At 69.5% G+C, this 41,414-nt stretch carries 37 protein-coding genes and 3 tRNA genes; 22 read left to right on the top strand and 18 right to left on the bottom strand.

Features of this window, described 5'->3' with window-relative positions; genetic code table 11:
• Positions 1-145: 145 nt before the first annotated feature.
• The 8 genes from ACOJUJ_RS27085 to ACOJUJ_RS27050 form a co-directional block, all read right to left on the bottom strand.
• The gene (locus ACOJUJ_RS27085; RefSeq protein ID WP_420130056.1) at positions 146-1,444 is read right to left on the bottom strand and encodes an RtcB family protein; all 1,299 of its coding nucleotides are present in this window, start codon (positions 1,442-1,444) and stop codon (positions 146-148) included.
• A complete protein-coding gene (locus ACOJUJ_RS27080) occupies positions 1,425-1,967 on the bottom strand; it encodes a hypothetical protein (protein WP_420130055.1) in 543 nt (180 codons plus the stop codon). The genes ACOJUJ_RS27085 and ACOJUJ_RS27080 overlap by 20 nt, the downstream gene beginning before the upstream one ends.
• A 444-nt stretch (positions 1,968-2,411) precedes the next feature.
• Positions 2,412-2,732, bottom strand: a complete 321-nt coding sequence (locus ACOJUJ_RS27075; RefSeq protein WP_420130054.1) for a hypothetical protein — start codon at positions 2,730-2,732, stop codon at positions 2,412-2,414.
• A gap of 134 nt (positions 2,733-2,866) precedes the next feature.
• On the bottom strand, positions 2,867-4,510 hold the full coding sequence (locus ACOJUJ_RS27070; RefSeq protein ID WP_420130053.1) for a TROVE domain-containing protein: 1,644 nt from the start codon (positions 4,508-4,510) through the stop codon (positions 2,867-2,869).
• An 847-nt stretch (positions 4,511-5,357) separates the two neighbouring features.
• Positions 5,358-5,487: transfer RNA gene (locus ACOJUJ_RS27065), tRNA-OTHER, on the bottom strand.
• 60 nt (positions 5,488-5,547) lie between these two features.
• Positions 5,548-5,674 (bottom strand) — tRNA-OTHER (locus ACOJUJ_RS27060).
• 22 nt (positions 5,675-5,696) lie between these two features.
• Positions 5,697-5,772, bottom strand: a tRNA-His gene (locus ACOJUJ_RS27055).
• A gap of 721 nt (positions 5,773-6,493) precedes the next feature.
• Positions 6,494-7,618, bottom strand: coding sequence for a hypothetical protein (locus ACOJUJ_RS27050; protein ID WP_420130052.1), 1,125 nt, complete (start codon positions 7,616-7,618; stop codon positions 6,494-6,496).
• A 523-nt stretch (positions 7,619-8,141) separates the two neighbouring features.
• Here ACOJUJ_RS27050 and ACOJUJ_RS27045 point away from each other — a divergent pair.
• The 3 genes from ACOJUJ_RS27045 to ACOJUJ_RS27035 are packed head-to-tail and all read left to right on the top strand — an operon-like array spanning position 8,142 to position 11,635.
• Complete coding sequence (locus ACOJUJ_RS27045; RefSeq protein WP_420130051.1) at positions 8,142-9,875, top strand: monovalent cation:proton antiporter-2 (CPA2) family protein; 1,734 nt, start codon at positions 8,142-8,144, stop codon at positions 9,873-9,875.
• The gene (locus ACOJUJ_RS27040; protein ID WP_420130050.1) at positions 9,872-10,369 is read left to right on the top strand and encodes a cation:proton antiporter regulatory subunit; all 498 of its coding nucleotides are present in this window, start codon (positions 9,872-9,874) and stop codon (positions 10,367-10,369) included. The genes ACOJUJ_RS27045 and ACOJUJ_RS27040 overlap by 4 nt, the downstream gene beginning before the upstream one ends.
• Before the next feature lie 3 nt (positions 10,370-10,372).
• Positions 10,373-11,635, top strand: coding sequence for a cation:proton antiporter (locus tag ACOJUJ_RS27035; RefSeq protein ID WP_420130049.1), 1,263 nt, complete (start codon positions 10,373-10,375; stop codon positions 11,633-11,635).
• Positions 11,636-12,013: 378 nt separating this feature from the next.
• Here ACOJUJ_RS27035 and ACOJUJ_RS27030 read toward each other — a convergent pair whose 3' ends face one another.
• Both ACOJUJ_RS27030 and ACOJUJ_RS27025 read right to left on the bottom strand, forming a co-directional pair.
• Entirely contained in the window at positions 12,014-12,472 is a 459-nt protein-coding gene (locus ACOJUJ_RS27030) for an arginine repressor (protein WP_420130048.1), read from the bottom strand.
• 78 nt (positions 12,473-12,550) lie between these two features.
• The gene (locus ACOJUJ_RS27025; protein ID WP_420130047.1) at positions 12,551-12,940 is read right to left on the bottom strand and encodes a hypothetical protein; all 390 of its coding nucleotides are present in this window, start codon (positions 12,938-12,940) and stop codon (positions 12,551-12,553) included.
• A 61-nt stretch (positions 12,941-13,001) separates the two neighbouring features.
• Between ACOJUJ_RS27025 and ACOJUJ_RS27020 the strand changes: the two genes are divergently transcribed.
• The 3 genes from ACOJUJ_RS27020 to ACOJUJ_RS27010 all read left to right on the top strand — a co-directional run bounded on the left by ACOJUJ_RS27020 (position 13,002) and on the right by ACOJUJ_RS27010 (position 15,830).
• Positions 13,002-13,274: a hypothetical protein gene (locus tag ACOJUJ_RS27020; protein ID WP_420130046.1), complete on the top strand. Its 273-nt coding sequence runs from the start codon at positions 13,002-13,004 to the stop codon at positions 13,272-13,274.
• Between the two features lie 33 nt (positions 13,275-13,307).
• Positions 13,308-13,934, top strand: coding sequence for a class I SAM-dependent methyltransferase (locus ACOJUJ_RS27015; protein WP_420130045.1), 627 nt, complete (start codon positions 13,308-13,310; stop codon positions 13,932-13,934).
• A 150-nt stretch (positions 13,935-14,084) separates the two neighbouring features.
• Entirely contained in the window at positions 14,085-15,830 is a 1,746-nt protein-coding gene (locus ACOJUJ_RS27010) for a lamin tail domain-containing protein (protein ID WP_420130044.1), read from the top strand.
• A 477-nt stretch (positions 15,831-16,307) separates the two neighbouring features.
• On the opposite strand, the gene ACOJUJ_RS27005 is transcribed toward ACOJUJ_RS27010, so the two are convergent.
• The gene (locus tag ACOJUJ_RS27005; protein WP_420130043.1) at positions 16,308-16,883 is read right to left on the bottom strand and encodes a hypothetical protein; all 576 of its coding nucleotides are present in this window, start codon (positions 16,881-16,883) and stop codon (positions 16,308-16,310) included.
• Between the two features lie 166 nt (positions 16,884-17,049).
• Here ACOJUJ_RS27005 and ACOJUJ_RS27000 point away from each other — a divergent pair, with 166 nt between their 5' ends.
• The 4 genes from ACOJUJ_RS27000 to uraD are packed head-to-tail and all read left to right on the top strand — an operon-like array spanning position 17,050 to position 20,238.
• Positions 17,050-17,310, top strand: coding sequence for a hypothetical protein (locus tag ACOJUJ_RS27000; protein WP_420130042.1), 261 nt, complete (start codon positions 17,050-17,052; stop codon positions 17,308-17,310).
• A gap of 8 nt (positions 17,311-17,318) precedes the next feature.
• Positions 17,319-18,719, top strand: a complete 1,401-nt coding sequence (allB, locus tag ACOJUJ_RS26995) for an allantoinase AllB (protein WP_420130041.1) — start codon at positions 17,319-17,321, stop codon at positions 18,717-18,719.
• A complete protein-coding gene (alc, locus tag ACOJUJ_RS26990; protein WP_420130040.1) occupies positions 18,716-19,726 on the top strand; it encodes an allantoicase in 1,011 nt (336 codons plus the stop codon). Before allB ends, alc begins: the two co-directional genes overlap by 4 nt.
• Positions 19,723-20,238, top strand: coding sequence for a 2-oxo-4-hydroxy-4-carboxy-5-ureidoimidazoline decarboxylase (uraD, locus tag ACOJUJ_RS26985; protein WP_420130039.1), 516 nt, complete (start codon positions 19,723-19,725; stop codon positions 20,236-20,238). The genes alc and uraD overlap by 4 nt, the downstream gene beginning before the upstream one ends.
• Before the next feature lie 413 nt (positions 20,239-20,651).
• On the opposite strand, the gene ACOJUJ_RS26980 is transcribed toward uraD, so the two are convergent.
• A complete protein-coding gene (locus tag ACOJUJ_RS26980) occupies positions 20,652-21,254 on the bottom strand; it encodes a hypothetical protein (RefSeq protein WP_420130038.1) in 603 nt (200 codons plus the stop codon).
• A gap of 733 nt (positions 21,255-21,987) precedes the next feature.
• Here ACOJUJ_RS26980 and uraH point away from each other — a divergent pair.
• The 6 genes from uraH (at position 21,988) to ACOJUJ_RS26950 (ending at position 25,295) form a co-directional block, all read left to right on the top strand.
• A complete protein-coding gene (gene uraH, locus ACOJUJ_RS26975) occupies positions 21,988-22,317 on the top strand; it encodes a hydroxyisourate hydrolase (protein ID WP_420130037.1) in 330 nt (109 codons plus the stop codon).
• Positions 22,318-22,333: 16 nt separating this feature from the next.
• On the top strand, positions 22,334-23,530 hold the full coding sequence (locus ACOJUJ_RS26970; protein ID WP_420130036.1) for a urate hydroxylase PuuD: 1,197 nt from the start codon (positions 22,334-22,336) through the stop codon (positions 23,528-23,530).
• A gap of 76 nt (positions 23,531-23,606) precedes the next feature.
• On the top strand, positions 23,607-23,768 hold the full coding sequence (locus ACOJUJ_RS26965; protein WP_420130035.1) for a hypothetical protein: 162 nt from the start codon (positions 23,607-23,609) through the stop codon (positions 23,766-23,768).
• 102 nt (positions 23,769-23,870) lie between these two features.
• A complete protein-coding gene (locus ACOJUJ_RS26960; RefSeq protein ID WP_420130034.1) occupies positions 23,871-24,104 on the top strand; it encodes a helix-turn-helix domain-containing protein in 234 nt (77 codons plus the stop codon).
• A gap of 59 nt (positions 24,105-24,163) precedes the next feature.
• Positions 24,164-24,907 carry a hypothetical protein gene (locus tag ACOJUJ_RS26955; RefSeq protein ID WP_420130033.1) on the top strand — a complete coding sequence of 248 codons (744 nt, stop codon included), beginning with the start codon at positions 24,164-24,166 and terminating at the stop codon, positions 24,905-24,907.
• Positions 24,908-24,980: 73 nt separating this feature from the next.
• The gene (locus ACOJUJ_RS26950) at positions 24,981-25,295 is read left to right on the top strand and encodes a DUF2007 domain-containing protein (RefSeq protein WP_420130032.1); all 315 of its coding nucleotides are present in this window, start codon (positions 24,981-24,983) and stop codon (positions 25,293-25,295) included.
• A gap of 122 nt (positions 25,296-25,417) precedes the next feature.
• On the opposite strand, the gene ACOJUJ_RS26945 is transcribed toward ACOJUJ_RS26950, so the two are convergent.
• The 3 genes from ACOJUJ_RS26945 to ACOJUJ_RS26935 all read right to left on the bottom strand — a co-directional run bounded on the left by ACOJUJ_RS26945 (position 25,418) and on the right by ACOJUJ_RS26935 (position 29,229).
• Positions 25,418-26,770, bottom strand: a complete 1,353-nt coding sequence (locus tag ACOJUJ_RS26945) for a DUF6986 family protein (protein ID WP_420130031.1) — start codon at positions 26,768-26,770, stop codon at positions 25,418-25,420.
• Between the two features lie 557 nt (positions 26,771-27,327).
• Positions 27,328-28,563, bottom strand: a complete 1,236-nt coding sequence (locus ACOJUJ_RS26940; protein ID WP_420130030.1) for a hypothetical protein — start codon at positions 28,561-28,563, stop codon at positions 27,328-27,330.
• Between the two features lie 81 nt (positions 28,564-28,644).
• Entirely contained in the window at positions 28,645-29,229 is a 585-nt protein-coding gene (locus ACOJUJ_RS26935) for a nucleoside deaminase (protein ID WP_420130029.1), read from the bottom strand.
• A gap of 168 nt (positions 29,230-29,397) precedes the next feature.
• On the opposite strand from ACOJUJ_RS26935, the gene ACOJUJ_RS26930 reads away from it, so the two are divergent.
• The 4 genes from ACOJUJ_RS26930 (at position 29,398) to ACOJUJ_RS26915 (ending at position 33,596) form a co-directional block, all read left to right on the top strand.
• Positions 29,398-31,518 (top strand): xanthine dehydrogenase family protein molybdopterin-binding subunit, encoded by a 2,121-nt coding sequence (locus ACOJUJ_RS26930; protein WP_420130028.1) that lies wholly within the window; start codon positions 29,398-29,400, stop codon positions 31,516-31,518.
• Positions 31,503-31,946, top strand: a complete 444-nt coding sequence (locus ACOJUJ_RS26925; RefSeq protein ID WP_420130027.1) for a (2Fe-2S)-binding protein — start codon at positions 31,503-31,505, stop codon at positions 31,944-31,946. Before ACOJUJ_RS26930 ends, ACOJUJ_RS26925 begins: the two co-directional genes overlap by 16 nt.
• Positions 31,943-32,764, top strand: a complete 822-nt coding sequence (locus tag ACOJUJ_RS26920; RefSeq protein ID WP_420130026.1) for an FAD binding domain-containing protein — start codon at positions 31,943-31,945, stop codon at positions 32,762-32,764. Before ACOJUJ_RS26925 ends, ACOJUJ_RS26920 begins: the two co-directional genes overlap by 4 nt.
• A gap of 154 nt (positions 32,765-32,918) precedes the next feature.
• A complete protein-coding gene (locus ACOJUJ_RS26915; RefSeq protein WP_420130025.1) occupies positions 32,919-33,596 on the top strand; it encodes a DUF2461 domain-containing protein in 678 nt (225 codons plus the stop codon).
• Between the two features lie 66 nt (positions 33,597-33,662).
• Here the strand turns inward: ACOJUJ_RS26915 and ACOJUJ_RS26910 are convergent, their stop codons facing one another.
• Both ACOJUJ_RS26910 and ACOJUJ_RS26905 read right to left on the bottom strand, forming a co-directional pair.
• Complete coding sequence (locus ACOJUJ_RS26910; RefSeq protein ID WP_420130024.1) at positions 33,663-35,261, bottom strand: Fic family protein; 1,599 nt, start codon at positions 35,259-35,261, stop codon at positions 33,663-33,665.
• 239 nt (positions 35,262-35,500) lie between these two features.
• Positions 35,501-35,890, bottom strand: a complete 390-nt coding sequence (locus tag ACOJUJ_RS26905) for a hypothetical protein (RefSeq protein ID WP_420130023.1) — start codon at positions 35,888-35,890, stop codon at positions 35,501-35,503.
• Positions 35,891-36,061: 171 nt separating this feature from the next.
• Here ACOJUJ_RS26905 and ACOJUJ_RS26900 point away from each other — a divergent pair, with 171 nt between their 5' ends.
• Entirely contained in the window at positions 36,062-37,360 is a 1,299-nt protein-coding gene (locus tag ACOJUJ_RS26900; RefSeq protein ID WP_420130022.1) for a serpin family protein, read from the top strand.
• 305 nt (positions 37,361-37,665) lie between these two features.
• Positions 37,666-39,420 (top strand): M20/M25/M40 family metallo-hydrolase, encoded by a 1,755-nt coding sequence (locus ACOJUJ_RS26895; RefSeq protein WP_420130021.1) that lies wholly within the window; start codon positions 37,666-37,668, stop codon positions 39,418-39,420.
• A gap of 94 nt (positions 39,421-39,514) precedes the next feature.
• Here the strand turns inward: ACOJUJ_RS26895 and ACOJUJ_RS26890 are convergent, their stop codons facing one another.
• Entirely contained in the window at positions 39,515-41,269 is a 1,755-nt protein-coding gene (locus ACOJUJ_RS26890) for an AfsR/SARP family transcriptional regulator (protein WP_420130020.1), read from the bottom strand.
• Between the last annotated feature and the right edge of the window lie 145 nt (positions 41,270-41,414).

Below are 41,414 nucleotides of genomic sequence, written 5' to 3'. Positions count from 1 at the left end.
CCGGCCGCGCCGCCGCGGTCCGGGTCGGGCGGGGGCTAATGGGACTCCGCCCCCCCCCGCCCGCCACCCCCGCCCCCCCCAGTGGGCCCGGGCGGGCGGGGATGACCCGGTCACCCCCGCACGGACGCACTCCCGAACTTTCCCGTCAGTCCTTGTACGGGTCGATCTCTCCCGCGCCCGCCATCACCACGATCAGCGGCTGCAGCGTGTGCTCGACGTTGATCGTGGGTCCCTGCGCGTCCAGCACCTTGGTGAGGCGCCGGTAGGCCTGCGGCGCCTCGTCCAGGCCGCCGCCGCGCAGGATCACGCCCTTTTTGCCCAGCCACTCGCCCACCATCTCGCGGTTGATGCGGCCGGGTGTGATGATGCGCCCCGTCTTGCGGTGCACCTTGCCCGCCGCGGCCGTGCGGCTCATCACGCGGCCCGCGCCGTGGACGGTGGAGAACAGGGCCTCGCGCTGCAGCGCCGCCGTTTCCTCGTCCGCCGCGGTCGCGCCCTGGACGATCACCGCGTCGTCGCCCATGGACCCGCCGATGAAGCCCTTCTGCCCCGGGAACGCCGGCGTGGCGCCCTTGCGCACCACCACGTACTCGTGCTCCTCGCCGGTGGAAAACGCGTGCGTCTCCTTCCAGGCAAAGTTGTGGTGGTTGTGCACCAGCTCCAGCTCGGTGCCGCCCAGCAGCGAGACCACCTTGCGCGCCACCCACTCGCGCCCGGCGTACGCGTACTGACCCGCCAGCTCCATCAGCTGCCAGTAGTCGTGCCCCAGCGGCTGCGCCAGATCCAGCAGCACCTCCTTTTCCGGCGCGCGGCGGCCCCAGTCCAACCCCTGCCCCAGCGCAAGGAAGTCGCTGGCGATGGTGTGCCCCAGCCCGCGGCTGCCAAAGTGCACGCCCACCCACACGGCGCCGTTCTCGTCGGCGAACACGTCCACGTAGTGGTTGCCGCTCCCCACCGTGCCCAGCTGGCGGCGCGCCTTGTCCTGCAGCGTGTCGCGGTAGCCGCCCGTGTTGGGGATGGCGTACCAGGCGTGGTCCAGGAACAGCGGGTGGTCCACCGGCGCGTCGTCCGCGTTGTTCTTGCGCCCGATCCCGAACGAGATGGTGGACTGGATCTCGTCCGCCAGCTGGTTGGCCTTACGGTCGCTGGCGATGCGGTGCGGGTTGCGCCGGATCTCGTCCAGCGCGAGCCCGCGCGTGATGTCGGCCACCGTCAGGTCGGTACGGATCGCCGCGTTTCCACAGGCGATGTCGAAGCCTACCGCGACGACAGACACCTGGTTGTCGTACGCCGCCACACCGCCGATGGGCATCGTGAAACCGACGTGCCCATCCGCGAGCAGCGCCGCACGCTCCGCCTTGCGCGAGACGTTGACGATCTGGTCGATCGCCGTCCCCTCGTGCTGGCCGAACATGACCGTCTTGTCATTCAGTCGCTGAAACATCGTCTTGGTCTCCCATCCCCAGTAACGTCCGGATCGCCTGCTCCACCTCGGGTGGTGCGTCGCGGATCTGCGTTTCCCAGAATGCAGCAAATCGATAGCCCTGCTGCTCAAGCCAGGCTCGTCGGTCTGCGTCTCGCGCCCACTTCTGCCCCGCCGTCAGGTGCAGCGATCCGTTGTATCGCTCGGCCGGCCACGGCGCGGGATTGCAGTGCCAGAAGTCGCCATAGCACTCGATGATCGTCGAGCCGATCATGAAGTCGACGTTGTAGCGGCCGATCTGCACGTTCTGCCGGAAGTCGACCGCCATTCGGTCCAGCATCGCGGCGACCAGCGACTCGATCCGCGTTTTCTGGTTCTTCTTGTTGTGTCGCTGCCCCGCGGCGATGAACGCCTCCAGGTGCCGCGCCTTTTCCTCGGGCGAGCGCCGCGCCCACTCCTCGCTGCGGCGGCGGCTCAGCAAAGCGGGATCCGCGTGCCCACCGCGATAGGTGGATGAATCACGCAGAGCCGCCGCTTCCTTCATCCGCGCACGCGTCTCCGCATCGTGCCGCTTCCCGAAAAACGGGTTCGCCTCACCCGAGCGCTCGCGGCACTGTACGCACCGATCCCCGCGCGACTTTCGGAACAGCACCTTTCCACACCCTGTGCATCTTCGGCCCGATCGCCCCATCCATCGCGGGTTCTGCTCCATCGGCCGGCTGATGGAGCTCCGTACGTCCGGGTCCATCAGATCGGCGTGCGGATGCCGGGCCCGGTACTCGCCCGGGCTCAACTCGCAGCACGCTCGCAGATGCGGGTAATTGATGCTCCGTACCTGCCTGCCACACTCCAGACAGAACATAGGCTGTCAACCCGATCTCTTGTTGCCTTCCCCCAGGCGGACTTCGTGCCCTTCCAGCCGCGCCTGCGACCGCCGGACGCCGGGCCGGCCCACTCGCGTGAACCGGTCCACCCGTCCTCATCCATCTCAGTACTCGTCGGCATCCCAGCGGCGGTCGGTGCGCTCTTCCTTGTGGCGCAGGTACTGAAAGTCGCGATCCCTCGTCCGCTGCAGCTCGGTGCTCTCGGCGATGGACTCAATGCGGTCGCTGCGCACCCAGGCGCGGCTGCCGTTCAGGTCCACGAACTTGAGCCAGTCCGGCCGCTTGCGCTTTTCCAGCGCACGCCCGATGCGGGCCGCCGTCTCCGGCGACACGTACCAGGTACCGTAGCGGGCGTTGACCTCGTAGTAGTCTCCCGGCCCGGGCCGCTGGTCCGGCGTCTCGGCCTTCTTCTTCAGGTCCTTCATCAGGGTTCCGTCGTTCCGTTCGGTAGATCAGGGGAACCGCGGCGCCCGGCCGCGGCCCCGAAAAGGGTTCACGATTTCCAGGACGGGTCCGGCCCCCACGGAGGGGCACGGACCGGCGTTCCGGTCCGTGCCCTCTACCGCGCGAAGTCGGCGATCAGCTGCGGCGCGGCGGCGTCGAAGCCCACCACGTCCAGCATCCCGGCGTCCTGTGGGTCCGCGATGCTGAACCCGTTGGACGCCATCGCCACGACCACCAGCTTGGCGGCGATCCCCATCCGCTCCCGGTACCGTCGCAGCGCCTGCGACGGGTGAATGCTCCCCGCCCAGGTCTCGTTGTCCGTGTAGACCACGAACACGTCCACCGGCCACCGGTTCTTCTCGGCCTCCAGCATGGGCAGCGCGCAGTCCGTCCCGCCGAACGGGATGTTGCTGATGGACCGCACCACGTCGTCTAGCCGCTGGCGGGGGCTGATGGACAGCCCCGTCAGCCCGGTGCTGAGCCCCGCGTGCATGGACGGGTGGCTCCCCGCCGTAAACGCGGTGAAGAAGTGGTCCGGCTCGGTGGCCGCCGTCACCAGCGCCATCGCCGCCGAGGCCTCGCGGCAGCTCAGGTGGTCCATCCCCAGCACCCGCGCGGCCATGGAGCCGGACACGTCCAGCGCCAGCATCAGCCGCCGGTTGGCCGGCCGCACCGCGCCAAAGGCCAGGTAGAACGCCGCATCCAGCGCGTCCACCACCCTGGCCACCGGCGTCCACGTGCCGGTTCCGCGCACGCCGCGCCCGGAGGCGTAGGTGCGCAGCGCGCCAAGCACCTGCACCGGGTGCACGCGCGCCTTGCGCAGCGCGTCCGCATCCGCGATGCGCTTGGCGATCTGCCGCGACGCGCTGCTCCCCGGCGCCACCAGCCCCACGCGGGTCATGGTGGCCAGGTTGCGGATGAGGGCGGTGAGCGGCATCTCCTCCAGCAGCGCCTCCCAGACCACGGGGTGCGCCAGCAGCGGAGTGGGCACCATCTCGCGCGTAAGCCGGTTGTCGCGGATGATGTTGGCCGCCTGCCGCGGATTCATCTCCACGTCCGCGTGCAGCCGGTCGGCCGCCCGCACCAGCGCCAGCGCGGCGCCCTCGCCCTCCACCGGCGCGCGGGTCTGCGACGCCGCCCGGGCGAACAGCGCCCGCTGCTCGGCCGTCGCCGGCCGGGGGTGCGCCAGCCGCAGCGCGTCGCGGTGGCTCCACCCGTCGCGCGACGGGTACTTCAACAGCTGGTACGCCAGGTCGCGCGGGGCCTTCCGCAAGTACCAGCCGGCCACGGCGCGCCGCACGCCGCGCCCCCAGCCGCGGAAGCCGCGCACGAACTGCAGCCAGTGGAACAGGTGCGTTCCGGTCCGCGCCACCCGCGGCAGCACGGCCAGCGCCGCGGCGCGCGTGGGCTCGTCGCCCAGGCCAGCCGCCATGGCCAGCACGAACAGCGCGGGGTCGTTCCTGGGCGCGCGTCCGCTCTCGCTCATCTCGACGACGCGGGCGACCACGCGGGGGCCGTCCTCCGCCAGACAGTCGGCCACGGCGTGCGCGTTCTGCAGGGTGAGCTTGCGCTCGCCCACGTAGTACGTGCCGCCCTCGCTGCCAAGGACAAGAAACCGGTCCAGCCGGTCCCACTGGTTGATGGCCCAGGCGTACCCGCCCGCCGAGTTGGGCACCTGCCCGGAACCCGGGACGGGCTCCGACTGCGGCGTGAGCATCGCCCGGACGCGGGTCGCAAAGTGCCTGGTGAAATCCAGCATGTTCTTCTCGCCCTCCTTTCCGGGCTGAGAGTGGATGATGTGCCGCGGCGGCGGATGATCCTGCCTCGCGCGGGGTTTACCACGGACGCTTTTCACACGTCACGAGGTCCGATAACCCGAACGATTCGACCCGCCGCCGCGGCGGGGTTTTCCGGCCTTCCGGATAAGGTGCTCCGTCCGGTGTTTCTCCGAGAACTGCATGGATCGGAGTCGGTTGACAGTCGATAACCGGACGAGTTCGACCCGGAGGGCCGGACCTGCGTGAAGCGCGCGCCGGTGCGGGGCTCGAACCCGCGGTGACCAGGTAACCCTCCACCTTCGGCCCGCGCGCGGCGGGCAAGGTACGGAGAGGGATTCACGCCGGTCGCGGCTCCCGTGCTTGGGACTGCCTGATGAATGGACTGCCATGAAAGCGGGCACGGGCGGATAAGGATTCAGCTCGGCTCCCGGTTCGCTTGTTCCGGGATCGGTTTGGAGCGATAACCGAGACTGTGCGACCCACCCGTGCTCCCACATCGAACTGCGCCCGCCGGTGCCCCTCCCCGCTCGTTCCTCGCGGAGAGGGGAGCATTCGATCGCGCTTCGACCAACCCTGGCCGATGCGAATCGAATCGCGCCTGTTACCGCACTGCAGTGGACCTGGCGGGATTCGAACCCGCGACCCCAGGATCGAGTTAAAGTCGATAACCCTCGGCCACCGGCCCGCGGGTGTGATCCCGCGGACAAAATCCGGCGAGGCGGCGCTCTGCCAGGCTGAGCTACAGGCCCAATGCTTTCCTGCTTCTACGCGTCATGTATCCTGCCCGCAATTCCCTATTCCCTATTCCCTATTCCCTCGATCCGTGACGGCGCCCGGCGGGACTCGAACCCGCGACCTCCAAGGTTAGCCGTTAAGCCTCACGCGTCGGCCCGCGTTTGGGCGGGCAAGGAGGTGGCGAGGCGCTCCTGGCGCTCTATCCGGCTGAGCTACAGGCAACCATCCCGAATCATCCATCCAATCCACCCGCCGATCCCGGCGGATGCCCCGCAAAATCCGGAATGCCCGGCGGGATTCGAACCCGCGTCCTCCGAGTCCCGTTAAGCGTCCACCTGCGGCCCGCGCGTGGCGGACAAGGTGCGGCGGAAGCGTTTGCTCGGTGCTCCACCAGGCTGAGCTACGGGCATTCCAATTGTTCGTGCGGCACGCTGGGGTGGCCGGGGGGAATCGAACCCACCGCCTCCGGAGTCACAGGCCGGCGCTCTGGCCGTTGAGCTACGGCCACCATCATCCAGCGTTTGCATCGGTTGGCCGGCGGGAACGCTTCGCCCCTGCGCAGGGGGTCGCGTTTGTCCACCCACGTCGGAGCTTGGCGCCCCGCCGGCCCTGCACTACCGCAATCTGCCTCCGCGAATCATCCCATCCACCTCCCGCGTGTCCCGGAAATGAAGCTCACGTGTGTCGGAAAACGAAAATCGCCCCGCCTGCGTCGGTGCGCGGGCGGGGCGAATGGTGCGTCGCTCCCTGTGGCTCGTGGAATCACGCCCCTCTAAGGGCGCGCCACGGTCCTCCCGCGCTGTCTGTACCGCCGGTCCTGCCCGATCGAACGACTCCAATGCCCCGCGATTCTGGCCGTACCGAGCCCGATTTTCGCCGATGCGGCGGCCGTGCCGGCACCCGCCGGCGTAATGCCGCCGCCGAGCGTTCCAGGCTCCACCGCGCACGACGGCCCCATGCCGGAACGGGCCATGGCGGCCTCCGGGCGGGCGTGTCGGGCTTCGTGGAAGGAGCGCTGCATCGTGGTTCGGTTCGCCGTTCGGTCGTGTGCGTCAGAGGGCGGGGACGATCCCCGCCGCATCAAAAACAAAAAAGCCGCGTCCTGATGCCGCCGGGCCACGGTGGTTCCGTGGTCCGGGGCCGGTCCTGTGGACCGGTGAACATCAGGGACGCGACTCCCAGGGCGGGGAGTGTAATCGACTCCCCGCAGGTTTGTCAAGGGCTGGTTTTCAGCCCACCGCGGCGGCGCTCTCGTCCCGCTGCGCGGCCGGTGAACCCGATTCATCGGCCGAAACGGACGCATCCGGCTGTGGCACAACGTCTTCCGGGGCGCTCACCAGCACCATCGCCTGCACCTTCTCCACCTCTGGCGGCGCGGCGGCCGCGGGCGGCGTGTTTCGGGCCGTGGGGGCGTCGCTTCCGGAGGGGACCAGGCCGGCCACCACGTCGCGCAGCTGCGCCGTCGCTTCTTCCGCCGAGGCGCCGGCGGCCAGGCGCTGCTGGATCTGCACCAGCTGCCCGGCCACCGCCATGCGCCCCTGCGTGCTTTCCTCGGCCGCGCGGGTGACGGCGAACTTTTCCGCGGCCAGAACCTGCTCGCGCGTGCCGCCGCTGAAGATGGACTCCAGCGCCTCGACCATGCGGGTAAGGATGCGGTACACGGCGGACGCCGAAAAGCCGCCCAGCAGCGCGATGGTGGGCGGGCCCAGCGCCTCGGCACCGGTGTCGGCGGTCGTGTCGAGGGGCACCAGTGCCACCAGGATAAAGCCGGCCACCACGCCCAGGAAGAACTTTACCCAGTACGAGGCCGCCTCGTCCGGGTCGTACGTGCGGCTCACGATCTGGTCGTTCAGCTGGAACAGCATGGCGAACGACGCGCCGATCCCCGCCGCCGAAAGCCAGAAGATGCGCTCCAGGATGATGCGCAGGATCAGGTACGGGTGCTGGTTGCCGAACAGGGTGATGTCGGGGTGCGCCTCGACCAGCTGCAGCACGCTGAGCAGGATGAACGTCACCACGCATGCGCCGGCCACCTTGACCAGGTCGCGCACCTGCTTTACCGGGCCCAGCGAGCTCCACCGGCTGGTCTGCGCCACGTCGTAGTCCAGCAGGTGCAGCGTGCCGGGCTTGGCGGGCGCCACCAGCCGCGAAAGGCGCTCGTGGGTGCTGGCCAGCGTCACCATGTCCACGGGCTGTCCGCGTTCCAGCGCCGACTCAAACTGGTCGGCGGCCTGCACCACGGACGCGGGAACGCGCGTGCCGTTGGTGATCAGGTGGCGCACCATGGCGCACGATTCGCGCACCAGCTGTTCCTTTAGGGATGGCACCGGGGGCGCCGCTGACGTCTTGGGCATGGACCTGCCGGGGAGGGAGGATGGCGGACAGCGGGAGGGGAATCCCTTCATTCTAATCGGGTTGCGCCATCTGGTAAACACCAGTGGCACAAACTGTGTGGATCTGCGGCTTCTCGATCTCGGGCGTGCTTCGGCGAGGCCGGCGCAGGCCCCTTCCCCCGAAACTGCCGTGGGAGGTTGGGCGTGAGGCCGAGATCAGCGGCGGTTCGGCGGGGTGGTGAGCCGCCCCTCCCAGCCCTCACCCCACAGCCGCGTGGCGAAGGGAGAACGGCAGATGATGCTGGTCGTGGCGGGATCGAAATTCTCCCCCCCTCTCCCGCGCAGTTGTGGGATAGGGGCCGGGGTGATGGATCCGCGCAACGCGACGCCGTAGAACCGTCCTCACACGCATCCTTCCGAAACACCCTCGAACCGCGCCCGCGGCGGCCGAACGCGGAGCCACCGCGTTGTGCGAAGCCTGTACGACGCCTTATGCTAGTCCGCAGGCATCCGCTCCTCCCAGCAAGGAACCACACGCGCCACCATGGAAGAGGCGCACCTGCTCAGGCCCGTCCTCGTCATCCTCATCGCGGCGATCGCGGTGGTGTCGCTGTTCCGGCGGGTAAAGGTGAGCCCCGTGGTGGGCTACCTGTTCGCCGGCGTGCTGATCGGGCCGCACGGGCTGGGGCTGGTGACGGACGTGGAGGCGGTGGAGGCGCTGGCGGAGTTCGGCGTCGTGTTTCTCCTTTTCGCCATCGGGCTGGAGCTTTCCATCGGCCGGCTGCTGGCCATGCGCCGGCACGTGTTCGGGATGGGGACGCTGCAGGTGGCGCTGTCCGCGGTCCTCATCACCGCCCTGGCGCGGCTGGCGGGGCTCACCACGGCGGAAGCGCTGGTGCTGGGCGGGGCGATGGCGCTCTCGTCCACCGCGGTGGTGATGCGCACGCTGCAGGAGGACGGCGCCGTGCACGGCCGCGCCGGGCGGATGGCGCTGGCCGTCCTGCTTCTGCAGGACCTCGCCGTCGTCCCGCTGCTGACGGTGATCCCGCTGCTGGGCGCCCAGGGCGGATCTCTGCTGCGCGAGCTGGGGATCGCCACGCTCAAGGCGGCGGCGGCGCTGGGGATCATCATGGCGGCGGGGCGCCTTTTGCTGCGCCCCGTGCTGCGCGGGGTAGCGGCGGCGCGCACGCCGGAGCTGTTCACCGGCATCACCCTCTTTTTGGTGCTGGGGGTGAGCTGGGCCACGGCGCTGGCGGGGCTGTCGATGGCGCTGGGCGCGTTCCTGGCCGGACTGCTGATCTCTGAGACGGAATACCGCCACCAGGTGGAGGCCGACATCGCCCCCTTTCGCGGGCTGCTGCTGGCGCTGTTCTTCATGGCGATCGGGATGGGGATCGACGTCGGCGTGCTGGCCGGCAGCTGGCACGTGGTGGGCGCCGGTGTGCTGGCCGTGCTCGCGGCCAAGGCGATCGTGGTCGCGGGACTGGCGCGGGCGTTCGGGCAGCCGTGGGGGACGGCGGTGTTCCTGGGATTCGCCCTGTCGCAGGCGGGCGAGTTCGGCTTTGTCCTCGTCACCCTGGCCACGACGGCAAAGGCGCTGTCCGCGGAGACGGGCGAGCTGGCGATGCTGGTGATCGCCGTTTCCATCGCCGTGACGCCGCTGCTGATGCGCGCGGGGCACGCTGCGGCGCGGCGCGTGCACCGAACGGCGGACGCGGACGCCGAGCTTGCCGGCGACGCCCGCGACCTGCGCCGCCACGTGCTGATCCTGGGACTGGGAAGAGTGGGCCGGACGGTGGTGCAGCTGCTGAAGACGACCGACCGCGCGTACCTGGCGCTGGACCGCGACGCCGAGGCGGTGGCCGAAGGGCGGGCGCGGGGGATCGCCGCCTACTTTGGCGACGGCAGCCAGCCGCAGGTGCTGCGCGCCGCCGGGGTGGAGCGGGCGTCGGTGGTGGTCATCACCCTGGACGACACCGCGTCGGCCTTGCGCGCGCTGCACGCCATCCGCGCGGAGGACCACGACGTCCCCGTCATCGCGCGGGCGCGCGACACGGCGCAGTGCGAGATTCTGGAAGGAGCGGGCGCCACGGCCGTGGTGCCCGAGCTGGTGGAGGGGAGCCTGCAGCTGGGCGGACGCCTGCTGCTGGCGCTGGGCGAAGCGGAAGACGCGGTGGAAGCGGCGCTGGACGAGATGCGCCGTGACCGCTACCGTCTGCTCGCCGACACGCAAAAGCGGGACGACGCGGCCGCCGCCGCAACAGGGGAGAGCGAATGAACGTACAGGAGCACGACCTGCCGGGCGTGGGAAAGAAGTTCGCCTGCACCACCAACGAGGGTGACCGGCTCACCCTCATCATCCACAACACGGGCCACCGCGAGCTCTACTTCTTTGAGCGCGGTGAGGACTTTCCCACGCAGGCGCTGCGGCTGGAGGACGCCGAGGCGCGCAAGCTGGGCGCGCTGATGGGCGGCGCCTACTTTCAGCCCGCCGTGGCGGAGTCGATGGAGATGGTGCTGGGCCAGCTGTCGGTGGACTGGCTGCCGCTGCAGGCCGGCTCGCCGCTGGCGGACAAGACGCTGGCCAATACGCGGATGCGCGAGCAGACGGGCGCCAGCATCATCGCCATCATCCGCGGTGGCGAGGCGCAGCCTAACCCGCAGCCCAGCGAGATGCTGCGCGCCGGAGACACGCTGATGGTGATCGGCAGCCGCGACCAGGTGCGGCGCGCCGCCGAGGCGGTACGCGGGGGCCCCGCCCGGGGCGGCTGACCGGTGCACGGCGGATTTCTCCTGGGCGCGGGGGCCGTGCTGCTGGCGCTCGCGCTGGCCGGCATGGGCGCGCGGGTGCTGGGGCAGTCGGTGATCCCCGCGTACATCCTGATGGGCATGGGGCTGCGCGGCGCGGAGCTGGACGAGCACCTGGTGGAGGTGCTGGCCACGCTGGGCGTCGTCCTCCTCCTTTTCTTCATGGGGCTGGAGTTCTCGCTGGGCGCCCTGCTGCGCAACCGGCGCCGCATCGTCCGCGACGGGTCGCTGGACCTGCTGGTCTGCTTTCCCCCCGGCCTGGCCGCCGGACTGCTGCTGGGATGGGGATGGACGGGCGGGCTGCTGCTGGGCGGCGCGCTCTACGTGTCGTCCAGCGCCATCATCGCCAAGGCGACCATCGAGATGCGCCGCTCCGCCAACCCCGAAACGGAGTCGGCGCTGGGCGTGCTGGTGTACGAGGACCTGGCGATGGCGCTGTTCCTGGCGCTCATGTCGGGCGCGGTTCTGGCGGCCAATCCCAGCGCCGGCACGGTGGTGCTGGGGATGGGGCGCGCGCTGCTGTTCGTGGGCGTGGTGACGGCGGCGGCGCTGCTGGGGCGGCGAGTGCTGGAGCGCGTGTTCGACATCGAGAGCGACGACGTGTTCCTGCTTTCCGTGGGCGCGCTCGTCCTGCTGCTGGCCTGGGCCGCCATCGGCGCGGGGCTGTCGGAGGCGATCGGCGCCTTCCTGGCCGGCCTGGTGCTTTCGGAAACGGACCACCGCGAGCGGGTGCAGCGCCTCTTTCTGCCGCTGGAGGGCCTGTTCGCGGCGATCTTCTTCCTGGCGTTCGGCCTGTCGGTGGATACGGGCGCGCTGCTGCAGGTGTGGCCGGTGGCCCTGGCGCTTACGGTGGTGGGGGCGATCGCCAAGGTGGGCGCCGGGTGGTGGATCGGAAAGCTCAGCGGCCATCCGAACCGCGCGTCGCTGTCGCTGGGATTGACGCTGGTGCCGCGCGGCGAGTTCTCGGTGCTGCTGGCGGGGATTGCGGCCACCGCGGGGCTGGCGCAGGTGAGCGCGGCGATCGCGGGGTCGGTGCTGGCGCTGTCGCTGCTGGGCACCGTGGGGATGCGCTACGCCCCCGCCATCTCGCGCCGCGTCTTTCCCCGCCGCGCCACCAGCCTGGCCGAGCGCGGCTTCCGGGCGGACCTGGCCATGCACGACGCCCCGGTGCCGGCCGCCGCGCCGGCGCGTCCCGAGCGGCCGTGGGAGGGGGACCAGCGGTCGAGGTGAGGGTGTGAGGGTGTGAGGGTGTGAGGGTGTGAGGGTGTGAGGGTGTGAGGGTGTGAGGGTGTGAGGGTGATGGCGGAAAGGATGGCGCGACCCGCGGGGGCCCTCTCCCCCGCCAGGCCTTTCGCTCGTTCCTCGCGACGGCTGGCGACCCCTCCCCCAACCCCGGGGGAGGGGTTGTGTAGCCGCCGGATCGGCGCGATGCGGCGAGCTGCGGAGCGCCCTGGGATGGGAAGCCTCCACGCGCACTCCCATAGGCCTTCACTTCCAGGCCCGCCAATCCGCGAAGGCGGATTTCGTGTGGTTGTTGCCCGCGAATTTATTCGCCCTTCCCGGCCTTGCTCCGCCCCACCCCCATCACACCATCACACCATCACACCCCTACTCCCCCCGCCGGTCCGCGATGGCCTCGATGCGCGAGACGATCGTCTCGCGGTGGTCCGGGCTGCGAAGGACGATCAGGATGGTGTCGTCGCCGCCGCTGGTGCCTACGATCTCCGGCCACCCCTCCGCGTCGATGGCCACCGCGATCGGCTGCGCGCCGCCCACCAGCGTCTTGAGGATCAGCAGGTTGCCCACGCCGTCCGCGCCCACGTAGAGCGCGGGGAGCAGGCGCTGCAGGTTGGGCCCCTGCTCGGCGCCTCCGGCGGGGATCACGTAGCTGCTTCCGCCCTGCTCGTCGGGCGCCTTGACCAGCCCCAGGTCGCGGATGTCGCGGGACAGCGTGGCCTGCGCCACGTCGATGCCGCGCTCCAGCAGCGCCTCGCGCAGCGCCTCCTGCGAGGCGATGCGGCGGGTACGGACCAGTTCCAGGATGGCGGCGTGACGGGGCAGCTTCACAACGGTTTCGCTCGATGAGGGAAAGAAGACCAGGCGCGCGGCGGTACGCTCTGCGCGGGAGCTACGCCGGATCGGGGTTCACGGATGGCGTGCCTTGCGGAACAGCCGCAGGTACAGAAGCCACGGGGTCACCTGGATGAGCGTGCTGATCAGGGTGACCGCCGCGATCACCGCGGCCGACTCGGGCTCCGGACCCGCCCGGTCCGCGGCCGTGCGCCACATCACCAGCATGGCGCCGCACAGCGCCACGATCATGGCCACGCTCAGCCCGCGGATGCGCGCCGCCGCGCCGCGGTGCCCCCACAGTGCCAGCAGAGCCAGGATCAGCAGCGCCGCGTTCCCCAGCACGTGCACCAGGTTCACCAGCGCGTTGGCGTCCTGCATCTCCCGCGAGTGCGAGGGGCCGCGCTGCGCCACCCAGACGATCGTCAGCACCCCCAGCACCAGCGCCGTGGCGATTCCGGCCATCGGCTTCTCCCCGGCCAGGTTAGCGGGGGATGAGGATGTGCCCATCGGCCGACCGCAGTGAATGCACGCGGGCGCCCTGGTGGAAAGCTCGCCGGCGCAGTCGGGGCAGGTGACAAGCGGCATCGGCGGGAGCAAATCTCCGCGCGAGGGGTCGGTGGACGGGTGGACCGAAAACGTGCGGCACGGAATATACGTGTGGCGGTACGGCCCGGCGCAACGTACCCTTCCGTCGCGCGCGGCCCCGCGGCCGGCTTCAGCAGGCACCCGGCACGGGGATGCTGTTACCGGCGCGGGCGCGGCGTGGCACGCGCGGAGCACCGGCACCGCGCCCTGAATCACCGATCCACGACGACACGAGAGGTAGCCCGTGCCCAGTCGCACCAAGCAGCCCGTAAACCGCCAGCACCCGATCCTGCTGTTCTCGCGCAACTTCATCAAGCATCCCAAGATGCTTGGTTCCGTCATCCCCAGCTCGCGGTTTCTGATCGAGCAGGTGCTCAAGCCGGTGGACTGGGAGCGCGCGCGGGTGTTCGTGGAGTACGGGCCCGGCGTGGGCACCATCACCCGCCACGTGCTCAAGCGGATGCACCGCGACGCGCGCATCGTGGTGCTGGAGACCAACAAGGACTTCGTGGAGTACCTGCGCGCCGCCGTCCCCGACCCGCGGCTGGAGGTGGTGCACGGCTCCGCGGCCGACGTGTCGCAGGTGCTGGCCGACCGCGGCCTGGGGCAGGCCGACTACGCCATCTCCGGCATACCGTTCAGCACCATGCCGGCCGAGGTGCGCGAATCCATCGTGCAGAGCACGCGCGACGCGCTGCGGCCGGGCGGCGCCTTTCTGGTCTACCAGTTCTCCAGCAAGGTGCGGGCAGACCTGGAGCGCGTGTTCGACAGCATGCAGGCGAGCTTCGAGCCACTGAACGTGCCGCCCGCGCACGTCTTCGTTTCGCGGGTGGGGCCGGCCAGCGGCAACGGGGCGGCGCGCAGGGCGTGACCTGATCGAGACGGACGGAGACTGGCGGAGCGGCGGGGAACACGATACGTTCTCCGCCGCTCTTTGTGTCCAACGCCGGTTCTGCTGACGATGGCTCGTGGCCCTCCGCCGCGCGCCTCCCTCCGCCGTTCATCGATCCGAGGTGCCCGCATGATCCGTCTTCGTCCCCGCCACGGCGCGCTGGTGCTCGGCGCGCTCCTGTCCGTCGCTCTTGCCGCCTGCGACACGCAGCGCGCCGCCCACGGCGGCATTACCGCTCCGGACGCGCCCGCGCTGGCCGTGGTGCCCGCCAGGGGGACGGCCGCTACGCTGGACGTGGCCAGCTGGAACATCGAGTGGTTCGGCAGCACCGGCAACGGGCCCAGCAACGAGCCGCTGCAGCTGAGCAACGCCAAGGACGTCATCATCGGCACCGATTTCGACATCTGGGGCGTGGCCGAGATCACCGACCAGGCGGCGTGGAACAACCTGGAAAGCCAGCTTCCCGGCTACACCGGCTTCCTCGCGGGCGAGTCCGTCGTCACCGGCGGCTCCGCCTCGTACGGGGCCACCGAGCAGAAGGTGGGCGTGCTGTACAAGAGCTCGGTCGCCTCGCTGGTGAGTGCCAAGATCATCCTCACCGCGTACGACACCGACTTCGCGGGGCGGCCGCCGCTGGAAGCCAAGCTGAACGTGACGCTGAACGGCACCATGGAGCAGGTCGTCGTCATCGTCCTGCACGGCAAGGCGTTCAACGACGTGGCCAGCTGGCAGCGGCGGCTCAACGCGTCCAACGCGCTCAAGTCGTACCTCGACACCACCTATCCCACGCAGAAGGTGATCGTCGTCGGCGACTGGAACGACGACGTGGACACCAGCATCACCTCCGGGCAGGCGTCGCCCTACCAGAACTTTGTGAGCGACGCGGCCGACTACGCGTTCCCCACCCGCGCGCTGTCGCTGGCCGGCGTTTCGTCGACCACCGGCTACGCGGACATGATCGACCACCATCTGACCACCAACGAGCTGTTCGCCACGCTCGTCCCGTCGTCGACGGAAGTGTACCGGGTGGATTCGTTCATCAGCAGCTACGACGCGTCCACCAGCGACCACTTTCCCGTGCTGAGCCGCTACACCTTTGGCAGCGGCGGCGGAACGACGCCGGCGGTGCAGGTGACCTCGCCCAACGGCGGCGAGTCGTGGTCGGGCGGCAGCGCGCGGACCATCACCTGGACGTCGGCGGCGGTGACGAACGTCAAGCTGGAGTACACGCTGAACGGCTCCACCTGGAGCGTGATCACGGCCAGCACGCCCGCCGCCGCCGGCAGCTACGCCTGGACGGTGCCCAACACCGCCACCACGGCGGCGAAGGTGCGCGTGACGGACGCGGCCAACGCGGCGCTTACGGACGCGAGCGACGGCGCGTTCACCATCACCGTCAGCTCCACGCCGGCGCAGGTGATCCTGAACGAGATCATGGCCAACGAGGCGGGAAGCAACACCGCGCTGGAGTTCGTGGAGATCGTGAACGTGGGCGGCACGGCGATCGGGATCGGCGGCTGGACGCTGAGCGACGGCGCGGGCGTCAAGCACACCTTCGCCTCCGGCACCACGCTGAACCCCGGCCAGGCAATCGTGGTCTACGCCGGCGCGTCCGGCATCCCCGCCGGGCTGACCAACGCCGTCGCCGCGTCCACGGGCTCGCTGGCGCTGGGCAACAGCGGCGACTCGGTGATCCTGAAGAACGGGGGCACCACGGTCACCAGCTACACCTATTCGTCCTCGCTCAGCGGCACAGACGGCGTGTCGATGAACCGCAGCCCCGACGTGTCGGCGACGGGCAGCTGGGTGCTGCACACGGCCGTCAGCTCGCTCACGTCGTCCGGCGGCAAGCGCGCCAACGGCACCGCGTTCTAACGGCGGTACGAAAGTACGAGGGTACGAGGGTACGAGGGTACGAGAGTACGAAAGTACGAGGGTACGTTTTCGGTTGATGCAGACCGGCCCCGGCGCTTGTCGAAGCGCCGGGGCCGGTCTGTTGTGCGTTGTCGCAAGGTCGCAAGATCGAACTGCGTCCCCCGGCGGCCCCCTCTCCCGGCCTCTCCCCCAACTTCGGGGGAGAGGTGACGCGCACCGGCGGTGCAGAGCGCTCCGGCAAGTCCGGCGCGAATGCAGCCTGTCGAAACGGGATCGAATTTCTCCCTTCCCCCACGCAGTTTGTGGGGGAAGGGCCGGGGATGGGGGGCGGCCTACCATCCCGCACCATACCACCCGAAAACGCACCATCCTCGGCCTTACGCCAACCCCGCCCCCGAAGTTGGGGGAGGGGTCGCCAGCCGTCGCGAGGAACGAGCGAAAGGCCTGGCGGGGGAGAGGGCCCGTCCGACGCGGAAATCAGCCCGCGGATTCCGACTCCCCCGCCGTCTCCGGCTCCAGCACCTCGCCGCCCAGTGCGCGGATGATCTCGTTCAGCTCGGGGTTGCCGTCGATCACGTAAACTACGCCGGTGATCTCCATCACCTCCGGGAGCGGCGTGCCGGGCGCGGGCGCCCCGGACAGCGTCAGCAGCCCCGCGTGGTCGGTGCCCAGCTCCAGCTCATCCGCCGAGCCCAGCATCCCTTCCGACACCTCGCCGCGCATCTTGCCGCGCTTGATCTTGGTCCCGTTCGGCAGCCGCACGCCGCTGCGGATCACGGGGTAGTATCCTCCCGCCACCACGTTGCTGGCGCCGGTGACGATCTGCAGAGACTGTTCGGTCCCGTCGTTCACCACGCAGACCTTCAGGCGGTCGGCGTTGGGGTGCTGGGTGACGGATTCCACCCTGGCGACGACGATGGGCCGCAGCAGCTCCGCCAGCGGCTCGATGCGCGACACCTCGAAGCCGGCGCGGCGCAGCGCGTCCGCCACCTGCTCCGGATCGGCGGAAAGATCGGGGACGCGGGACTTGAGAAGGATCTGGCTGACGTTCACGTACGCACTCCATCCATCGTTGCGGTCGATCGGAAGCCCCCAACCTATCGCGGCGAAGAGCCGTGCGGGAGCCCGGCTTGCCACGTTTGCGCGCGCGCGTGACGAGCGGTAAGCTGTGAGGTCCGAGAATCATCCCGATCCGTCCGTGTTTTCCGGAGATTTCCCCGTGGAGCAGGCCCAGAAGGAGCTGATCGAGCGGCATCTGCACGCCGCCCGCAAGATCATACACGACGCGCTCAAGCAGGCGCAGAGCCAGAACCTGAACCCCGCCGCCGTGGCGCAGGTGCTGGGCGAGAACGCGGTGATGCTGATGATCCGCAACTTTGGCCCCGACGCGGGAAAGCAGTTTTCCAAGAGCCTGAGCGAAGAAGCCGTGCGGATGGCGCACTTCTACGCCACCCAGCAGGGCAAGCCCAAGTCCGACTGACCCGCCGCATGCCTCCCTCCCCCCTCGCGCAACCCGACCTCGCCGGCCCCGCGGACTTTGCGCTGCGCGGCCGGCGCGTGGTGGAGGGCGGTGGCATGGGGCCGGCGGCGGTGCACGTGCGCGACGGCATCATCATCGCCGTCACGGCGTACGAGGACGTGCCGCTGGCCACGCCGCGCATCGACGTGGGCGACGCGGTGGTCATGCCGGGGCTGGTGGATACGCACGTCCACATCAACGAGCCGGGCCGCGCGGAGTGGGAGGGATTCCACACCGCCACGCGCGCCGCGGCGGCCGGCGGCGTCACCACCCTGGTGGACATGCCGCTCAACAGCATCCCCGCCACGACGAACGTGGTCGCGCTGGCCGCCAAGCTGGCCGCCGCGCGCGGCCGGCTGCACGTGGACGTGGGCTTCTGGGGCGGGGTGGTGCCCGGCAACGACGAGCAGCTGGAGCCGCTGTGGGACGCGGGGGTGCTGGGCTTCAAGTGCTTTCTCTCCCCCTCCGGCGTGGACGAGTTCGCCAGCGTGGACGAGGCGGAGCTGCGCACCGCGCTTTCCGCGCTGGCGCGGCTGGGCGCGCCGCTGCTGGCCCACGCGGAGCTGCCGGAGCCGCTGGCGCGCGCCGCGCTGGCCGTTGCGGAGCTGGACCCGCGCAGCTACGCCGTGTACCTGGCCAGCCGCCCGCGCCAGGCGGAGCAGCAGGCCATCGAGCTGCTGGTCCGCCTGTGCCGAGAGACGGGCGCACGCATCCACGTCGTGCACCTGGCAGACGCGGACGCGCTCCCGCTGCTGCGCACCGCGCGGGCGGAGGGGCTGCCGGTCACGGTAGAGACCTGTCCGCACTACCTGCACTTTGCCGCGGAGGGGATCGCGGACGGCGCCACGGACCACAAGTGCGCGCCGCCGATCCGCGAGGCGGAGAACCGCGAGCGGCTGTGGGATGCGCTGGGCGCGGGTGACATCGACCTCATCGTTACCGACCACTCCCCCTGCCCGCCGGAGATGAAGGGGCTGGACACCGGCGAATTTCTGAGCGCCTGGGGCGGCATCGCGTCGCTGCAGCTGACGCTGCCCGTCACGTGGAAAGGCGCGCGGGCGCGGGGATATACGCCCGTGCAGATGGCGGAGTGGATGTGCGCGGCGCCGGCGCGGCTGGCGGGGCTGGAGGGGCGAAAGGGGTGCATCGCGCCCGGTTGCGACGCGGACTTCGTGGTCTGGCACCCGGAGCAGGAGTTCGTCGTGGATCCCGCGCGGCTGCACCACCGCCATCCCGTGACGCCGTACGCGGGCGCCACCCTGCCGGGCGTGGTGGCGGCCACGTACCTTCGAGGCCGCAGGATCTACGACGGCGGCCGGTTCCCCAACGAGGGACCTACAGGTCGCACTCTCTCCCGCCATACGCGATGACCCCGTTTCAAGACCTGGTCGACCTGGCGTCCGAACGCTTGGGCGGCGCCGTGCTGCTGGCCAACGACGAGTTCTTTGCCCCCAAGGAGGCGCTGCTCAAGCCCGCCGCCGCCGAGTGGCGCGAGCACGAGTACACGGAGCGCGGCAAGTGGATGGACGGCTGGGAAACCCGCCGCCGCCGCGAGCCCGGCTACGACTGGTGCATCGTGCGTTTGGGGCTTCCCGGCGTCGTCCGGGGGCTGGTGGTGGATACGGCCTTCTTCCGCGGCAACTTTCCGGAAAGCTGCTCGGTGGAGGGATGCAACGTCTCCGGCACCCCCGATCCGCGGCAGATCGCGGACGAGGCCGAGTGGTTCGAGATCCTGCCCCAGTCGCCGCTGGAGGGGAACACCGCCAACCTGTTTCCCGTCACTGGCGACCGCCGCGTCACGCACCTGCGGCTGAACATCTACCCGGACGGCGGTGTGGCGCGGCTGCGGGTGCACGGCTGGGCTCAGCCCGCCTGGACGCGGTTCGCGCTGGGTGGCGGCGAGGTGGACCTGGCGGCGCTGGAGAACGGCGGATGGGTGCCGGCGTGCAGCGACATGTTCTTTGGCCATCGGCAGAACCTCATTCTGCCCGGCCGCTCGCTGTTCATGGGCGATGGATGGGAGACGCGCCGCCGCCGCGGCCCCGGCCACGACTGGAGCATCATCCGGCTGGGCGCGCCCGGGGCCATCCACCGGATCGAGCTGGATACGGACCACTTCAAGGGCAACGCTCCCGGCCGCGCGTCGCTGGAAGCGGTCCACGCCCCCGGCGCCACGGTTGAAGCGTTGACCGCGGAGGGCGCCGGATGGATGCCGCTGCTGGACGAAGTCCGCCTTCAGCCACACACGCGCCACAGGTGGGAAGACGAAGTGCGACCGATCGGTCCCGTTACCCACGCGCGGCTGAACATCTTTCCCGACGGCGGGGTGGCGCGGCTGCGGCTGTTCGGCACCTTTGCGTTGGCGCCGGGATCGTGAGAGGCCTGACGCGCCTGAACGCCCTTCCCGCCACGAAGGCGGAAGCGGAGCTGCTCACCTGCTGCGGGTCACGCGAGTGGGCGCACCGGGTGGCCGCGCTGCGCCCGTTCGCCAGCGACGACGCGCTGTTCGACGCGGCGGACGTAGTGTGGTGGGCGCTGGACCGCGAGGACTGGCTGCAGGCCTTCCGCAGCCATCCGCGCATCGGGGAAAAGAAGGCGGAGGCAGGGCAGACGGGTCGCGAGCAGGGCTGGTCGCGCGGCGAGCAGGCCGGGATGGACGCCGCCGCCGACGCCACCCGCCGCGCCCTGGCCGGCGGCAACCGCGTCTACGAAGAGCGCTTCGGCCACATCTACCTGGTCTGCGCCACGGGAAAGAGCGCCGACGAGCTGCTGTCGATCCTGACCGCGCGCCTGGACCACGAGCCCGAAGCCGAGCTGCGCGTCGCCGCCGGCGAGCAGGCCAAGATCACGCGCCTGCGCCTGGAGAAGCTGCTCGCGTCGGCGGAGTGAGGCGCCTCACCATTGAGCGGCTGAGCCGCCGCAAAGGCGGAAGCCGGCAGATTACGCACCGCGCCGTCTGCGCGGTTGGGCGCCGAAAGACGGCGAAAACGCTGGGTGCGTGCGCAACCTGCACTCCAACCTGATACCAAATCCGGCAAAACACCTCACCTCAAGTGCGACTACAGGAAACAGAGGTCAGGGTACAGAGGAACCGGGAACAGCCAGAGGAACAGAGGAGGAATGCGGATCACCTCTGTTCCTCTGGCGGTTGCCGGTTCCTCTGTACGTTCCGATGTTGTTTTTCCGGATTCGGTATGAGGCCCAATCCAGCAAAAAGCCGAGCAAACGGAGAGCAGAACCCCCGCCGGAATCTCTCCGGGCGGGGGTTTTCTCACCCTGAAAGGGTAAACGGCGGTTCCGCCTCAGGGCGTGGAGAAGCCCTGTCGTAGCGTGATCAGGATGTGCGCTTGCGCGCCCGCACCCGCTCCTGGTCCCACAGCCCGGATCATCTGGCCGGCGCACGTGATCTCTGTGAGCGGGACGGAGGTGTTTCCCCAGCTCAGGAGCGTAAGCGTGATTTGGCCTTGGGCGCTGATCGTCATCTGCACCCGGTCGGCGTGGGTCGCGGCGAACGGCTGAACGATCGTGGTGCGGACCGTAGTCAGCCGGTCGCTGAAGAGCTGCGTGAGCGTGCCGGACAGCACAAACGGCAGTCCTGGGTTCGGTGTGGCACCGACGGGCGTCACCAGGCGCACCAGGTTCAAACGGCCTTCCGCGTAAGCGACTGTGGTGCCGACACCGTGGGCCCTGCCGGGCTCGCCCGGGGACGTCGACACACTCCCGCCCGGCTGGTTGCTGACCAGGGTCGCCGTGATCCAGTACGTACCCGGCCCGCGCGAGCGGCGGTCGATCCAGTTGATGGCGCCCGTGGCGACCGGCTCACATGACTGGGCAATGGCCTGCGCCGGGCCGGCGGCGGTCAGCCCGATCGCGAACGCGGCGAGGAGGGAGCGGTGGAGGGGCATGGCGTCCTCTGCGGAAAGCGTGGACGACGACGGGCGGGTGCAGACCATCTGGGCAAGGCCGGTGCCCCCCGAAATTCCGCATTTCTGCACGCCTATTCGCCTGAACAACGGTCCGCGGAAGGGGCAGAGGTGCCCCACGACGGGACGCGCGTGGGCCACACCGAAGGTCGAAACATCGTATGTGGTGTTCCCGCGGAAGCGATCAAGACGGCCGAAGAGGTTGCTGAGAGGTGGAGCAACCGCACCACCTGCGGCTCCGCAACGATACCTGTGACTACCAGCCCGCACCGCGTGCGGCAAAACAGGTTTATCCAGGCTCGCAAGAATGGCTCTATCCCCGGTTTCGCCAAGGCGAAGGAGCGAACCATGAGAAAGGACGTGCGTTTCTTGCAACCCGTGTTCAAGTTGGCGAAGTTGCAGCGCGACGACGGTAACGTGCTCCTGTTCCGCAACCCTTGGAACGGGTTCCCCAATCCTTGGGGCGGACGAGCCCCTGCGACAGGAAATGAATCCGCGGCGTTTCCGCGGCTTCACAGCCTACTTGTGGAGGTACGCGCCTGACCGGCGCATGGCGATTGTGCTGGAACTCTGCCACGACACGCGGCGTCGCGTGAACAGCGTGCGTCAACTCGCGCGAAGAGGGTGCGCCGCCGGGGCGAGTTCGACAAGGTAGGTAAAACGCGCGTCACACCCCTTACGAGGCGCGCGATGCAGCATCATTCCCGGATCGAACATGAGCGGAATCACAACGCACGTGCTGGATACCTCGCGCGGACGGCCGGCAGCGGGCGTGCCCGTGCGCCTGGAGCGCGGCGCCGCGGTGCTGGGCAGCGGCCGCACCGACGCCGACGGCCGCCTGCGCGACCTGCTGCCCACGCACCTGCAGCTGCACACCGGCACGTACCGGCTGGTCTTTGAGACAAGCGTGTACTTTCGCGCGCAGGGCGTGGACGCGTTCTATCCGCACGTCTGCATCGACTTCGAGATCCGCGACGAGGGGCAGCACTACCATGTGCCGCTGCTGCTGAGCCCCTTTGGCTACTCCACCTACCGCGGCAGCTGACCCGCAGGACCACCTGATGAGCCCCGTCGCCAGAGAGCTGCTGGACCTGGTATTCCGCTGGCTGCACGTGATCGCCGGGATCATGTGGATCGGCAACTCCATGCTGTGGAACTGGATGGACCGCAACCTGGAGCCGTCGAAAGAGGGCACGGAGGGGATCCAGGGCGAGATCTGGCTGCTGCACAGCGGGGCGTTCTACTACGTGCAGAAGGACTCGCGGGGGTGGGACAGAACGCGGCCGCTGCACTGGTTCAAGTGGCAGGCGTACACCACCTGGCTGAGCGGCGCCGCCCTGCTGATCGTGGTCTACTACGCCAGCACCGGCGCGCTGCTGCTGGACGCATCGGACTCCGGCTTTAGCCATCTGGCCGCCGTGGGCATTGGCGTGGGCGTGGTGGTGGGCGGATGGATCGTCTACGACGCGGTGCGGGCGCGCGTGCTGGACCGCGCCGGCGCGGCGGGCGCGGCCATCGGGCTGCTGGCGGTGGTGGCGGTGGCGTACGGGCTGGCGCAGGTGTTCAGCGGGCGCGCGGCGTTCCTGCACGTGGGCGCCATGCTGGGCACGCTGATGGCCGGCAACGTGGGCCACCACATCATGCCCTCGCAGCGCGCGCTGGTGAACGCGGTGGAGAGCGGCGGCAGGCCCGACCCCAGGTACGCCAAACGTGCCAAGTCGCGCTCCATCCACAACAACTACATCACCTTCCCGGTGATCGTGCTCATGCTGAGCAGCCACTTTCCCGGGATCTACGGTCACCGGCTCAACTGGCTGCTGCTGGGCATCCTGGCGCTGGGCGGCGCGTCGGTGCGGCACATTCTGAACGTGCGCTTGGGATGGCCGCGCTGGAAGCCGGCGCTCGCCACCGCCATCGCGGGCACGCTGGCCGCGCTCTACCTGGTCGGCAGCCTGCGCGCCGGCGCCACCGTGGCGGAGGTCGAGGGTGGACGCCCGATGCGGTTCGCGGAGGCCAACGCCATCATCCAGAAGCGCTGCGCCGCCTGCCACAGCGCCAGCCCGGCGGACCTGACCTTTGGCGTGGCCCCCGCCGGCGTGGCGTTCGATACGCCCGAGCAGATCCGCACCCACGTGGAGCGCATCCGCGCCCGCGCCGTGGAAACGCAGACCATGCCGCCCGCCAACAAGACCCACATCACCCCCGAAGAGCGCGCCCTCCTGGGCCGCTGGATCGCCCAGGGCGCGCGGGTGGATTGATGACTATCGTTTGCGGCGACGAATCCAGCGGATTCAGCCCATGCGCGCTGACCCACGTCCTGACAGCATCACGCACTTGACGCAGATCGTCGCCAAATTCGAGGATAGCGTCGGCCGTGGGCGCATCCATCGGCAAGCAGTCGTCCGGCTCTTTGCGGTTGAACTCAATGGCGAGGCAGGCGATTGCCTCGAAAGCCCCAAAGCGCGCCGTCAAAATCTCCAGAGCACGCATTGGTGAGCAAAGGGTTTCGTTCTCTTCCGACGTGATCATCTCGTCTCTCCGCTTATGCACCCTGATAGTTGGTGGACACCGGCGCGCTTGGGGCGGTAGCGTCCGCGCATGTCTGACTTCGATTCCGATCCGCCCTTTGGCGCCGTGCTGCGCCGCCTTCGCCAGGAGCGCGGCCTCACCATTGAGGAGGCCGCCAAACGCGGTGACGTTACCGCCAACTACCTGGGCGACGTCGAACGTGGGCGGCGGAATCCAACCATGAAGGTCATGGCCCGGATTCTCGCCGGGATGCGCGTTTCTTGGAGCGAGTTCGCCGCAGTTCTTGAGGGGATGGAGGCGTGACCCCTTCCACCCTGATAGTTGGTTCAAGCTAACCGAACTTCCGCCACCGCTCAAGCCTCATGCGCACCCTACCCGGCCTTGCATCCCTGCTGTGCCTTCTCAGCGCCTGCGGCAACGACGCGGCGGAGGCGGATAAATCCGCCGCGTCCGCGACGCCGCGGCAGGTGACGTACGCGGAGTGCATGGCTGCCGCCGACCGCCAGCCCAGCCGCGCCGAAACCGTCGCCAGAGCCGCCGAGTGCATGCGGCTGCCCGATGCGCCGCCGCCGGGCTCCACCCTGCCACCCGGCACTCCGCCGCCGCCGGTCGGTGCGTTCGCCGATGCGGATACCGGGGCGATCAGCAGCGTGTACACGTCGCTGTCGGAGGAGGACTGCCGGATGACCAGCATGGACGAGGAATCGGGCAGCAGCAGCTCACGCTGTCCCGGCACGGCCGGGTACGCGCTGAACGCGCACGACGGCGACGCGCGGATATCCATCGACGTGGTGGCGCCGGACGGCAAGGTGCACGAGCTGAACTACTGGGGCGTGATCACGCATAACTTCTCCAGCCCGGGCCCGCGCGCCGAGTGGCGGATGAGGGGCGGCCGGCCCATCGCGCTCATCGTGCGGGTGAACGCGTCGGAGGACCCGGTAGACTCCTCGCGGCTCACCTCCTACCTTGCCGTCGCGAAGATCACCCCGCGCCAGGCCTGCGTCACCGACCGCATCGCCCCGTCGCCGACCGCGAACGAGCAGGCCCGCGCCGCCGCCGACCGCTCCGCCGGCCGCCCGTGCCTCACGGAGGTGCCGCAGGGCTAAGCCTTGTAACTTGCTGCACGTGCTGTACGTACGGCCCTCTGTTGGAGCAGGCTAACCACCACTGGAGATGCAGATGGATACGACGCCCGCGGACGAATGGGTGGTGCTGCGCAACTGCGACTACATGCACGAGGCCGAGTTGATCGTCGCCGAGCTGGACGCTGAGGGAATCGACACGTTTGTCCCCGACTCTCACATGGCGAGTATTCGTCCAGAGCTCAGCGGCGCCCTGGGCGGCATTCGCGTGCTCGTCCGCGCCTCGGACCTGGAGGAGGCGAACGAAGCATTGCTCGCCGCGGATGGCGAAGAGATCGTGGAGGGCGAGGGAGACTTCGCGGATGATGAATTTGCGGAAGGCAGGAAAGCCGTCGACGACTTTCTGGAGTGATGATGCAGCCCATCGCACGGCACCGGCTCCGCTGGGATCCGCGGCATCGATGAAAATCAGCCGCGCCAGAGCGTGTTCCGGCGGGGCTGTGTGCGTTCAGGGGCGCGATTCCGATCCGCGCGTCACCCCTGCCGGTTGCGGAGGATCTGAAGGAAGGAGCGGCCGCGCAGCTCTTCGAGCGTAAGGCTGGTCATCTCCCGCGCCTCGTCCTCCGTAAGGGCGCCGCTGTTGATGCCGCGGGCAAAGTAGTTCAGCAGCCCCTGGCCCGTGGCGGCGTCGTCGAACACGTCGCCCACCAGGGTGGCCTGCGCGGCCTTGTCCACAAAGTTGCGCAGCCGCTGCGCCGCCAGGTCCAGCCCCTCGAGGAAGAACGCGAACACGGCGGCGTAGCGCGTGGGCACCTGCGCCGGGTGCAGGTCCCACCCCTGGTAGAATCCGTGCACCAGCGAGTGCCGAACGTCGTCGTAGTGCATGCGCCAGGCGCGGTGCACGCTCTCGCGGTTCTCGCGCTCCTGCTGCGCCGTCAGCGTTTCGCCTTGGGCGGCGCGGTGCAGGGGAACCGGCAGCACCGCGGTCGATCCGTCGGAGAGCCACACGCCCGTGCCCGCGAACGCTACCTGCATGGCGTGGCGCGCGTAGTCGCATGCGGGGTGGCGCATCCGCTGCTGCGCGGCCGTCACGCCCACGCCGGCCGTATAGTCGTAGGTGCCAAAGTGCGCCGCGATCATCCGCCCGCCCGCCGCGTCCAGGAACGACGGCAGCGCGCACCGCCCGTCGATGCCGATGACGGCCTGCGGCACCTCCACCATCAGCTCGAACTTCAGCGTCCCCTCCGCCAGCCCCAGTGCCCCCTCCAAACGACGCAGCACCTCGACGAAATACGCGACCTGCTCGGGCACCGTCACCTTGGGCAGCGTCACGGTCCAGTTCTCCGGCAGCCGCCCGCCCGTCTGCGCTACGAGCGCCGTCAGCAGCAGGTCCAGCGTGCGGATGCTGCGGCCGCGCAGTTCCTCGTTCAGCGGCTTTACGCGGATGCCGATGAACGGCGGCAGCGAACCCGCCTCCATCCCGCGCGCCAGCTCGCCGGCCACGCGCACGGCGTCGGCATCCTCCTCCGCGTCCGGCCGGTTGCCGTAGCCGTCCTCAAAGTCGATGCGAAAGTCCTCCACCGGCTCGCGGCGCAGCTTCTCCAGCACGCGCTCGTACACCGTGTCCGCCAGCGGGCCGGCGGGAAGGCCCACGGCTTCGGCCAGCGTGGCCGCGTCGGGCGCGTACTCCTGCAGCGCACGCGCGGCGATCTCGCCCAGGCGGCGTGTGGACTCGGCCTTGAACAGCTGCGCGCCGCCGTACACCACGTGCACCGGCTGGCGCAGCCCGGACTCGCCAGGGTAGCGCGCGGCAAAGGCAAGGTTTGCCTGGCGCAGCGGCGCGGCGGCGGACGCGAGATCGTCGTCCGTCAGGGTTCTGCTGGACATGGATTCCGGATGGAGGATAGAGAGCGCTCGACCGCGAGAGGCGGATTCCGGCACCCGTTGAACAGGCAACGCGCCGGCCGCCTGCAAGGGCGAATAAATTCGCTGCAACAACTACACAAAGTCCACCTGCGTGGACTCGGCGGCCCGGCGGTGTGCGGCGTCCCAAGCACCGGCGTGTCCGCAACCGGCGCGACCGGGCTGGGCTACAGGTGAAGCCGACGGTCGCAACGGCAACGGCCTCGCACTGTGCGCGGACCCCTCACCCCCGGCCCCTCTCCCGCAAACTGCGCGGGAGAGGGGAGACCCGACTCACCGGCTTCACCCCGGATGGTCCTTTCCAGGGAGCGCCGGGCAAAACCATCCCCAGCCGTGAACCCGGGGCGCGACCGAGAGATCTACCGTCCGAATCTCGTAATCGGCCCAAACCGCATCGCAGCCGCGGACACGTAATCCACGCAGGTGGATTACGTGAATTTCCAAGGCGAATTCATTCGCTCCTGGAGGCCGCCGCACGATCATCCGCCGGAGCGCGCGTTCACCCGCCGGATCACCGCGACTCACATGTCCCGCGTACGCGTGCCCGCGAGGCACGCCTGCACGTACGGCGCCTCGACGCGGTGGCACGCGGCCTCGGCTTCGCGGCGGGCGGGGTGCGCCAGCGCCAGCCGCTCGCCGATCATCGTGTAGCACCGGTCCTTGGCCGCCACCGGCACCTGCGCACAGAAAGTGATGCCGGGCTCGATGTTCCACTCGATGTCGGTAAAGTACTCCACGCCCCCCATCAGGCAATCCGCCGTATACGCGTGGTTCCCCGCCTGGCAGGCGGCGATCATCGGCGGCACCTGGCCCCGCATGGCGCCCAGGTATTGCTTGCCGAAGCCCTGGTAGCAGTCGCGCACGGCGGCCGTCGGCGCGGCATCGCACCCCCGGAGCACGGCGCGGGGCTGGTCGTTGTGCACCAGCAGCAGCGCGATCGGCTGGTACGCCCAGCACGACGGCTGGTGGCGCGCATCCTCCGCCGCGCACAGGCGCCCCAGCTCCGTGTGCGAAAGTTTGCCGGAGTGCGTCTTTGGACCAGACGCCGCGTGCCCGCCGTGCTCGGCTCCTGCGCCGTGCTCGCCGTGTCCGCCGCCGCCGTGGCCCGCGTGTGCCTGGGCGGCAGGCCCCTCCGCGTCGGTGGACGAGGCGCCGATGGCGCGGATCGCCCGCTCCATGTAGATGCCGTCCTGGCACTCGCGCCGGCCGCGCGGCGTCTGCAGCGCATCACACAGCGGCAGCGCCTGGCGATGGTCGCCGTCAAAGCGCACCATCAGCCCGTGCCCCAGCCCGTGCCAGCACTCCAGCCGCTCGTATCCGGGCTTGTCCGCCCCACCCGGCGCGCAGATCCGGCCGACGGAGGCGCGGTCCACCGTGGCGCCGCGCATGAACAGCCCTTCCAGCGCCCCGTGGTAGCAGCCGCTCTGAAAAACGGGCGTGCATTCCCCCAGGATGGAGATGTCGCCGCGGCTGGCGGCGGCAAAGCGGCCCAGCGCGTGGGCCAGCTCATGCCCGCGTCCGTCCGCCGCGGGGTCCCGCGCGGCCAGCGCGTCCAGGCTGTCCAGCCCCTCGCGGATCCCTCGGTCGCGGGTGATGACGAACAGGGAATCGATGGACGGATCGCCGTTGGCCACGCGCGTCCACGCCGCCGCGGCCGTGGCGGGCGCGCTGTCCGCCTTCGCCGCGAGCGGCACAGGCGTCTCGCGGTCCACCCGTTGGCAGGCAGCGGCCAGCAGAAGCGGGACGATCAGCATCATCCGCGAACGGAGAACGGACGCCGGATTCATGCGGCTCCCCATCGAGCGGGAACGAAGGTGCAGTTCATCCACTAAGATCGATCAGCCGTTGTAGATGGGACCCTGGCGCGCGCGGTACAGCTCCAGCACGGCGTTGGCCTCGTCGCGCAGCATGCCGTGGACCACGCGAATGCCGCGCGCCTCCAGGTACGCGTACGATTCGGGAAAGACGGGCCCCTCGTCGAAGCCCAGCTTTACCGCGTCGTCGCGGCCGGCGCCGCAGACAAGGCGCCGCACGCCGCTCCACAGCGTGGTGCCCAGGCACATGGCGCACGGCTCGCAGCTGGTCACCAGCTCGTACGCGGGGCCGTCGTCGCTGCGCAACGTAAAGCAGTCCAGCCGCGACTGCGCCATCATCACCGCCATCCCCTCGCCGTGCAGCATGCAGTTGTTCAGCCGCACCACGCTGTTCATCCCCACCGCCACCAGCCGTCCGCTCTCCAGCTCGAACACCGCAGCGCCAAACGGGCCGCCCGTGTCGCGCTCCACGTTCTCGCGCGACATCCGGATCGCCAGCCGCATCCGCTCCTCGTCCGTGGTGTACGCGCGCTCCCAGTCCACGACGGTTTGCACCCACGCGGGATAGTCGATGGCGAGCGGCGGGATGGGGGAGATGGCGGAGTTCATCGGCGGTGTGGGCATGGAGACAGGGGGCACGCAAGCCCGGCGTGGAAACGTATGTGTCTCGCCGGATCGGTTCGACGCACGGGTGGCGAGGTCCATTGCGCGGGCCGGCGCAAACGGGTTATCTCTCGTGGATACGCCCCACCCCGCACCCGCACCGCGCGTGATCCCGTGAGCACATCCGTAGGCCGCAACGTGCCCCGCAAGGACGGCATTCCCAAGGTAACCGGCGCGGCGTTGTACGTCGATGATCTGCGCTTTCCCGGGATGCTGTACGGCCGCACCATCCGTTCCACCATCTCGCGCGGCCGCATCAAGTCCATCCGCTTCGATTTCGACACCGCGGGGTTCACCATCGTGCAGGCGGCGGACGTGCCGGGCGAGCGGTGCAACTACGTGGCGCTCATCGAGGCCGACCAGCCGTTCCTGGCCGCGCACGAGATCAACCACCAGGCCGAGCCCATCCTGCTCCTGGCCCACGAAGACCGCGACGTGCTGAACGCCGCCAGCGTGGTGATCGAGTACGAGCGCGACATTCCGGTGATGGACGCGGAATCGTCGCCCGTGGTCTTCAAGGAGATCCGGATCCGGAAGGGCGACGTGGACGCGGCGATGGCGACCGCCGAGGTGATCGTCGAGGGGACGTACCGCACCGGCCACCAGGAGCACGTCTACATCGAGACCAACGGCGTGATCGCCGTCCCCGAGGCCAACGGCGGGATGACGGTGCACGGCTCGCTGCAGTGCCCGTACTACGTGCACAAGGCGCTGAAGGCGCTGCTGGACCTGCCGGATGACCGGGTGCGCGTGGTGCAGACGGAGACGGGCGGCGGCTTTGGCGGCAAGGAGGAGTATCCCTCCGTGATCGCGGGCCACGCGGCGCTGCTGGCCCGCAAATCGGGCCGGCCGGTAAAGATGATCTACGACCGCGAAGAGGATATGGTGGCGACCACCAAGCGCCACCCGTCCGTCATCCGCCACCGCACGGGCCTCACGCGCGACGGCAAGCTGGTCGCCATCGACATCGACGTGCTGATGGACGGCGGCGCGTACGTCACGCTTAGCCCCGTGGTCCTGTCCCGCGGCTGCATCCACGCCGCCGGCCCGTACCGCTGCGACCACGTGCGGACCGTCGGCCGCGCGGTGATGACCAACACGCCTCCCAACGGCGCCTTTCGCGGCTTTGGCGCGCCGCAGACGCAGTTCGCCATGGAGGTGCACATGGAGCGCATCGCCGAAACGCTGGGGATGGACCCCGTGCGCCTGCGCGAGATCAACGCGCTGCAGCCCGGCGACACCACGGCCACCGGCCAGCGGATGGGCGACGACTGCAGCGCGCTGGAGGTGCTGCGCACCGCCGTCGAGCGCAGCGACTTTCACCGCAAGCGCGCGGAGTACGCGGGCACCGGCAAGGGGATCGGCCTGGCCCTCTTCTACCACGGCTCCGGATTCACCGGCAGCGGTGAGGTGCACCTCAAGTCGAAGGTGTCGCTAGAAGCGCGGGAAGACGGTGTGCGCGTGCTGGTCGCCAGCGCCGAGATCGGCCAGGGGACGCGGACCATGCTGGCGCAGATTGCCGCGGACGCGCTGGGCGTGCCGTACGAGCAGGTGGAATGCGCCAACCCCGACACGGCCGAGGTGCCGGACAGCGGCCCTACCGTCGCCTCGCGCACCTGCATGGTCGTCGGCGGCATCCTGCAGAAGTGCGCGCACGAGATGCGGGAAACGATCGGGACGATGACGCCGCAGGAATACGCGCGGCTGCACGGCCCCCTCGTCATCACCCGCCAGTACGAAAAGCCGCACGACATCACCTGGAACGACACCGAGTACACGGGCGACGCCTACGCCACCTACGGCTGGGGGTGCGACGTGGCCGAGGTGGAGCTGGACCCGGTGACGTACGAGGTGCGCCCCCTGCGCGTGACCGTGGTGCACGAGATCGGCAAGGCGATCCACCCGCTGCTGGTGGAGGGGCAGATCGAGGGCGGCACGGCGCAGGGCGTGGGCTGGGCGCTCAACGAGCGCGTGGTGATGCGCGACGGCGCCATGGCCAACGGGCAGTTGACCAACTACACGATTCCGACGACGCTCGACACCCCGCGGCTGGACGTGATCATCCTGGAGAACCCCAGCAGCTACGGCCCGTTCGGCGCCAAGGGTGTGGGCGAGATGCCCATCGACGGGCCGGCGCCGGCGGTGATCAACGCCATTCGGCACGTGGGGCTGGACATGCGTTCGATCCCCGCGATCCCCGAGGCGGTGATGGAGGTGGTATGCGCTTCACGCTGAACGGACGCCCGGCGCAGGTGGACGCGCCGCCCATGAAGCGGCTACTGGACGTGCTGCGCGAGGAGTGCGCGCTCACCGGCAGCAAGGAAGGGTGCGGCGAGGGCGAGTGCGGCGCCTGCACGGTGCTGGTGGACGGCATGCCCGTCGTCAGCTGCCTGGTCCCCTTCGCCCAGGTGCGCGACGCGGAGGTGGTGACCATCGAAGGATTGGAAGGCACTCACCCGCTGCAGAAGGCATTCGCGGAACTGGGCGGCGCGCAGTGCGGCATCTGCACGCCGGGGATGATCATGGCGGCCGTGGCGCTGGGGACGAACCCCTCCTTCGACGAGATTCGCCACGGGCTGGCCGGCAACCTGTGCCGCTGCACCGGCTACGAGGCCATCTACCGCGCCGTGGCAGATGCGTCCGCGGAGAAGGAGGCTTCGTGAAGGCGGCCGTATCGTCGATGGACCTGCTGGAGCCGCGCTCGCTGGACGACGCGCTGGGGATGCTGCAGCAGCACGCGCCGCTGATGCCGCTGGCGGGTTGCACGGACGTCTTTGTCGGCCTGCAGTTCGGCACGCAGTCCGCGCGGCGCTTCATGAACATCTGGGGGCTGGACGAGTTGCGCGGCATCGAGGTGCGCGAGGGTGTGCTGCGCATCGGCGCGCTGGCCACGTACACGGAGCTGGGCCGCTCGCCCGTGGTCTGGGAGCACCTGCCGATGCTGGTCGCCGCCTCGCGCGAGGTAGGCGGCGTGCAGATCCAGAACCGGGGGACGATCGGCGGCAACATCGCCAACGGCTCGCCGGCGGGCGACTCGCTCCCCGTGCTGGCGGCGGCGGATGCGGTGGTCGTGCTGCGCAGTTTGGAAGGCGAGCGGCGGGTGCCGTTCAACGAGATCTACACCGGCTACCGCGCCACCGTCATCCGCCCGCACGAGCTGATCGTGGCGGTGGAGGTGCCGCCGGTGGAGGGCGCGCAGTGGTTCCGCAAGGTGGGCACCCGCGCCGCGCAGGCCATCAGCAAGGTGGTCATCGCGGGCATCCGCGGCCCGCGTCCGGCCATCGCGCTGGGCAGCGTGGCCGCGACCGTCGTCCGCCTGCCGCGCACGGAGAACGCGCTGGCCGCCGGCTCGTCCATCGAAGAAGCGCAGCGCGTCCTGCAGCAGGAGATCAAGCCCATCGACGACGTGCGCTCCACCGCCACCTACCGCCTTCGCGTGGCCGCCAACCTGCTGGCCCAGTTCTGGGCAGAAACCAGCTGATACCAGATCCGCAGAATCACGGTGTATTCCTCATCTGCAGATTTTTCACGCAGAGGGAGCAGAGGAAGCAGAGGAAAAGAAACGTTCATGCAGTTCTCTGCTTCCTCTGCTCCCTCTGCGTGAGAATTTCTTTTTTCAAGGATCGATACAGCAGATGCACTTTCCCCGGCTCACCGCGTACCTGGCCGACCTGGCGGAGAACAACGAGAAAGCGTGGTTCGAGGCGCACCGCTCCGAGTACCAGGCGCTGCGCGGGGACTTTACCGCGTTCGTGGGCCAAGTGATCGAGGGGATCGCCGAGTGGGACGACTCCGTCCGGTGGAAAGATCCCAAGGACTGCCTGTTCCGCATCTACCGCGACGTACGGTTCAGCAACAACAAAGCGCCGTACAAAACCACCTTCAGCGCGTACATCAGCGAGCAGAACCGCCGAGGCGGACCCCCGGGCTACTACCTGGAGATCGACGAAAAGGGTGTCATGCTGGCGGCGGGCGGCATCTGGATGCCGGAGCCCCCGGTCCTGGCCCGCCTGCGCGACTCCATCGCCGAGCACCCGCAGCGGCTGGAGAAGGTGCTGCGCTCCCGCGGCTTCAAAAAGACGTTTGGCGAGTTGCAAGGCGACCGGCTGAAGCGCCCGCCGCGCGGCTACTCCGACGCCACCCCGCTCATCGAGTACATCAAGCTCAAGAGCTTCATCGTTTGGCGCGAGCGCGACGTCCGCACCGCCGCCCACGGCGACGCGCTCGCCTGGATCAACGAATCCCTCCGCACCGCGCGCCCCTTGGTCGACTGGGCTCGCACCGCCCTGCAAGGGCTCGGCGAGGTGGATTGAGGGTGCTACGCCAATCCTGCTCAGCACGCTACGCCAATCCTACTCACCTCTCTACGTCATTCCTACTCACGATCCTGCGCTAATCCTTTGCGCGGAGGCGGGATCATGATCCACCTCCAGCGCACGGCTGACGCGTGTAGCGATGAAGCGCGAGAACGGCGCATAGTCTTCACGCAGGTCGGCCTGCTCCAGCGCGTCGAAGTACTCCCGCCGCTCCTCTGCGCGGATGATCGTCCACGGCAGCCGCGCCGAGCACAGGATCAGGTTCATCAGCAGCCGGGACAGCCGCCCATTGCCGTCCATGAACGGGTGCACGTGGACGAACGCCCAGTGTGCGACGGCCGCGCGAGTCACCCCGTCCACTTCCATCCGGTTCATCGTGTCCGCCCATACGCCCATCATCTGAGGCACCTTCGCGGGTGCGGGCGGCACGTAGCTGCTGCCGCGGATGTATACGGGCGCCTGTCTCCATCCACGCAGTTCGGCGGTGGTCATGATCTGCGCATCAACGGAGGGACCCCACAACTCCACGAACAGGTCCAGGACCATCGCTTCGGACAAACGCACCAGGTCGGGTGCGTCGGTTACAAACTGCAGCGTGCGCTCGAACGCCTGCGAATAGCCTTTCACCGCCATCAGCCGCTCCATCTCCGCCCGGTCGGGACTGTCCAGCGGCGCGCCGGCAAGCACCGCGCGCACGTGCTCGCGCGTAATGCGATATCCCTCGATGGTCGTGGAGTGGTACGTGTCTTCTGCCTTGGCCGTTCGCGCCTGCCGCAGAACAGTGGCGCGCGGGGCGGGGGTAAGGTCCACGTCGATTTCCCGAACAACCCTGGCCCCCACCTCTGCCGCGCGTGCAAGCTTGGCGCGAAACCGGTCCAGCCACGGCTCACGCAGCGACGGCTGCGCCGCGATGTAGTAGGGGATAACCAGATCCCGTCCCACGCCGGTGATGGTACGGCTGGGCCGGTTGCGCTGATGGGCGTTCACCACCCGGCTCACCTGCTCCGCCAGCCGCCGGTTGCCCACCCCCTCGGCCAGATGCCCCATCCGCGCGAGCAGCACCGGCCGCGGATCGCGCTCGTACGCCTCGTCCAACTGCGGCTGTGAAAGCACGAGGCTCTGCAGCCAGGTGAGCACCAGGTCCCGGTGATTGCGGATGTCCGTCACCGTGAGCGAGAGCAGCACGCGCGCGGGCGGAAGAACCGTCAGCGCCACGCCATCCACCTCCATCTCCTCGCCGCCAAGCTGATCCTCTGTCCGCGGCAGAGGGCGAATGGCGATGGAGAGTCCCGGCACCACTTCCAGTTTGCGTTCGCTGGCGTTGGACGCGTGCGTCACGTGCAGCAGCGCGGGCGTGGACGCTTCGCCCATGAACAGGCGCACCGCGGAAATACGGTCGATGACGGCCGGCGCATAGCCGCGCAGGACCGTACGCACCAGCCGCCAGTAGTTCTGGCGTAGTGCGGAATCGGCGTCGGAGTGGGCGGGACCCAGCACCACCCATCCCCAGCCGCCCGGCGTCAGCGCGAGCAGGCCATTCTCGCGCAGGTATCGCTGCGCGGCTGCATCTGGCAGATCTTCAGGGCTTCCAGCGTAGCTCTCCCGCTCGATTTGCTCCTGCCACCACGCCAGTGCCACGTCACGCGGGACGATTTCCCCCATGGCTCATCCTCCATCGTTTAGATGAGAAGCTGCTCTTCAGTAGGATTGGCGTAGCCAACGTAGTAGTTTTGTCGTAGGGCAACAAGTAGCAATGGCGTAGCAAGTCGAGTAGGATTAACTTAATAGCGTTAGTAGTATTAGCGTAGGCTGAGTGGTAGGATCGGCGTAGCCCACCCAATGTCTCCGAAAACCACATCGATCTTGAGTGTGACGATTGATTCCGCCGTGCGGCGTGTGCGTCAGCCGCCGATGTCCAGAGTGATCTGCATGACACCGAAGGGAACGTTGCGGCCGAAGCGGGAAGAGGCGTCGATGGGATCGAAGTAGCGGACTTCAAGCACGTTGTCGGTATTGATGGTGCGCAGGTAGTTGATATCCCCGGCGCGTTGCGAGCCGACGAAGATGGCGGGATACCCGCGGCTGCCGCCCTGGAACTTGGTCGTGAGCCAGGCGGGGCGCAGCCGCTGCACCACGTCGAACAGATTGGTGGTGGGGCTTGCCGAGAGCTCCTCCGCCGTCAGCAGGCGCGCGTTGCCCCGCCCCGGCGACGACGTCCCCGAAGGCCCGCACGCGCCCAGCGCAGCCACCATCAGCATTGCCGCGACCATCCGCTGCATCTTCATCCACATCGCTCGCTCCTCCGTTGGCTCAGCCGGAACCGTCGACGCCCGCCTCCGCACGTCCGCACTCATCGTACCCCCGCACTTTCGCACTTTCGCACTTCCCCTGACGGAACCCGCACCCCCACCCGCCGGGTACACGAAGGCCGCTTCATCCACGACAGAGCCCGGAGAGGTTCCATGCGACCGATACTCATTCGCCCGCTGGTGGCGGCATCGCTGCTCACGCTGGGCTCGGCCTGCGTCTCGGCACAGCAGGACAAGATGGACAAAGGCGAGCCCAAGCAGATCGACGCGCGTGACGTAAAGCCGGTGGACACGCGCCCCTGGCAGGTGCCGCCGTCGCAGGCGCCCTCCTTTGTCACGGCGGACTACGCGGCGTTCGGGCTGGGGCTGTTCCGCCAGCTTGCCGACGCGCGGCCCAACGACAACGTGGTCGTCTCGCCGCTGAGCGCGGGGCTGGCCATCAGCATGCTCGCCAACGGGGCACAGGGCGAAACGCTGGCCGGCATCGAGCGGGCGCTGGCGACGGGGATGGACATCGAGGCGCTGAACGGCACCAACGCGGCGCTGGCCGAGGCGCTGCGCGGGGGCGACGTGGAGCTTGCCATCGCCAACTCGCTGTGGGCGCGGCAGGGCGTGCCGTTTCAGCCCGCGTTCATGGAGCGCAACCGCCGTTTTTACAACGCCGAGATCGCCACGGTAGACTTTGCCTCCGCCGAGGCGGCGCGGCGCATCAACCGGTGGGCCAGCGACAACACCAGCGGCCGCATCACGCGGATGGTGGAGGACGGACCGATGGCTCCGGACGCGGTGATGTACCTGATGAACGCGGTGTACTTCAAGGGCCGCTGGCAGGACGAGTTCCAGACGAGCGCCACGCGGCCGATGCCGTTTCACGCCGCCGGCGGCCGCACGGTGCAGCGGCCGATGATGCAGCGCACGGGCGACTACGGCTACCTGCGCGCGGAAGGGTTCACGGGGCTGCGCCTGCCGTACCGCGGCGGCCGGTTTGCCATGTACGTGCTGCTGCCGGACCAGGGTTCGTCGGTCGCGGCGCTGCGCGAGCGGCTTACGCCGACGGCCTGGGCGGAGTGGATGGGCGGGTTTGGCGCCGCGCGCGAGGTGCGGGTGGTGATGCCCAGGTACCGGGTGAACGTGGAGTCGGGGCTCAACCGGCCGCTGCAGGCGCTGGGGATGGCAGACGCGTTCAGCCAGACGCGCGCGAACTTCCGCGGCATGCTGGCGGCTCCGGGGACAGACGCGTACGTCAGCGAGGCAAAGCAGAAGGTGTTCATCGAGGTCAACGAAGAAGGCACGGAGGCCGCCGCCGTCACCGGCATCGAGATGCGCACCACCAGCGCGCCGGCCGAACCCCTCTCCTTTGTCGTCGACCGGCCGTTCATCCTCGCCATCCGCGACGACCAGACGGGTGCACTGCTGTTCATCGGCCAGGTGAACGACCCCGTCACGCAGTAGCTGGCGGCGGATCGACGGAAGATCTCACGCGGAGGCGCGGAGAGGCGGTGTGGCTCTCCGCGCCTTTTTGCATGTGCCGCGTGCGCCAGCCCCTGCGCGCCCCTATCCGGGCGGGCACCACCCGCCCACCTTCCCCCAAAACCCCTGGGGGAAGGTTGATGTAACGGAGAGCGTGGCTCTGGCGCATCGGCCGTTCTATCTGGATCGACGCTCTCGCGTGAGATCCGGACGTCCGCGCTTGCCGCGAGCAACAGGGGCTGTATCTTCGCCGGTACACCCGTGACGAACCAGACCGAGAGAACGCAGTGCCAATCAACCGATCCCTTGCATATACCACGGCTCTGACGGCGCTTGTGTGCGGATGCGCGCCCGCGGCCACCGTGCAGCAGGGCGCGCCCGCGCCGGCCGGCACCACGCAAGCGCAGTCCGCGCCCGCCGCGCTGCCCTTGCGGTTCGCCGCGCAGCCCACGGTCGCGCAGATCACGCCGCGCGACCTGATGAGCCGGCTGTACACCATCGCCGACGACTCCATGATGGGGCGGCAGGCGGGGCACCGCGGCAACTACATGGCCACGGAGTACATCGCGGCCGAGTTCCGGCGCATGGGGCTGGAGCCGGCGGGGGAGAACGGCACCTTCTTTCAGACCATCCCCCTGTACATCACCGAGCTGGCGGAGGATGCGGCGTTCTCGGTGGATGGGGCGCCGCTGCGCATTGGTGCGGACGTGGTGCCGCTGCCGCACATGGAGTCTCGCTTTACCTACGTGCCGCGGATGCAGGTGCAGAACGCCCCGGTGGTGTTCGGCGGCCGGCTGGGCGGGGCGATGATCACGGACGCGCAGGCGGCCGGCAAGGTGGTGGTCATGCTGCCGCCGATGGTGGACGGCCAGGTGAACTACCGCGTGTGGCTGGCTCCGCAGCCGCAGCTGCCCAGCGCGGCGGCGATCGTGGTGGCGTCGCTGGACATCTCGTCGCAGGGCCTGCGCAATCTGCCGTTCACCATCTCGTCCGGGCTGATCGACCCCAGCAGCATCCCCGCCCAGGGGCCGGCGGGGGTGCTGGTGTCGGCGGAGGCGGCGCGGCGGATGCTGGGGGCGGACCCGGCCACGCTGCAGCCCGGCGCGGCGGGGCGGGCGCGGATGAGCGGCCGCTTCAACTACGCGCCGCGGCCGGCGGATGCGCCCGCGCGCAACGTGATCGCCGTCCTGCGCGGCTCCGATCCCGCGGTGAACGGGCAGTACGTGGGGATCAGCGCGCACAACGACCACGAAGGGTTTGCGGAGCAGCCGTTCGACCATGACAGCACGGTTGCCTACAACACGGTCATGCGGCCGCAGGGCGCCAACGACCCGGTCGGCACGCCCACGCCGGCGCAGCTGGCGCGCATTCGGGCACTGCGCGACAGCCTGTCGCGCGACGGCACGCGCATGGACAGCGTCTACAACGGCGCGGACGACGACGGCAGCGGCACGGTGGCGCTGCTGGAGATCGCCGAGGCCATGGCCGCCAGCGGTACGCGGCCGCGGCGCTCCATCCTGTTCATCAGCCACACGGCCGAAGAGGCGGGGCTGCTGGGGTCGCAGCACTTCAGCGACCATCCCACGGTGCCGCGCGACTCCATCGTCACCGTGCTCAACATGGACATGGTGGGGCACGGGCGCGCGGAAGAGGTGCGCGGAGGCGGGCCGTACAGCATCCAGATGATCGGCTCGCGCCGGCTGAGCACGGAGCTGGGCGGCCTTATCGACGCGCTGAACGGGCGCCGCACGCCGCCCATGCAGATTGACTACTCGTGGGACGCCACGGGGCACCCGGCCAACCGGTACTGCCGCAGCGACCACTTCATGTACGCGCGCTACGGCATCCCCATCACCTACTTTTCGCTGGGGTACCATCCGCACTACCACATGGTGACGGACGAGGCGCAGTACATCGACTACGACCACACCGCCCGTGTCGCGTCGTTTCTGCACGACATCGCGGCGGAGGTGGCGAATCGCCCCGGCCGCCTGGTGGTCGACGGGCCGCGGCAGGACCCCAACGCGCCCTGCCGCCAGTAGCCGCGGAGAAGATTCGCCTCATCCTCATATCACACGGAGTCAACGGAGTTCTTCCGTTGGCTCCGTTGCTTTCGTGCGAAGGCTTCCTTGCCGATCAGCAGCGGGGGCCGCGGTAGGCGTTGGTGAGCTGGACACGACGCTTGCCCGGCCCCTCACGCACGACGGCGAAGCCGATGTTGTACGAGCCGTCGGGGGCGACGACGCGGATGGCGTCCAGCCCGGGCGCGCCCCGGGGGCCGTGCTGGCCGTAGTGGCTGGTGTTGCCGGTGATGTAGAGGAAGTTGATGCAGTACGTGGTTTCCGGCGCGATGGAAACGCGCTCGCCCAGCCGCTCCACGTCCAGCGCCAGCCACGCGTCGTCCATGCAGTGCACGGTATTTCCCACCGTCCATTCGTCCGGCCCCCAGTTGCCCACCGCGCGGGTGGAATGGTCGCAGGCGCCGGGCATCCACAGCTCGTACCGGTAGTAGATCCACCGCCCGTCGGTCCGCAGCCAGTCCCCCAGCCACACCACGGGCGATCCCGCGGGCGCCAGGGGCGGGTGCAGCGCGGGCGGAGGCTCACCCTCGCCGAACCCCTGCGCGCGGCCCACGCCCAGCAGCGCGCCGCTGTTCCACAGCACCGCCAGCAGCACCGCGATCCCCACCAGGCCGCCCCACGCCCAGTGCACCCGGCCGCGCGCCGGCAGCGGAGCGTTCCAAAGCGCGGGCGGCTCCACCCGCGGCGACGGGCGCGGCCGGCGGGGGGCGACCAGCTGCGGCTCCTGGCACACGGGGCACGCGATGACCTCCGGCTCCTCGCACGCCGGGCAGCTCCCGGCGGGCTCCGGCTCCTGGCACACGGGACAGAGCGCGTCCTCCGGCTCCGCATGGCAAAGAAAGGATACGTCCGCCTCCGGTTCTTCGCACGCCGGCCAGACCGCGTCGGGTTCCAGCTCCACATGACGGAAACAGGGCGCGACGGGCTCCGTCTCCACGTGGCGAAGACGGGATGTGACCTCCTGGGGCTCCTGGCATGCGGGGCGGGGCGCCACGGGTTCCGGCTCCGCGTGGCGGGGCCAGGGTGTGGCGAGCGCCGGCTGGGGCTCCGGCTCCGGACGGGGTGCCGGCGGCGGCGCGGCGCGGCTGCGCAGCTGCTCGGCCAGCAGGGCGGTTTCCGGCTCGGGATCGGTCTCGAACTCGGCGGCCAGCCAGGCGGCCAGGCGATCGTAGTGCTGCAGCGCGCGCACGCGGTGTCCCTGGGCGTTCCACGCGCGCATCACGCGGCGGTGTGCCGGCTCCGACGCGGGGTCCAGCTCGGTCGCGCGCTGCGCCGCCGCCAGCGCGGTGTGCCACGCGCCGCGCTCCTCGGCGTCGGCGCCCAGCCGGTCCAGCGCCGTGACGGCCACCGCGCGCAGGTGCGCGCGCCGCCCGTCCGCCCAGGTTTCGAACGCCTCGGCGCCCGGCCCCGGCGCAAAGCCCGCCAGGAACTCGCCGCCGCAGAGCGCCAGCACCTCTTCATCCACCCGGGGCGCCGTGGTGGCCTGCTGCAGCGCGGCCGCGTCGCAGGGGAGTGTGGCGCGGCATCCGACCCGATCGTGTCCCACTTCCAGCACCCCGCCCAGCCGCGCCCGCAGCCGCCCGATCGCCTGCGTGAGCGAGTGGCGGGCGTTTTCTTCGCGGCTGTTCCCCCACAGCAGCCCCGCCAGCGCGCCGCGCGAGTGTCCGTGCCTTCCCTCCAGCCGCAGGTACACGAGCAGCGCCAAATCCTTTTTTCGCAACTGGATGGGAGATCCGTGCTCCACCAGCGCGGGGGTTCCCAGCGTCACCAGGTGAAACCCTGGCGCGCCCGGCGGGGGCAGATGGCTCATGACGGGGGGCTCGTGATGGCGGGGTGGACGATCCAAGAACGGCGTGTCTGTCGGCAGCGCATTGACGTCCCGCGCGGGGGCGGGACAAGGACACTCCGTGCATCGATCGTGCGAGATGGGCCAATTCCTCGCGCCCTCTGTGATG

Source organism: Longimicrobium sp. (assembly GCF_048594345.1).
Classification (GTDB): Bacteria; Gemmatimonadota; Gemmatimonadetes; order Longimicrobiales; family Longimicrobiaceae; genus Longimicrobium.
The sequence above is the reverse complement of the archived record's forward strand: the minus strand, read 5'-3'. Positions and strand labels throughout refer to the sequence as shown.

Bases quoted from the DNA above. Each gene is read 5' to 3' on its own strand.
- ACOJUJ_RS26940 (WP_420130030.1), bottom strand. From the start codon at position 28,563: ATGATGCTGATCGTCCCGCTTCTGCTGGCCGCTGCCTGCCAACGGGTG.
- ACOJUJ_RS27050 (WP_420130052.1), bottom strand. From the start codon at position 7,618: ATGCCCAAGACGTCAGCGGCGCCCCCGGTGCCATCCCTAAAGGAACAG.
- ACOJUJ_RS27080 (WP_420130055.1), bottom strand. From the start codon at position 1,967: ATGAAGGAAGCGGCGGCTCTGCGTGATTCATCCACCTATCGCGGTGGG.
- ACOJUJ_RS26910 (WP_420130024.1), bottom strand. From the start codon at position 35,261: ATGGGGGAAATCGTCCCGCGTGACGTGGCACTGGCGTGGTGGCAGGAG.
- ACOJUJ_RS26915 (WP_420130025.1), top strand. From the start codon at position 32,919: ATGCACTTTCCCCGGCTCACCGCGTACCTGGCCGACCTGGCGGAGAAC.
- ACOJUJ_RS27010 (WP_420130044.1), top strand. From the start codon at position 14,085: ATGATCCGTCTTCGTCCCCGCCACGGCGCGCTGGTGCTCGGCGCGCTC.
- ACOJUJ_RS26950 (WP_420130032.1), top strand. From the start codon at position 24,981: ATGGATACGACGCCCGCGGACGAATGGGTGGTGCTGCGCAACTGCGAC.
- allB (WP_420130041.1), top strand. From the start codon at position 17,319: ATGCCTCCCTCCCCCCTCGCGCAACCCGACCTCGCCGGCCCCGCGGAC.
- ACOJUJ_RS27085 (WP_420130056.1), bottom strand. From the start codon at position 1,444: ATGTTTCAGCGACTGAATGACAAGACGGTCATGTTCGGCCAGCACGAG.
- ACOJUJ_RS26905 (WP_420130023.1), bottom strand. From the start codon at position 35,890: ATGTGGATGAAGATGCAGCGGATGGTCGCGGCAATGCTGATGGTGGCT.
- ACOJUJ_RS27075 (WP_420130054.1), bottom strand. From the start codon at position 2,732: ATGAAGGACCTGAAGAAGAAGGCCGAGACGCCGGACCAGCGGCCCGGG.
- ACOJUJ_RS27045 (WP_420130051.1), top strand. From the start codon at position 8,142: ATGGAAGAGGCGCACCTGCTCAGGCCCGTCCTCGTCATCCTCATCGCG.
- ACOJUJ_RS27025 (WP_420130047.1), bottom strand. From the start codon at position 12,940: ATGGCCGGAATCGCCACGGCGCTGGTGCTGGGGGTGCTGACGATCGTC.
- alc (WP_420130040.1), top strand. From the start codon at position 18,716: ATGACCCCGTTTCAAGACCTGGTCGACCTGGCGTCCGAACGCTTGGGC.
- ACOJUJ_RS26970 (WP_420130036.1), top strand. From the start codon at position 22,334: ATGAGCCCCGTCGCCAGAGAGCTGCTGGACCTGGTATTCCGCTGGCTG.
- ACOJUJ_RS26960 (WP_420130034.1), top strand. From the start codon at position 23,871: ATGTCTGACTTCGATTCCGATCCGCCCTTTGGCGCCGTGCTGCGCCGC.
- ACOJUJ_RS26955 (WP_420130033.1), top strand. From the start codon at position 24,164: ATGCGCACCCTACCCGGCCTTGCATCCCTGCTGTGCCTTCTCAGCGCC.
- ACOJUJ_RS26890 (WP_420130020.1), bottom strand. From the start codon at position 41,269: ATGAGCCATCTGCCCCCGCCGGGCGCGCCAGGGTTTCACCTGGTGACG.
- ACOJUJ_RS26900 (WP_420130022.1), top strand. From the start codon at position 36,062: ATGCGACCGATACTCATTCGCCCGCTGGTGGCGGCATCGCTGCTCACG.
- ACOJUJ_RS26925 (WP_420130027.1), top strand. From the start codon at position 31,503: ATGCGCTTCACGCTGAACGGACGCCCGGCGCAGGTGGACGCGCCGCCC.
- ACOJUJ_RS26945 (WP_420130031.1), bottom strand. From the start codon at position 26,770: ATGTCCAGCAGAACCCTGACGGACGACGATCTCGCGTCCGCCGCCGCG.
- ACOJUJ_RS26935 (WP_420130029.1), bottom strand. From the start codon at position 29,229: ATGAACTCCGCCATCTCCCCCATCCCGCCGCTCGCCATCGACTATCCC.
- uraH (WP_420130037.1), top strand. From the start codon at position 21,988: ATGAGCGGAATCACAACGCACGTGCTGGATACCTCGCGCGGACGGCCG.
- ACOJUJ_RS27020 (WP_420130046.1), top strand. From the start codon at position 13,002: ATGCACGCGGGCGCCCTGGTGGAAAGCTCGCCGGCGCAGTCGGGGCAG.
- ACOJUJ_RS26980 (WP_420130038.1), bottom strand. From the start codon at position 21,254: ATGCCCCTCCACCGCTCCCTCCTCGCCGCGTTCGCGATCGGGCTGACC.
- ACOJUJ_RS27040 (WP_420130050.1), top strand. From the start codon at position 9,872: ATGAACGTACAGGAGCACGACCTGCCGGGCGTGGGAAAGAAGTTCGCC.
- ACOJUJ_RS27070 (WP_420130053.1), bottom strand. From the start codon at position 4,510: ATGCTGGATTTCACCAGGCACTTTGCGACCCGCGTCCGGGCGATGCTC.